The sequence below is a fragment of the Streptomyces sp. NPDC046876 genome (assembly GCF_040645035.1).
Lineage (GTDB): Bacteria > Actinomycetota > Actinomycetes > Streptomycetales > Streptomycetaceae > Streptomyces.
This window is the reverse complement of record NZ_JBEYXK010000049.1, coordinates 1-49,405: the sequence shown is the minus strand read 5'-3', so window position 1 is coordinate 49,405 and position 49,405 is coordinate 1. Positions and strand designations below refer to the sequence as shown.

46 protein-coding genes and 4 pseudogenes are annotated in these 49,405 nt (G+C 71.2%); 18 read left to right on the top strand and 32 right to left on the bottom strand.

Annotated features, from left to right (window positions below; translation table 11 throughout):
• Window positions 1–3: 3 nt before the first annotated feature.
• A complete protein-coding gene (locus tag ABZ924_RS23820) occupies window positions 4–225 on the top strand; it encodes an Hsp70 family protein (protein ID WP_361913234.1) in 222 nt (73 codons plus the stop codon).
• Between the two features lie 250 nt (window positions 226–475).
• On the opposite strand, the gene ABZ924_RS23815 is transcribed toward ABZ924_RS23820, so the two are convergent.
• Window positions 476–1,093 (bottom strand): transposase, encoded by a 618-nt coding sequence (locus ABZ924_RS23815; RefSeq protein ID WP_361913227.1) that lies wholly within the window; start codon window positions 1,091–1,093, stop codon window positions 476–478.
• A gap of 163 nt (window positions 1,094–1,256) precedes the next feature.
• Window positions 1,257–1,598: pseudogene (locus ABZ924_RS23810) on the bottom strand (DUF5937 family protein); the annotation flags it as partial.
• 242 nt (window positions 1,599–1,840) lie between these two features.
• On the opposite strand from ABZ924_RS23810, the pseudogene ABZ924_RS23805 reads away from it, so the two are divergent.
• A pseudogene (locus ABZ924_RS23805) lies at window positions 1,841–1,975 on the top strand (SAM-dependent methyltransferase); the annotation flags it as partial.
• Window positions 1,976–2,147: 172 nt separating this feature from the next.
• On the opposite strand, the gene ABZ924_RS23800 reads toward ABZ924_RS23805, so the two are convergent.
• From ABZ924_RS23800 to ABZ924_RS23785, 4 genes are read right to left on the bottom strand one after another with little or no spacing between them, the layout of a single operon-like run.
• Entirely contained in the window at window positions 2,148–2,993 is an 846-nt protein-coding gene (locus ABZ924_RS23800) for a metal ABC transporter permease (RefSeq protein WP_361913224.1), read from the bottom strand.
• Window positions 2,990–3,853, bottom strand: coding sequence for a metal ABC transporter permease (locus ABZ924_RS23795; RefSeq protein WP_361913221.1), 864 nt, complete (start codon window positions 3,851–3,853; stop codon window positions 2,990–2,992). The genes ABZ924_RS23800 and ABZ924_RS23795 overlap by 4 nt, the downstream gene beginning before the upstream one ends.
• A complete protein-coding gene (locus ABZ924_RS23790; RefSeq protein WP_361913219.1) occupies window positions 3,850–4,647 on the bottom strand; it encodes a metal ABC transporter ATP-binding protein in 798 nt (265 codons plus the stop codon). The genes ABZ924_RS23795 and ABZ924_RS23790 overlap by 4 nt, the downstream gene beginning before the upstream one ends.
• Window positions 4,644–5,510, bottom strand: coding sequence for a metal ABC transporter substrate-binding protein (locus tag ABZ924_RS23785; RefSeq protein ID WP_361913216.1), 867 nt, complete (start codon window positions 5,508–5,510; stop codon window positions 4,644–4,646). The genes ABZ924_RS23790 and ABZ924_RS23785 overlap by 4 nt, the downstream gene beginning before the upstream one ends.
• A 198-nt stretch (window positions 5,511–5,708) precedes the next feature.
• On the opposite strand from ABZ924_RS23785, the gene ABZ924_RS23780 reads away from it, so the two are divergent.
• The 3 genes from ABZ924_RS23780 (at window position 5,709) to ABZ924_RS23770 (ending at window position 7,842) form a co-directional block, all read left to right on the top strand.
• Window positions 5,709–6,422: a transcriptional repressor gene (locus tag ABZ924_RS23780; RefSeq protein ID WP_361913213.1), complete on the top strand. Its 714-nt coding sequence runs from the start codon at window positions 5,709–5,711 to the stop codon at window positions 6,420–6,422.
• Window positions 6,423–6,485: 63 nt separating this feature from the next.
• Window positions 6,486–6,656: a 50S ribosomal protein L32 gene (rpmF, locus tag ABZ924_RS23775; protein WP_361913210.1), complete on the top strand. Its 171-nt coding sequence runs from the start codon at window positions 6,486–6,488 to the stop codon at window positions 6,654–6,656.
• A gap of 4 nt (window positions 6,657–6,660) precedes the next feature.
• A complete protein-coding gene (locus ABZ924_RS23770) occupies window positions 6,661–7,842 on the top strand; it encodes a GTP-binding protein (protein WP_361913208.1) in 1,182 nt (393 codons plus the stop codon).
• 171 nt (window positions 7,843–8,013) lie between these two features.
• Here the strand turns inward: ABZ924_RS23770 and ABZ924_RS23765 are convergent.
• From ABZ924_RS23765 to rpmB, 5 genes and pseudogenes are all read right to left on the bottom strand, one after another.
• Window positions 8,014–8,425 (bottom strand): annotated as a pseudogene (locus ABZ924_RS23765) (HAD-IC family P-type ATPase); the annotation flags it as partial.
• A gap of 85 nt (window positions 8,426–8,510) precedes the next feature.
• Window positions 8,511–9,698, bottom strand: a complete 1,188-nt coding sequence (locus ABZ924_RS23760; protein ID WP_361913205.1) for a GTP-binding protein — start codon at window positions 9,696–9,698, stop codon at window positions 8,511–8,513.
• An 11-nt stretch (window positions 9,699–9,709) separates the two neighbouring features.
• Window positions 9,710–10,090 carry a hypothetical protein gene (locus ABZ924_RS23755; protein WP_361913202.1) on the bottom strand — a complete coding sequence of 127 codons (381 nt, stop codon included), beginning with the start codon at window positions 10,088–10,090 and terminating at the stop codon, window positions 9,710–9,712.
• Between the two features lie 105 nt (window positions 10,091–10,195).
• Window positions 10,196–10,501 carry a 30S ribosomal protein S14 gene (gene rpsN, locus ABZ924_RS23750; protein ID WP_361913199.1) on the bottom strand — a complete coding sequence of 102 codons (306 nt, stop codon included), beginning with the start codon at window positions 10,499–10,501 and terminating at the stop codon, window positions 10,196–10,198.
• Window positions 10,501–10,737, bottom strand: a complete 237-nt coding sequence (gene rpmB, locus ABZ924_RS23745) for a 50S ribosomal protein L28 (RefSeq protein WP_344161633.1) — start codon at window positions 10,735–10,737, stop codon at window positions 10,501–10,503. The genes rpsN and rpmB overlap by 1 nt, the downstream gene beginning before the upstream one ends.
• 67 nt (window positions 10,738–10,804) lie before the next feature.
• Here rpmB and rpmG point away from each other — a divergent pair, with 67 nt between their 5' ends.
• The 4 genes and pseudogenes from rpmG to rpsR all read left to right on the top strand — a co-directional run bounded on the left by rpmG (window position 10,805) and on the right by rpsR (window position 12,675).
• Entirely contained in the window at window positions 10,805–10,969 is a 165-nt protein-coding gene (rpmG, locus tag ABZ924_RS23740) for a 50S ribosomal protein L33 (protein WP_361913196.1), read from the top strand.
• Between the two features lie 14 nt (window positions 10,970–10,983).
• Window positions 10,984–11,247 carry a type B 50S ribosomal protein L31 gene (locus tag ABZ924_RS23735; protein WP_361913232.1) on the top strand — a complete coding sequence of 88 codons (264 nt, stop codon included), beginning with the start codon at window positions 10,984–10,986 and terminating at the stop codon, window positions 11,245–11,247.
• A pseudogene (locus ABZ924_RS23730) lies at window positions 11,244–12,386 on the top strand (GTP-binding protein). The gene ABZ924_RS23735 and the pseudogene ABZ924_RS23730 overlap by 4 nt, the downstream one beginning before the upstream one ends.
• Window positions 12,387–12,435: 49 nt before the next feature.
• Window positions 12,436–12,675 (top strand): 30S ribosomal protein S18, encoded by a 240-nt coding sequence (gene rpsR / locus ABZ924_RS23725; protein WP_361913193.1) that lies wholly within the window; start codon window positions 12,436–12,438, stop codon window positions 12,673–12,675.
• Between the two features lie 130 nt (window positions 12,676–12,805).
• Here the strand turns inward: rpsR and ABZ924_RS23720 are convergent, their stop codons facing one another.
• On the bottom strand, window positions 12,806–13,627 hold the full coding sequence (locus tag ABZ924_RS23720) for a helix-turn-helix domain-containing protein (protein WP_361913190.1): 822 nt from the start codon (window positions 13,625–13,627) through the stop codon (window positions 12,806–12,808).
• Between the two features lie 287 nt (window positions 13,628–13,914).
• On the opposite strand from ABZ924_RS23720, the gene ABZ924_RS23715 reads away from it, so the two are divergent.
• Complete coding sequence (locus ABZ924_RS23715) at window positions 13,915–15,897, top strand: putative Ig domain-containing protein (RefSeq protein WP_361913229.1); 1,983 nt, start codon at window positions 13,915–13,917, stop codon at window positions 15,895–15,897.
• A gap of 66 nt (window positions 15,898–15,963) precedes the next feature.
• Here the strand turns inward: ABZ924_RS23715 and ABZ924_RS23710 are convergent, their stop codons facing one another.
• The 16 genes from ABZ924_RS23710 to ABZ924_RS23635 all read right to left on the bottom strand — a co-directional run bounded on the left by ABZ924_RS23710 (window position 15,964) and on the right by ABZ924_RS23635 (window position 33,042).
• The gene (locus ABZ924_RS23710; protein WP_361913187.1) at window positions 15,964–16,383 is read right to left on the bottom strand and encodes a hypothetical protein; all 420 of its coding nucleotides are present in this window, start codon (window positions 16,381–16,383) and stop codon (window positions 15,964–15,966) included.
• Window positions 16,384–16,461: 78 nt separating this feature from the next.
• On the bottom strand, window positions 16,462–18,690 hold the full coding sequence (locus ABZ924_RS23705) for a cation-translocating P-type ATPase (RefSeq protein ID WP_361913184.1): 2,229 nt from the start codon (window positions 18,688–18,690) through the stop codon (window positions 16,462–16,464).
• A gap of 2 nt (window positions 18,691–18,692) precedes the next feature.
• On the bottom strand, window positions 18,693–18,992 hold the full coding sequence (locus ABZ924_RS23700) for a DUF1490 family protein (protein WP_361913181.1): 300 nt from the start codon (window positions 18,990–18,992) through the stop codon (window positions 18,693–18,695).
• A 47-nt stretch (window positions 18,993–19,039) separates the two neighbouring features.
• Complete coding sequence (locus ABZ924_RS23695) at window positions 19,040–19,966, bottom strand: metal ABC transporter permease (protein WP_361913178.1); 927 nt, start codon at window positions 19,964–19,966, stop codon at window positions 19,040–19,042.
• Complete coding sequence (locus ABZ924_RS23690) at window positions 19,963–20,844, bottom strand: ATP-binding cassette domain-containing protein (protein WP_361913175.1); 882 nt, start codon at window positions 20,842–20,844, stop codon at window positions 19,963–19,965. The genes ABZ924_RS23695 and ABZ924_RS23690 overlap by 4 nt, the downstream gene beginning before the upstream one ends.
• A 5-nt stretch (window positions 20,845–20,849) precedes the next feature.
• Window positions 20,850–21,791: a zinc ABC transporter substrate-binding protein gene (locus ABZ924_RS23685; RefSeq protein ID WP_361913172.1), complete on the bottom strand. Its 942-nt coding sequence runs from the start codon at window positions 21,789–21,791 to the stop codon at window positions 20,850–20,852.
• Window positions 21,792–21,873: 82 nt separating this feature from the next.
• Window positions 21,874–23,355 (bottom strand): ATP-binding cassette domain-containing protein, encoded by a 1,482-nt coding sequence (locus ABZ924_RS23680; protein WP_361913169.1) that lies wholly within the window; start codon window positions 23,353–23,355, stop codon window positions 21,874–21,876.
• On the bottom strand, window positions 23,352–24,161 hold the full coding sequence (locus ABZ924_RS23675) for an ABC transporter permease subunit (protein WP_361913166.1): 810 nt from the start codon (window positions 24,159–24,161) through the stop codon (window positions 23,352–23,354). Before ABZ924_RS23675 ends, ABZ924_RS23680 begins: the two co-directional genes overlap by 4 nt.
• Window positions 24,158–25,105, bottom strand: coding sequence for an ABC transporter permease (locus ABZ924_RS23670; protein ID WP_361913163.1), 948 nt, complete (start codon window positions 25,103–25,105; stop codon window positions 24,158–24,160). The genes ABZ924_RS23675 and ABZ924_RS23670 overlap by 4 nt, the downstream gene beginning before the upstream one ends.
• A complete protein-coding gene (locus tag ABZ924_RS23665) occupies window positions 25,102–26,667 on the bottom strand; it encodes an ABC transporter substrate-binding protein (protein ID WP_361913160.1) in 1,566 nt (521 codons plus the stop codon). The genes ABZ924_RS23670 and ABZ924_RS23665 overlap by 4 nt, the downstream gene beginning before the upstream one ends.
• Entirely contained in the window at window positions 26,664–27,485 is an 822-nt protein-coding gene (locus ABZ924_RS23660) for a class I SAM-dependent methyltransferase (protein WP_361913157.1), read from the bottom strand. The genes ABZ924_RS23665 and ABZ924_RS23660 overlap by 4 nt, the downstream gene beginning before the upstream one ends.
• Window positions 27,482–28,738, bottom strand: coding sequence for an MFS transporter (locus ABZ924_RS23655; protein WP_361913154.1), 1,257 nt, complete (start codon window positions 28,736–28,738; stop codon window positions 27,482–27,484). Before ABZ924_RS23655 ends, ABZ924_RS23660 begins: the two co-directional genes overlap by 4 nt.
• Before the next feature lie 14 nt (window positions 28,739–28,752).
• Window positions 28,753–29,811, bottom strand: a complete 1,059-nt coding sequence (locus ABZ924_RS23650; RefSeq protein ID WP_361913151.1) for a dipeptide epimerase — start codon at window positions 29,809–29,811, stop codon at window positions 28,753–28,755.
• Window positions 29,808–30,929, bottom strand: coding sequence for a pyridoxal-phosphate dependent enzyme (locus tag ABZ924_RS23645; protein ID WP_361913148.1), 1,122 nt, complete (start codon window positions 30,927–30,929; stop codon window positions 29,808–29,810). The genes ABZ924_RS23650 and ABZ924_RS23645 overlap by 4 nt, the downstream gene beginning before the upstream one ends.
• Window positions 30,926–31,759 (bottom strand): DUF364 domain-containing protein, encoded by an 834-nt coding sequence (locus ABZ924_RS23640; RefSeq protein ID WP_361913145.1) that lies wholly within the window; start codon window positions 31,757–31,759, stop codon window positions 30,926–30,928. The genes ABZ924_RS23645 and ABZ924_RS23640 overlap by 4 nt, the downstream gene beginning before the upstream one ends.
• Window positions 31,756–33,042: an ATP-grasp domain-containing protein gene (locus tag ABZ924_RS23635; protein WP_361913142.1), complete on the bottom strand. Its 1,287-nt coding sequence runs from the start codon at window positions 33,040–33,042 to the stop codon at window positions 31,756–31,758. Before ABZ924_RS23635 ends, ABZ924_RS23640 begins: the two co-directional genes overlap by 4 nt.
• 182 nt (window positions 33,043–33,224) lie before the next feature.
• On the opposite strand from ABZ924_RS23635, the gene ABZ924_RS23630 reads away from it, so the two are divergent.
• Window positions 33,225–33,812: a GNAT family N-acetyltransferase gene (locus tag ABZ924_RS23630; protein ID WP_361913140.1), complete on the top strand. Its 588-nt coding sequence runs from the start codon at window positions 33,225–33,227 to the stop codon at window positions 33,810–33,812.
• A gap of 233 nt (window positions 33,813–34,045) precedes the next feature.
• Here the strand turns inward: ABZ924_RS23630 and ABZ924_RS23625 are convergent, their stop codons facing one another.
• Entirely contained in the window at window positions 34,046–35,746 is a 1,701-nt protein-coding gene (locus ABZ924_RS23625) for a hypothetical protein (RefSeq protein ID WP_361913137.1), read from the bottom strand.
• Window positions 35,747–36,254: 508 nt separating this feature from the next.
• On the opposite strand from ABZ924_RS23625, the gene ABZ924_RS23620 reads away from it, so the two are divergent.
• The 3 genes from ABZ924_RS23620 to ABZ924_RS23610 all read left to right on the top strand — a co-directional run bounded on the left by ABZ924_RS23620 (window position 36,255) and on the right by ABZ924_RS23610 (window position 40,711).
• Complete coding sequence (locus ABZ924_RS23620) at window positions 36,255–37,661, top strand: MFS transporter (RefSeq protein WP_361913134.1); 1,407 nt, start codon at window positions 36,255–36,257, stop codon at window positions 37,659–37,661.
• A gap of 32 nt (window positions 37,662–37,693) precedes the next feature.
• Complete coding sequence (locus ABZ924_RS23615; RefSeq protein ID WP_361913132.1) at window positions 37,694–39,718, top strand: helix-turn-helix domain-containing protein; 2,025 nt, start codon at window positions 37,694–37,696, stop codon at window positions 39,716–39,718.
• Window positions 39,719–39,997: 279 nt separating this feature from the next.
• Entirely contained in the window at window positions 39,998–40,711 is a 714-nt protein-coding gene (locus ABZ924_RS23610) for a hypothetical protein (RefSeq protein WP_361913129.1), read from the top strand.
• A 59-nt stretch (window positions 40,712–40,770) separates the two neighbouring features.
• Here the strand turns inward: ABZ924_RS23610 and ABZ924_RS23605 are convergent, their stop codons facing one another.
• The gene (locus ABZ924_RS23605; protein ID WP_361913126.1) at window positions 40,771–41,673 is read right to left on the bottom strand and encodes an MBL fold metallo-hydrolase; all 903 of its coding nucleotides are present in this window, start codon (window positions 41,671–41,673) and stop codon (window positions 40,771–40,773) included.
• Between the two features lie 100 nt (window positions 41,674–41,773).
• Between ABZ924_RS23605 and ABZ924_RS23600 the strand changes: the two genes are divergently transcribed.
• On the top strand, window positions 41,774–42,742 hold the full coding sequence (locus tag ABZ924_RS23600) for an AraC family transcriptional regulator (RefSeq protein ID WP_361913123.1): 969 nt from the start codon (window positions 41,774–41,776) through the stop codon (window positions 42,740–42,742).
• A 54-nt stretch (window positions 42,743–42,796) separates the two neighbouring features.
• Here ABZ924_RS23600 and ABZ924_RS23595 read toward each other — a convergent pair whose 3' ends face one another.
• Window positions 42,797–43,456 (bottom strand): DUF4360 domain-containing protein, encoded by a 660-nt coding sequence (locus ABZ924_RS23595; RefSeq protein WP_361913120.1) that lies wholly within the window; start codon window positions 43,454–43,456, stop codon window positions 42,797–42,799.
• 225 nt (window positions 43,457–43,681) lie between these two features.
• Here ABZ924_RS23595 and ABZ924_RS23590 point away from each other — a divergent pair, with 225 nt between their 5' ends.
• Window positions 43,682–45,565, top strand: coding sequence for a galactose oxidase-like domain-containing protein (locus tag ABZ924_RS23590; protein ID WP_361913118.1), 1,884 nt, complete (start codon window positions 43,682–43,684; stop codon window positions 45,563–45,565).
• Window positions 45,566–45,574: 9 nt separating this feature from the next.
• Here the strand turns inward: ABZ924_RS23590 and ABZ924_RS23585 are convergent, their stop codons facing one another.
• On the bottom strand, window positions 45,575–46,117 hold the full coding sequence (locus tag ABZ924_RS23585; protein ID WP_361913115.1) for a MarR family transcriptional regulator: 543 nt from the start codon (window positions 46,115–46,117) through the stop codon (window positions 45,575–45,577).
• Between the two features lie 19 nt (window positions 46,118–46,136).
• Between ABZ924_RS23585 and ABZ924_RS23580 the strand changes: the two genes are divergently transcribed.
• Together ABZ924_RS23580 and ABZ924_RS23575 are read left to right on the top strand one after the other, a co-directional pair.
• Window positions 46,137–47,024: an EamA family transporter gene (locus ABZ924_RS23580; RefSeq protein ID WP_361913113.1), complete on the top strand. Its 888-nt coding sequence runs from the start codon at window positions 46,137–46,139 to the stop codon at window positions 47,022–47,024.
• A 313-nt stretch (window positions 47,025–47,337) separates the two neighbouring features.
• Complete coding sequence (locus tag ABZ924_RS23575; protein WP_361913110.1) at window positions 47,338–49,356, top strand: RICIN domain-containing protein; 2,019 nt, start codon at window positions 47,338–47,340, stop codon at window positions 49,354–49,356.
• Window positions 49,357–49,405 lie beyond the last annotated feature (49 nt).

Genomic DNA, 49,405 nt, shown 5'->3' with positions numbered 1-49,405 from the left:
GGCATGTTCGAGCTGACCGGCCTGCCGCCGGCCCCCCGCGGCGTCCCGCAGATCGAGGTCTCCTTCGACATCGACGCGAACGGCATCATGCACGTCACGGCCAAGGACCTCGGCACAGGCAATGAACAGCAGGTCACCGTCGGAATGGCCAGCGAAAACTGGACGGACCACGTCCACGAGCACGCTGTTCTAGTTGACTCGTTCGAACCACCGCCCCCCGCCTGACACCAGCTGGTTCTATGGCGGCTCTGTAGCGGGCGGGTACGGGCCGATTCCACTGAGCCATCCCCCGCAGGCATCTGGCTGCGCTCGAGCCATCTCCTCGGCTAGGAGCGTGTCTCAGTAACCGGCTACTGGCCGGGTGGTAGTGGTGCCGAGGTCGCTTGCGGTCGCCCGACCTGCACGCTGCCGCGCGGGTGGCCGGGTTCTGCCGGCCCGGGGTAGCGGCCTCAAGGGGGCCGGTGGTCCGGACCGGTCAGGTGATTGCCGCGGCGAGTCCGGCGCTGCCGACGTGTCGGAAGATCTTGCGGAGGTTGTGGCAGGCGACCAGCAGGCGCCACTCTCCTCGGGCGCCGTCCTCGCCGCGCAGGAGGAGCTGGCGGCCGTTCTGGCAGGTCATGATCTGCCCGAAGACGGGTTCGACGATGGCCTTGCGGCGGCTGTAGGCCTTCCGGCCGGGCTTGGTCCGCAGCTTGCGGGCCATGCGCTCCTTGAACGTGGCGTTCTTGGGAATGCGTCCGCGGGGTGCGGGCGGGACCTGCTCGTCGTGGCCGAGTCGGCCGGTGGCCATGAACGTGTCGGTGCCGCAGGTCAGTTGCCGATCCTTTGCGGCTTCGAGGTTGGTCTCGGAGCAGTATCCGGCGTCGACGAGGGCCTGTTCGGGGTGGATGCCGGTGTTCTGGTGGGACTGGTCGAGCACTGGGGTGTAGTTCAGTGCGTCGGAGGCGTTGGTCGTCACGTCGGCGGCCGCTGGGTGGGGTCGATGCGGATCTGCGGCACCAGGGTGCGCAGTATCGGAAAGACACCCTGGTGGGCGATCCGCTGTCCCGCACCGGCGATCGCCTCGTACAGGGTGGGTTCGACGCGCTGCCATTCCTGCGCGAAGGCGGCGCTCCAGTAGTCCTCCAGTGCGGTGAGCGCACCCTCCAGGATCGGCCGGCGGTCGGTGAGGACGTCGGCCAGCCGTGCAGCCGACCGGGGTCGGTCTCCTGCAGCTCGGCGAGGGCGGCGTCCCGGACGGCGGCGTCCCCGACGAGGTCGTGGCCTTCGTAGCGGGTGGTGTCGACGAGGGTCTGGGCGAGCTCGACGGCCAGCTGCTCGGCCGGCAGGGCGCGCACCGCCGAGAGCCGGGTGCCGAAGTCCGCGTCGTGATCGTCCGCGCCGCATTCGAAGAAGGCCGGGATGGAGTCGGCCACGATGAAGCCGTACTCGCGCAGCTGCCGACGCAGCGCCACGGGGAGCCGACGGCAGCGGCGCACCCAGGGCACGTGCAGGGCATGGTGTCCGGGATCGGTGAGCACGTGCCAGGAATGGACCGCTTCGAGCAGCGGGGAGACGGAGAACGAAAGGTCCTCGGCGGCCGTCTCGGTGAAGCGCATCGCGATCACGATTGCATGATTTCACAATCAGTTGATCAGATCTTGCCGGTCCGTCCAGGCTGCTGGAAGCAACCCCAGAAGCGCCTATGGACACCGACCACCCCTCGTCACCCGCTCTCACCGTCGACGGTGCGCCCACAGCTCACGAGGTGAGGTAACCCCTCATGACCGCACTGCACGCACTCAGGACGGCAGCGCCGGCGACGTCGACTACGGCACCGTCGGCTCCGCATACCGACGAGCGCATCGCCCGGTTCATCGCCCTGGCCCTCGGCGACGCCCGGACGGTACTGAACGTCGGCGCCGGCTCGTACGAGAACGCGGCGCGGACGGGGACGGCGGTCGAGCCGTCGGAGTCCATGCGCGTCCAGCGTCCCGTGCATCTCTCGCGTCACCGACGAGGACGCGCCGGGCGTGCGGGGGTTGCGTCCTTGGAAGTGGTGTGCGGGTCCGGAGTCCCGTGGAAGTCCACGACGAGACGCAGCACGGAAGCGGCGTACTCCGGATTCACCCTCCCCGGCGCGGCAGCAGCGTTGCCACCCCCTCGCTTCATGCCCTCCACTGGAGCGCCCGCAAGGGGGGCCGGCCTGCGCCGCTGTGCGGAGCGACGACAAGGGAGAGGAGGAAGACTGCTGCGATCACGAGGGTGATGGTGCCGCCCGCCGCGAGGTTCCACCGCATGGACAGCTCCAATCCGAGCGCGCAGGCGCCTGTGCCGACGCCCATCGAGATGAGCGTCGTGGTGCGGATGCGGTCGGTCCACAGGCGGGCTGTGGCGGCGGGGCCGACGATCAGGGCCATGGCCAGCATGACGCCGACGGCCGGGGCGGTGACGACGATCACCGCTTCGACCAGGAGCAGCATCAGCAGCTCGAGGATGGCCACCGGATAGCCGCCAGCGCGCTGCCCCTCCGGGTCGAACGCCCCGTACAGCAGCTCCTTGTGGAGAGCGATGAGGACAACGAGCACCGCGGCGCCTACGCATGCCGTGGCGGCCAGGTCCACGCCGGTGACGGTGACGATCGAGCCGGTCATGAAGGCTTCGAGGTTCCTGTTGAAGCCGTGGGTGGCGGAGAGCAGGGCTACACCGAGGGCGAAGCCGGTGGCCAGCACGATGCCGGTGGCGGTGGTGACGCCTTGTGCGTGCCGGCCGCGGCGGCGGGACAGCGCGAGGACGCACAGGCAGACGAGCAGGCCCATGGCGGCGCCACCGATGTAGATGTGGATACCCAGTACGGCTGCCAGTACGACGCCGGGGAAGGTCGCGTGGGTCATGGCCATCGCGAAGAAGCTCATCCGGCGCAGGACCACATGCAGTCCGATCGCCCCGCACAGTGCCCCCACCATGGCCGCTTCCAAGAGGGCCCGGTGGGTGTAGGAATCGAGCCAGCTCATGCGTGCCGGACCTTTCGCAGGAGTGTGGTTGCGGCAAGCAGCAGTGCGTACGCGGTGGTCATCAGCAGGACGACGGCAGGGCCGGCGGCCAGTTGGAGTACGTGGAAGACGGACGCCCGGTAGCTCGCCGCGAGACCGAGCCAGCCGCACAGGCCGCCGAAGACCGCCCCGACGGCGGCGATCACCGGGATGCGGTGCGACAGGACGCGCCCGAAAGCTGCCGGGGTGATGACCAGCGCGATGACCAGCACCGTCCCCACCGACCGGACGGCGGCGACCACGACCAGCGCGATGACGACGTTCAGGGCCAGGTCCAGCAGTTGGGTGCGGTAGCCCATGGCCCTGGCCCCCTCCGGGTCGAAGGCGCGCAAGGTCAGGTGCCGGCCGAGGACCGCCAGCGCTGCCAGGCAGCCGACGGCCACCAGCGCGCTCTGTACGACTTCCGTCCAGGTCACCGTCAGGACCTGGCCGAAGAGGAAGGCCATCAGGTCGTGCCGGTATCCGTGCTGCCGGGAGACCAGGACCACGCCGAGGCCGAAGAACGCCGTGAGGAGAACGGTCAGGGCCGAGTCCTCGCTGACGCGCGTGGCCCGGGTGAGCAGTGTCAGGAGTGCTGCCGTGCACAGTCCGGCGGCGAGCGCACCCCAGAAGACTCCGTCCGCCGCGCCGGCCGCGAAACCGGCCACGACGCCGGGGAAGACGGTGTGGGTGAGCGCGTCGGCGACGTAGGCCAGGCGACGTACGAGGACGTAGACGCCCACCACGCCTCCGAGTACGCCGAGAATCACCAGCTCGGTCAGGGCTCGCGCCATGTACGGCACGTGGAACGGCTCCACCAGCAGAGCCCCCGGGCCGCTCACGCCCCGGCCACGATCGCGGAGCCGTCCACTTCGAGGACGTGCGACCCGTAGCAGCACCGCAGGTTGTTCGCGGTGAGGGTCTGCTCCAGCGGGCCGAAGGCGAACTGGCGCCCGTTGAGCAGGCACACCTGCTCGCAGAGGGCGCTCGCGATCGTTAGGTCGTGGGTGGAGACCAGGACTGCGGCGCCGCCCGCGAGCACTTCGCGCAGCGCACCCAGCAGGGCGTCCCGGCTGACCGCGTCCACTCCGTTGAACGGCTCGTCCAGCAACAGTACGTCGGCCTGCTGGGCGATGGCGCGGGCCAGCAGGACGCGCTGGCGCTGCCCGCCCGACAGGGTGCCGAAACGGTCCGCGGCCCGGTCGGCGAGGCCTACGAGCTCCAGCGCGTCGGCGGCGATCTGCCGGTCCTTCCGCCCGGGCCTGCGCAGCCAGCCGACGGCCCGGTAACGGCCCATGAGCACCACCTGGCCTGCCGTGACCGGAAATTCCGGGTCGAGGGTGTCGGCTTGGGGGACGTAGGCGATACGGGAGCGTGCGTCGGCCGGGCGCTGCCCATATACGGAGACCGCTCCGGAGGCCACCCGTACCAGGCCCAGTGTGGACTTGATGAGAGTGGACTTGCCGGCGCCGTTGGGGCCGACGAGTGCGACGGCCTGGCCGGGGAGGACCGTGCCGTGCACGTCGTCGAGGACGGTGGTCGAGCCGTAGCACAGGCAGGCGTGGTCGAACTCGATCGCCGGCAGCGGGTCGGGGGCTGCTTCCGTGCGTGGTGCGGGGAGGGTGGCGGCGCTCACTTCAGGGCGTCCACGATCGTCTTGGTGTTGAATTCCTCGCTCTTGAGGTACGTGTCGCCCGCCGACCCCCCGGGCCCGAGGGAGTCCCCGTACAGCGATCCCTCTCCGGCGACGACCTTCACCCCGGCCTGGTCGGCGATGGTCTTGGCGGTCTTGGGCGGCAGCGAGGACTCGCCGAAGACGGCCTTCACCTTCTCGTCCTTGATCTTCTTCACCAGGCCGTCCAGCTGTGAGCCGGACAGCTCGGCCTGGTCGCTGAAGTCGGGGATCACCGAGCCGACGAAGTTGAGGTGATAGCGGTCGATGTAATAGCCGAAGGCGTCGTGGTTGGTGACGAGCTTGCGCCCCTCCTCCGGAAGGGAGTTGATCTGGCGCTCGATGTCCTTGTCGAGGGCGTCCAGCTTGGCCGCGTACGCCGCGAAACGCTGCTCGTAGCCGTCCAGGTGGTCGGGGTCGGCCTTGGCCAGGGCCTTCTCGACCGCCGCACACATGATCTTGGCGTTCTGCGGGTTGTGCCAGATGTGCGGGTCGTCCACCGGCTTGCCGGTCTCCTCGTCCTCGCCCTGCCGGAGGCTGATGTCCGCACTGGTGTCGACGGTCTGCCCGCGGAAGCCGGAAGTCTGGACCGTCTTGCCGAGCCATTCGTCCTCCAGTCCGACACCGTTCTTGACCAGCAGCTGGGCCTGGCCTATCGCCTGGATCACGTCGGGCGTGGGCTCGTATTCGTGCGGAGAGGCGTTGGGCTTCACCAGCTGGGTGACCGCGACCCGGTCGCCGCCGATGACCCGGACGAAGTCGGCGACCTGCGTGGTGGTGGCCACGACCTTCAGCTTGCCGTTGTCGGTGGCGCCGCTGTCAGCCACGGACGTGGAGCCGCAGGCAGTGACGGACGCAAGGGCGATGGCAGCTGCGGCAAGCCGGACGGCTCGGGGCTTGGGGTGATGCACGGGTCCTCCAGATACGTGCTCGCGCAAGGTGCGAGCCTGAGCCTCATCGACATGAAAACCATGTTCATTTAGAATGACGTATCTGCAAGGCATCGGTCAACCAAGGAGTCCTCGATGCGCGAAACGCGGGAGGGGGCGATGCGGGACACGCACCCGCCACCCTCCCCCACGAGCGACACACGCAGGACACGACAGCGCTCCGCCGTGCTCGACTTCCTGAGCCGCCACTCCGACCCCGTCTCCGCCCGGGAACTACATGCCCGTATGGCCGCCTCCGGCAACGCGGTCGGGCTCACCACGGCCTACCGCATCCTCCACGACCTGGAGCGGGACGAACTCCTCGACTCCGTACGGGGAGAAGGCGGTCAGCGGCTCTACCTGCGGCGCCGGAGTGCCGGGCATCGCCACTACCTGATCTGCCGCCACTGCGGACGCAGCCAGCCGGTGAACACCGACGTCGTCGAGCGCTGGGCCGCCCGCACCGGCCGGAGCGCCGGCTTCACAAACCTTGATCGCATCATCGAGCTCAGCGGCATCTGCACAGACTGCCGACCCACCGAAGGAGAGGGCTCCATGCCACAAGGCATTCCCCTGCCCCACCGATCACCGCACCTGTCCAGCCTCAAAGACGCCGTACGCCGCCTGCTGGACCTCGACAACGACACCGCCGTCATCATCCGGCAACTCGCCTCCACCGAACCCGGCCGACCACCCGTCAAGACCACCGTGACCGCGTTGCCCATGAGCGGCAAAGCCCGCCACTGGACGCTGCACCGTTCCATCGAGCAGGTCACCAACGAGGATCTGAGCACCCTGCTCACGACCTAATTTGGCAATGGAATCCATTTCCATATAGCGTCTGCGATCGTTCGCCTACCGAGGAGATTCGCCATGGCCGTTCCCAAGCGGAAGATGTCCCGCAGCAACACCCGCCACCGCCGCGCCCAGTGGAAGGCCACCACCCCGCCGCTCGCGCCCTTCACCGTGGACGGCTCCGTATACCTCGTGCCGCAGCGGCTGCTGAAGGCCTACGAGCGCGGCCTGCTGCGCCCCGAGGGCTGAGTCGATGACCGGCGCCACCGACGGCCGTCTGCCCGTCACCGTCCTGTCCGGCTTCCTCGGCGCGGGCAAGACCACCCTGCTCAACCACGTCCTGAGTAACCGCGAGGGCCTGCGCGTCGCGGTCATCGTCAACGACATGAGCGAGGTCAACATCGACGCCGCCCTGGTGCGCGGCGGCGAGGCCGCCCTTTCACGCACCGAGGAGCGCCTGGTCGAGATGACCAACGGGTGCATCTGCTGCACCCTGCGCGACGACCTGCTGGAGGAGGTCGACCGGCTTGCCCGCGAAGGCCGCTTCGACTACCTGCTCATCGAGTCCAGCGGCATCTCCGAGCCCATGCCGGTCGCCGCCACCTTCGCCTTCCCCCGGGACGACGGCGCCACCCTCGGCGACCTCGCCCGCCTCGACACCATGGTCACCGTCGTCGACGCGGCGAACTTCCTGCCCGAACTGACCGGCGGGGACGGCCTCGCCGAGCGCGGGCTGGACCAGTACGAGGACGACGAGCGCACCGTCAGCGACCTCCTGATGGACCAGATCGAGTTCGCCGACGTCATCGTGCTCAACAAACTCGACCTGGTCGGCAAGCGGAGCGCCGACCGGCTCCGAGCCGCCCTCTCCCGCCTCAACCCCGTCGCGAGGATCGTGCCCGCCACCCGCGGACGCGTAGAGCTCCGCGAGGTCCTGGGGACCGGACTGTTCGACCTGGAGCGCGCTCAGGAGGCCCCGGGCTGGGTCATGGAACTCAACGGCGACCACGTCCCGGAGACCGAGGAGTACGGGATCTCCTCCACCGTCTTCCGCTCCGAACTACCCTTCCATCCGGGTCGGCTGTGGAACTTCGTCACCAAGGGCCTCGACAGCGGCACCTTCGGGCAGATCCTGCGCTCCAAGGGCTTCTTCTGGCTGGCCAGCCGCCCGCACGTGACCGGTCTCTGGTCGCAGGCCGGCGCCGTGGCCCGCTTCGAGCCCTCCGGCGCCCGTGATGCGGACACCGCCCAGGGCCAGGAACTGGTGTTCATCGGAACCGCACTGCGCACCGAAGCCCTCCAGGCCGCGCTGGCCAGCTGCCTCATGGCCGACGGAGAGATCCTGCCTGCGGGCGACCCGTTCCCCGCCTGGGACACCTATGGCATCGACGACGCCTGCGAGCACGAGCACCCGGAGCCGGCGCTGCAGGCCTGAAAACTCCGGGCTGGGATGGGGGTCCCCCCTGCTCGAGCGAAGCCGAGAGCTTGGGGGAGGTCGCAGCCACGGCACTGCCCAGCCCGGTATCACCGCCCCTGTCACCCAACGGTGCAGGGGCAGCCTTCTTTCCGGGGCGGCTCATACGTGGTTCAACTGCCGTGCGGCGGTGACGACCAGTCGGCGGGCAGGACGTGACAGTGCCATCACGGTGGGGACCGTGGCGAGTTCGTCGCGGGCGATGACGGCGTCGGCGGTCTCCAGGGCGAGGTCGGAGCCGGCGCGCCCCCTGGCGATGCCGGTGTGGCCGCAGCCAGTGCAGGAGCGTCGTTGACGCCGTCGTCGACGACGAGCACCTTGTGGCCGCCGGCCTCCAGGCGGCGTACCGCCTCCTCTTTGTCCTGCGGCAGCAGAGCCGCGTGTACGTCGTCCGGCAGGATTCCGGCCTCGGCGGCGGCGGAAGCCGCGGCGCGGGGGTTGTCTCCGGTCAGGAGCATGGGCGTCGCGCCCGTCAGGGCGTTCAGGGAAGCGACGGTGACGACCGCCCGGGCCTCAGGCGGTCGGCAAGGCGCAGCACGCCGATCACGATCCCGTAGACCGGCTCGGCCGAGGGCATCGCCCTGACCGGGCTCCTCGTCAGTTCCTGGCGTCGCTGAGCCCCGTGGAGGTCAGGGACTGCCAAGGAGCGGGTCAGGCGCGGCCGTCCAGTACTCCCGGCCGCGCGACAGTTCTGCGTCAGTGAGCAGGGCTTCGTCCAGAGCGGAACGGACCCGTTGTTCGTTCAGGTCGATGCCGGTGAAGACGATCTCGTTGCGTCGCTCGCCGTAGTAGTCGTGCCAGAACCATGACGCGAGGGTCCGCCGCTGTGGGGAGGCCGCCTCCCAGGCGTTGCCGTCCCCCGCTTCCAACCAGCGGTCGGCTTCGCGCAGTTCCAGGTGCGCCCCGGCCGAGCGCCAGGTGACGACCTCGTCAGGACGGCTGGACAGCCACAGGTGACCACGACTGCGGGCCACCCCGATCATGACCGCGCCCAGAGCGTCCGCCAGCCGTTCGGGGTGCAGTGGTCGCCGCGCGTGCCACAGCACCGAATTCACACCATGGCCACTGCCTCTGGGGGAGCGCGGCAGAATCACCGGTTCGAGCCCTGTCCGCCATCCCTCGCTCGTACCGGTCGGAGCCGGCTGCGTGAGGAAGGACGGAAGCCCAGCCGCCACGTCCCCGCCGTCGGGGACCTTCAGGAGTGTGGCGTGTGGATTGAGGTGGCCGATCAGCGCCGCAGCCCCGGACACCCACTGGCTGTCGCCGCCCGCTGGAGTGGGGACGATCAGCGCGTCCGCAGACTCGACCTGGCGGGCGGCGATTTCGGCCGGGGTCGTGGGAGTGGCACTGCCCGAGCCGTCCCAGAGCGGCACGGCCCGGTGGACGCATCCGAGGTCGGCCGTGAAGGAGGCCGGGTCGACACCGGCCAGAACCGGCCCCGGATCGTAATGGTCCCCGAGGGCGCTCACGCCGATCCGGGACTGCCACAGCTCCACCAGGAGCGGCAGGACATCCAGCTCCTGCGGCAGGGCGAGGATGACGTGGGGCCGGGGCCGTGTCATCGCCCGCCGGATGGCCAGCAGGTCCTGGCGGAGGATGACCACCGGATCGCCGGTCGCGCCCTGCGCATGCGTTTCTCGCGGCTGCGCACCGGCTCCGGAGGTGAATCGCTGTACCACCGGATATCCGCTGCCGCGGGCCTCGATCGAGACGGCCAGCACTGCCGCGCGCGGGCTGGCACGCAGCAAGTGACCCACCACCTGGCCCCGGACACCGGGGGTGTTTCCGGTGACCACGCTCAGCAGCCCCTTGGACAATCGGATTCCCATCAGTTGAGGTGGGCGGCGCGCTGCGCCGCGGGTGCGGGCCGCAGGCGGGACGGCAGGGTGCCGTCGTCCGGCATACCCGCCCGCACCCATACGGCGACGGTCTCGGCATCGGCTTCGTCGGCCATCGGCCCGAGGCGTACGGCAACCCCGTGGGGCTTGCGGTCCTGGGTACAAGGCTGGACCGCAGCATGCAGACCGGCGGTGCCGCGGCACCGCAGGAGGCCGCCCAGGCATCCGGTCGAGACCATCACCGCGTGGGGGCAGTCACGGACCGCCTGGCGCAGCCGGTCGATCACCTGACCACTCGGCGGTTTCTGGCAGTTCATACAGACGACCAGGGTGAACGGTCGTGTCGACCGGTCCGGTGATCCGCGGTTCATGGACCCTCCCACGCTACTGACACATCACTTTCCGATGCTCCGGCGTGCCCACATCCCGCCGGAGACGTGGGCACGCCTGTGTTGCCGGCCTGTAGGCCTACCGGCCTACCAGGACGACTTGGTGACTCCGGGAAGGAATCCGGCGTGCGCCTGCTCGCGCATGCGGACCCGGGACAGTCCGAACTTCCGGAGGTGTCCGCGGGGGCGGCCGTCCACACTGTCGCGGTTGCGGACCCGGGTGGCGCTGGCATTGCGGGGCTGCTTGCGCAGCTCTGCCAGCGCGGCCGCGCGTTCGTTCTCCGTGGAGGACGGGCGCCGGATGACTTCCTTCAGTTCGGCCCGCCGGGCGGCGTACCTCGCGACGACCGCCTTGCGCTTCTCGTTCTGCGCGATCTTGCTCTGCTTGGCCATCAGACCTTCACCCCCCGGGCCCGGATCCGCGCCACGGCGGCCTCTACGCCGATGGTGTCCACGGTCTTGATCGCCTTGGCGGAGAGCTTCAGCCGCACGTACCGGCCCTCGCTGGGCAGCCAGTACCGCTTGCTCTGGATGTTGGGGTCGAAGCGGCGCGAGGTGCGCCGGTGCGAGTGGGAGATGTTGTTGCCGAAGCCCGGCTGGGCGCCGGTCAGTTGGCAGTGGGCGGACAAGGAGTTACCTGCCTCTCTCGGATCGGTTCCTTTTTGGTAATGGGAACCATTGTCATATACTAGCCCCATGGCTCGCAACGAAGTACGCCCGATCGTCAAGCTCCGCTCCACGGCGGGGACCGGCTACACGTACGTCACCCGCAAGAACCGGCGGAACGATCCCGACCGCGTGGTGCTGCGCAAGTTCGACCCGGTGGTGCGCCGCCACGTCGACTTCCGCGAAGAACGCTGACCCCGCCCTCCTGCCTGAAGGACACCGTCAGGAAGCCCGGAATCCACCCCGCCTACGGCCCCGTCGTCTTCCGCGACAAGGCCGCCGACTTCGCCTTCCGCACCCGCTCCACCGCCACCAGTGACAAGGCGGTCGAGTGGGAGGACGGCAACACCTACCCCGTCATCGACGTGGAGATCTCCTCGCAGAGTCACCCCTTCTACACCGGCACCGCCCCCGTCCTGGACACCGCCGGCCGCGTCGAGCGCTTCCAGCGCCGCTACGGGAGCACGGCGTGAGCCTGCCCGTCGTCATCGTCGGCGGGCTCCACTCCGACGCCCGCAAGGAGGGCGTGAACCGACTGCTGCGCGCCGTACCCGGCAGCGTCGCCCTCCACCACGACCTGGCCACGGCACCGACGGGCACAGTGCTGCGCCTGGTGCGCGACGCCTCGGAGGAGCTGTCCCGAGGCGAGGCACCCCTCGTCAACGACTGAGCCTGCTGCGCCCTGCGCGAGGACCTGATTCCCGAGCTGGAACGGCTGGCCGACAGCGGTCTGACCCGGCTGGCCGTCGTCGAGCTCTGGGACTCGGTCGAACCCAAGGAGATGGCCGAGGTCGTGGTGCAACACGGTGGAGACGTACTCGATCTCACCAGTGTCATGACCGCTGTCGACCCGGCGCTCGTGCTGCCGTACCTCGTCAACGGCGACGACCTGGCGGACGCAGGGCTCGCGGCGCCGGCCTCCGACCAACGCACCGTCGGGGACACCTGGGCACGGCAGCTGGAGTACGCGCCCGTACTGGCCCTCGTCGACAGCGAAGACGCCGACGACGAGGACCGCGCCCTCCTGGCCCAGCTCCACCCGACCGCCCGCCAAGTCCGCGCCGGGTCCGGCGAGCTCGCCGAGCTGGCCTTCGCCGACTTCGACGTGGAAGCGGCAGCTGCGGCCCAGCACCCGGCGTGCGCGCTGCTCCCCCAAGAGGCAGAGGAGGCGGGCGTCACCACCTTCGTCTGGCACCGCCGTCGGCCCTTCCACCCCGAACGCCCCTACGAGGCACTGGAAGACCTCTGCTGCGCGGCCACCCGCAGCCGCGGCCGGTTCTGGCTCGCCGACCGTCCCGACACCCTGCTGGCCTGGGACGCCGCCGGCGGCGCCCTGTGCGTGGAGAACGCAGGACCCTGGCTGGCCTCCCTCCCGGACGCCGCGTGGGAATTGGTGCCGCCGATGCGAAGAGCGGCAGCCTCACTCGACTGGCACCCCGAGCACGGCGACTGCTGCCAGCACCTCGTCTTCACCTCACCCGGCCTCGACCGGCACGGCCTGGAACAACTCCTCGAGTCCTGCCTGCTCACCGACGCCGATTACGCGGCGGGACCCGAGGCCTGGAAGACGCTCCCCGCCGCCTTCGACTCCCTCCTCGACCCGGTTTCCTGACCCCTCCGGGATCGTAAGCTCCATCTCCCACGACCTACGAGGAATCTTCATGGCCCGCCGCCAGACCCCGCACAAGCCGCTCAAGTCCCGCCCCAACCCACTGGACGCAGCGGAGATCACCTACATCGACTACAAGGACACCGACCTGCTGCGGAAGTTCATCTCCGACCGGGGCAAGATCCGCAGCCGCCGCGTCACCCGCGTCACGGGGCAGCAGCAGCGCCGGCTGGCCGCAGCGATCAAGAACGCCCGCGAGATGGCCCTACTCCCCTATGGCAGCAGCCGATAGCGAACCGACACCGTCTCCTGGTGACCTGCGCAACCGGCCGAATCGCCCGGCACGAAAGCGGCCGACATCCGTACTGCGAAGGCAATGACCTGTGTCCGACCATGTGAGGCTGCTGCGCGCGAGGCCGGTTTCAGTCAGGTTCGGTCAGCTCGGCCACCGTCCCGGCCTGGTCCCAGACGGCCAGGAACGACATCCTCAAACAAGCGGCGAGAGCCGGGTGTTCGATGAACAGAGCGGTGGTGGCGCCGGTGCCGGCCATGGGGTCCGGCATGTCACAGAGGACCAATGAGGCATCGGCGACGACCAGCTTCAACGGAAGCTCCGGCAGGAACCGGGACTCCTCCCCCGCCTCGCCGAACCGGCGTACGTTCTCCAGCACGTCCGCGTCGCCGAGTGCGTCATGGGTGTAGACGGCGCGGGCCGTGCCCCCGGCCCTGCGCAGCCTGCGGACGGTCCTGATGCCTTCCGTATTGGCGGCGGGGGCGACGAAGGGGGGTTTGCAGAAGCTGAGCAGCTCGTGCGCGGCCTGTGCCTGGATGCTCGCGAACCGTTCGGCGATCGCCTTGGGGTCGCGCAGTACCTCGATGTAGTCGAGCGGGTCGGTGTGGGTCTGCCCGGCGCTCCAGAGCGGGGTCAACGCCGCGGCGAGGGCGGTCGATGCCTGGTCCAGCCGTTTCAGCGACTCCCGCTGAAGGGCCATCAGCCGGGAGACGGCCAGCTCGGGTGACACGGCTGAGAACGCCGCCACCCGTCCCGGACGTGGGACGGCGAGGCGCCTTCGTACCAGTGCGTCCAGTACGTCATAGACCCGCTGGCGGGGAACGTGCGCGGCGCGCGCGACCTGCGCCGCGGTGTACGACTCCCTCGTGACCAGCGCGAGGTAGACCCGTGCTTCGTAACCGGAAAGGCCCAGCGAGACGAGGTCGTTGACCGCACCGTCATCCAACTCCATGGCAGCACAAGGTATACCGGTAGATCACTGACCGAAAGCAATCCTTTGCTTTTCGCGGGTATCCCCTTGGGCATGATTCTCATTACGTTCTGCGGTGGCCACCACTGAACGTGGTGACAGCCAGATCAATGAACCAGTGCCACTCGTAGTCCGCGGCGTTCCCACACACCCCAAGTCATGTCATGAACCTGTCAATACCGTGTGTGGGCCAATCCCACGCCGCGGGGATCCGACCCCCCATGGAGGGCAGTTCATTGCAATCGAAACCCACCAGCCGCGTCGGGAGACTGACGCGCCGCGCCGCGACGTCCGTACTCGGGGCCGCGGCCCTGATATCCGGCGGCCTGCTCGCCGTCGCCTCCCCGTCGGCAGCCTCGACGGCGCCCGCCATGCTCACCGCCTCCACCGCCTCCACCGCGCAGACCCAGCGACTCTGCTCGGAGCCGACGAAGCCCGGCTTCATGGCCTGCCACGCGCTGGCCCGCACCGACCTCAAGCAGCAGCTCCACCTCGCGCCGAACCTCGTCCCGTCCGGCTACGGACCCACCGACCTGCAGAGCGCGTACGCCCTGCCGGCCTCGGCGGGAGCCGGCGCGACGGTCGCCATCATCGACGCCTACGACGACCCGAACGCCGAGTCCGACCTGGCCACGTACCGCGCCCAGTACGGCCTCCCGCCCTGCACCACCGCCAACGGCTGCTTCAAGAAGGTCGACCAGAACGGCGGCACCAACTACCCGACCCCCGACTCCGGTTGGGCGGGCGAGATCTCCCTCGACGTGGACATGGTCAGTGCCGTCTGCCCGTCGTGCCACATCCTGCTCGTCGAGGCCAACCAGCCGTCCATGGCCGACCTCGGCGCAGCCGTCAACCGCGCGGTGACGATGGGGGCGAAGTACGTCTCCAACAGCTACGGCGGCGGCGAGGACTCCACCGACCCGAGCTCCGACGCCTCGTACTTCAACCACCCGGGCGTCGCGATCACCGTCAGCTCCGGTGACAGCGGCTACGGGGTCGAGTACCCGGCGGCCTCCCAGTACGTCACCTCGGTCGGCGGCACCTCGCTGACCCGCGCGGGCGGCACCTCCCGCGGCTGGTCCGAATCGGTGTGGGGCACCAGCTCCGGCGGCAACGGCGCCGGCTCCGGCTGCTCCGCCTACACCACCAAGCCGTCCTGGCAGCACGACAGCGGCTGCGCCAAGCGCACCGTCTCCGACGTGTCAGCCGTCGCCGACCCGGCCACCGGCCTCGCCGTCTACGACAGCTACCAGGCGAGCGGCTGGAACGTCTACGGCGGCACCAGCGCCTCCGCGCCGATCATCGCCGCCGTCTACGCCCTCGCCGGAACCCCGGCCGCGGGCAGCTACCCCTCGTCGTACCCGTACGCCCACACCGCCTCGCTCAACGACGTGACCAGCGGCGCCAACGGCTCCTGCTCGAGCAGCTACCTCTGCACCGCGAAGTCCGGCTACGACGGCCCGACCGGACTCGGCACACCCAACGGCGTCGCCGCCTTCACCGGCGGGTCCACCGGCGGGAACACCGTCACGGTGACCAACCCCGGCAGCAGAAGCACCACCGTCAACACGGCCGCCTCCCTCCAGATCCAGGCCACCGACTCCGCGAGCGGCCAGACCCTCACCTACAGCGCCACCGGACTCCCGCCGGGCCTGTCCATCAACGCCTCGACCGGCCTGATCAGCGGCACCCCGACCACCGCGGGCACCTACAACGTGACGGTCACCGCCAAGGACACCACCAACGCCACCGGCAGCACCTCCTTCACCTGGACGGTCACCCCGACCGGCAGCAGCTGCGGCGCCACCCAGCTCCTCGGCAACCCGGGCTTCGAAACCGGCAGCGCCACTCCCTGGACCGCCACCAGCGGCGTGGTCGACAACGGCAGCGGCGAGGCCGCGCACTCCGGCTCCTGGAAGGCATGGCTCAACGGCTACGGCTCGACACACACCGACTCGCTCTCCCAGTCGGTGACGATCCCGGCCGGCTGCCACGCCGCCCTCAGCTACTACCTGCACATCGACACCGCGGAGACGACCACCACCACGGCCTACGACAAGCTGACGGTGACGGCCAACTCCACCACCCTGGTGAGCTACTCCAACCTCGACAAGAACACCGGCTACGCGCAGAAGACCTTCGACCTGTCCTCGTTCGCGGGGCAGACGGTGACCATCAAGTTCAACGGCACCGAGGACTCCAGCCTGCAGACGTCGTTCGTTCTCGACGACACCGCAGTCACCACCAGCTGACCCGCACATGAAGAGGACGGGCCCGGACCGCAGGCATCGGTCCGGGCCCGTCCAGCCATGAGGCGGTCACCGGACCACCACGGTGACCTGCCAGGCCACCACCGCCAGGCAGCGCACCCCACCGGGCGGAGCAGGCGACGAACACGCCGGGACGGCGGACTCCAGAACGGCCGTACCGGCCGACACACCCCGGAAGACGTGATCCGAGACCTCGGCCAACGCCGTCCCCGACAGTGTCACCGGGGCGGCGGGCGTCCCCGGCAGCGACACCCGGACCGTACCCGACCTCCCCAGGCAGACCCGACGGCCGTTGTCTGCCTCCGTGACGGTCACCTCGGTGCCGCTCACCGCCGCGGCGGTCCCACACTCGACGGCGACCGACGCCGCAGCCGAATCCGTCGGGTCCGCCCCCGGGGACATGGCGCCCGAACCGCAACCGGCCGCAAGCAGCAGCACCGTCACGACCATTCCCGTCCGTACCCGCATCCCACCACCTCCCCGCACCGCAACACCGGCCAGGGATGGGACGTGCTACCCGCGATCCGGGTTCCATCGAGCTCGAAACTACAGCCCGGACGTGCCGTCGGCGTTCGCTGCTGGATCGTGGTGGGCTACGCGGCGCTCCTCCAGCGGGGCCCGCCGCAGAACGTCGTCACCCACGCGGGGCAGGTGCGGGGTGTGGTTGACCAGGCGTGCCGAGTTGCCGACGACCGCGATGCTGCTCGTGTTGTGCAACAGGGCCGCGAGAACGGGATTCATGGAGCCGCCGGCGCCGGCGACCAGGCCCAGCAGGTTGACGCCGATCGCGAGCCCGTAGTTCTGACGTACGACGCGCAGGGTGTGGCGGCTCAGCTCCACCACGGCGGCGACCTGGCGTAGGTCGTTGCCGGCGAGTGCGATGTCGGCGGTCTCCAGGGCGACGTGGGAGGAATGCTCGCCCATGGTGATACCGACGTCGGCCAGGGCGAGGGCGGGAGCGTCGTTGGTGCCGTCGCCGACCATGGCGACGGTGTGGCCTTCGGCCTGGAGGTCCCTGATCAGCTGGAGTTTGGCCTCCGGGAGCGCGTGGGCGTGGACTTCGGCGATCCCGAGGGTGTCGGCGACGACCTGGGCGGTCTCCTGCGCGTCGCCGGTGAGCAGGATCAGGCGGTCGACGCCCAGGTCACGCAGCTGTTGAATGACGGTTTCAGCGCCGGCCCGTACGGCGTCGGAGACGCCGAGCATGCCGATGAGGTCCTCGTCGTGGGCGAGGCAGATGACGGTCTCGCCGCCGGCGCGCAGCCGGTCCGTCCAGGTCTGGGCCTCGTCGGTGAGGTCGACTCCGTGCTGGCGCAGGAGGGCGGGGCTGCCGACGAGGAGTCGGGTGCCGTCGAGTTCGGCGCGCATGCCCATGCCGAGGACGACTTCACACGCCTGGTGGATCGGCACGTGGAGGTGCTGTTCCTCGGTGCGGGCGACGATGGCCTGGGCGAGCGGGTGGCGTGCGTGCAGTTCGCCGGAGGCGGCCAGGCTCAGGACCTCGTCGGCGGTGACCTTCTCGCTGAGGGTCACCACGCTCGTGACCAGGGGGCGTCCGAAGGTGAGGGTGCCGGTCTTGTCGAAGACGACTGCGGTGACCCGGCCGATGCCCTCCAGGTGGGTGCCGCCCTTGATGAGGGTGCCGCGGCGGGCACCGTTGCCGATGGCCGCGCTGATGGCGGTCGGGGTGGCGAGCCCCGCCGCGCAGGGGCAGGCGATGAGCAGCATGGTCATCGCGCGCCGTGCGTCACGGGTGACGACGTAGGTGACTGCGGCCAGGGCGAAGGAGACGGGGACGAAGCGCTGGGTGAAGCGGGTGGCCACGGTCTGGATCGGCGCCCGGTCCGACTGGGCCTCCTCGACCCGACTGATGATCCTGCCGACCGTGGTGTCCCGGCCGACGAAGTCGGCGCGGATGGTGAGCGATCCGGAGGTGACGATGGTGCCGGCGTAGACGTGGGCGCCTTCCCTGGCGTAGACGGGCAGCGCCTCGCCGGTGACGGCCGCCTGGTCCACCAGGGCCTCTCCTCTGAGCACGTGCCCGTCGACGGGGATGCGGTGGTGTTCGTACACGGCAACGGTGTCGCCGGGCACCACGGTCTCCAGGTCGACCTCGAGCTCGACGCCTTCGCGTAGGAGCCACACGCGCTCGTCGCCGATGGTGAGCAGTTCCTCGATGGCGCGGCGGGTGCGGCGCAGGGTGAGGGTCTGGAGGAATTCGCCGATGTTCAGCAGCCACAGGACGGTGAGGGCGACCACGTTCTCGCGGAGTACGAGGGAGATGACCGTCGCCGCCGTGACCAGTGTGTCCGTGCCGGGGCTGCTGCGTCCGCGCAGGGTGCGCAGGGCGCCCCGGAAGAAGGGGAGACCGGTGAAGACGGTCACCACGCCGAGCAGCCCGGAGGATCCGAGGGAGATCCGAGGCCTGCCCAGCAGGCGCCGCAGCGCCACGAACGCCAGAACCGCTCCGCCGACCACCAGACGGGCCACTTCTCCGGTGGAGGTATCGGGCAGGGATCGGGAGGGTTTGGCCGCCACCACGGCAGCGGGCGGGGCCTCCTCAAGGGCGTCGACGAGCTGTTCGACGTTCAAGCGGTCGGGAGCCACCCAGATCACGACGCTGCCGGTACGCGGGAAGATCCGCAGGGCGCGGAAACCGCTGATGCCGGTCAGCCGGTCGTCGACCAGACCCGCACAGCCGGGCCGTGCTCTCAGCCAGGGGACGGACAGCCGCACCCGCCCCGCTGCAACCGAGCAGACCAGGACGGTCGACATGATCAGTGCTCGTGTCCGTGATCATCGTGATTGACGGTGACCGCGGACGGCGGGGGTACTTCTTCGCCGAGCGTCGTACGGGCCTCGGCCAGCATGTCACCGGCCTTCAGCCGGGCCTCCTCGGCAGCCGAGGACAGCCACCTGCTCGCCACGATCCCGCCCGCGATGCCGCTGACGAGCGCCTTGCGGGCAGCCGGCGCCACGGCGGGTGCGTTCTTGATGATCAGGCCGCCCACCACGCCTGATATCGCGTAGTGGGCCAGCTTGCCGGCTGTCGCACCGGCGATCGCGAGGGGGTGCATGAACAGCTCCTTCCGTACGCGCCGAGCGGGCACGACGGACCTCTCTTTCAGTGTGGACCCGCCGAGCCCAGCGGGTCGAGCCGACCCCGAGCCGGAACCCACTGGGCGGCAGGCCGACCGCCGGCCAGTCGGCACCCCAGGTAGAGGAAGAACGAGATGGTCGTGACGTACGGGCTGATCGGGATGCTGCTGCCCAGCGCGAGGAGAATGCCCCCTTCCATTGCCACCAGCGCGAAGGTGACGCTCAGCGCCGGCAGCAGCACTGGGGAGGCGGTGATCCGGGCGGCGGCGGCCGCCGGGGTGACGAGCAGTGCGAGGACGAGCAGGGCTCCGACGATCTGGACGCACAAGGCCACCGCGAGCCCGAGAACCAGCATGAACGCAAGCGAAAGGGTCCGGACGGGCAGGCCTCTGGCCTCAGCGACCTCGGGGTCCGCGCTGGCGAAGGTCAGCGGCCGCCAGAGGAGTACGAGGGCGGCCAACACCACGGCGGACGTGCCGAGAAGCCATGCCATCTGCGGGGTGTCGACGGCGATGATCTGGCCGGTCAGAATGCCGAACTTGTTGGCCGCCCGGCCCTTGTAGAGGGACAGGAAGAGCACGCCCAGACCCAGTCCGAACGGCATGAGGATACCGATGATCGAATTCCGGTCGCGGGCGCGCACCCCCAGCACGCCGATGGCCGCCGCCGCCAGCAGGGAGCCCACGATGGACCCGGCGACGATGTTCACCCCGAGCAGGAGCGCCGCCGCCGCACCGGCGAACGACAGCTCGCTGATGCCGTGCACCGCGAACGGCAGGTCGCGCATGATCACGAACACCCCGACCAGCCCGCCCACCAGCCCCAGCAGGGCTCCGGCCAGCAGCGAGTTGTGGACCAGGGCCAGCAGGTCGCCGTAGTTCTCGAAATTGAAGATCTGCCGCCAGACGCCGCCGTCCCCGCCGCCGTCGGCCACCGGCCACGATCCGGTCATGGCTGTCCACCGCCACGGGGGGAGGACGAGGGGTGGTGCATGCCGGCCGTGTCCGGTGCCCCCACCACGACGATGCGGCCCCGTACGCGGATGACGTCGACCTCGGTCCCGTACAGCTCGGACAGAGCGGCCGTGGTCATCACCGCATCCGGCGGGCCGATCCGGAATCCGCGCGGCGCCAGGTACAGGACGCGGTCGACGAGCCCGAGCACCGGATTGATCTCGTGCGTCACGAACACGACCGCGGTGCCGGCGGAGCGCCGCCGCCGGTCCACCAGGGCCGTGACCGCGCGTTGGTGCTGGAGGTCGAGAGAGAGCAGGGGCTCGTCGCACAGCAGGATCCGCGGGTCGGTGGCCAGGGCCTGCGCGATGCGGACGCGTTGCTGCTCGCCGCCCGACAGCATGCCGACGGGCGCGTCCGCATAGGGTAGGGCTCCTACGGAGTCCAGGAGCTCCTCCACCCTGCGGTGGACCGCGCCGGGGGCGATCGACACCCCCCAGCGATGGCCTTCCATGCCGAGTCGGACCAGGTCCCGGGCCCGCAGCATCGTGTGGGCGGGGAGGGCCTTCTGCTGCGGGACGTACCCGACGTGCCGGCTACCCCGCCGGGGCGGCACGCCCAGTACCTCCAGCGAACCATCCGTCAGCGGCAGACGGCCGAGGAGCACGCGCAGCAGGCTGGTCTTGCCCGATCCGTTCGGCCCCAGCACCGCCAGGAATTCGCCGGGACGTACATCGAGGTCCAGATCGCGCCACAGCACCCGGTCGCCATAGGCGAGGGTGGCTCCCCGCAGGCTGATGACCGGTGCGGCGGAGGCGGTGTCCGTCCGGGTGGGGGCGGGGCGGGTGAGCGGCGTGAAGGCTTCGGTGCGGTCCACGGCCCTCACCGGCTCAAAGCGCTCTGGAGGGCGTCGACGTTGGCGGTCATCCAGCCGGTGTAGTGCCGGCCTGCGGGGAGCGTCTCGGTCACGGAGACCACGGGGATGTGGTGGTCCTCGGCGGCCTGCTTGACCTTCTCGGTCTGCGGCCCCGCGGTCTGCTGGTTGTAGACGAGTACCTCGACCTTCCTGCCGGTGAACAGGGCGAGGGTGTCGTTCAGGGTCCGGGGCGAGACCTCCTCTCCTTCCTCGACCGCCTGGCTGAATGCGGAGGGGGTCCGGTTCACCAGGCCGCAGGCCTCGGTCAGGTACAGGGGCACCGGCTCGGTGACCGCCACCGGCGTGCCACCGCGGTCCTCCTTGATCCGGTCCGTCCGGGCCCGGAGGGATGCCAGCTCGCCCTTGAATTCCTTGGCGCGCTCGCGGAACGTGCCCGCGTCGGCGGGTTCGGACCGGGTCAGGGCTGCCGCGATCCGGTCCGCGAGTCGGCCCATCGTGGGGAAGTCGTACCAGACGTGCTCGTTCAGTTCCGCGCCCGCGCGAGCCGCCTTGCCTGAGACGTCCACGACGTTGATCACGTCAGCGGAGGTGTTGCCTGAGCTGCGGAGCATCCGGTCGATGAAATCGTCGTAGCCGCCGCCGTTCTCGACGACGACCTTCGCCTTGGACAGCTCCAGCTGGGTGCGCGTGCTGGCCTCGTACGAGTGCGGGTCCTGCGCCGGGTCGCTGATCACCGAGACGACGTCGACCCTGTCGCCGCCGATCCGCTCGACGATGTCCCCGTACACGTTGGTGGAGGCCACCACGGGGACGGCAGTCGGCGGGGCCGCTCGCCACCCCTCAGCCGCGGGGCCGGCATCGGCACCGGCCGAGGTGCACCAGGCAAGGGTCAGCGCCATCGGGACACCGAGGAGCGCACCCGCACCACGGGCTGAGGAGACGCGCATAGCGCCCTCCCTGCCGGAGGGAATCCGAAACGGTCATCACTTCCAGTATCTCCCCGGGGTGGTCCCGCCCTCCAGTTGACGATCAGGCCTTCTGTGTCATTGAGGCGGACAGGAGCACCTTGGTGACGGGGTGCTGCGGCGTCTCCAGCAGCTGACGGGCGGGGCCGTCCTCGACGATGCGGCCTGCATCGAGCACTGCGATCCGGTCCGCGAGGACTGCGGCAGCGGCGAGGTCGTGGGTGATGAAGACCAGGCTGAGCTCGTTGCGTTCCCTGAGCCGGGCGAGGGCGTCGAGGATGGTGGCCCGGGTGGCCGGGTCGAGTCCGGAGGTGATCTCGTCGCAGATGAGCACCTGTGGCTCTGCCAGCAGGGCTCGGGCCACCGCCGCTCGCTGGAGCTCGCCGCCGGAGAGCTCGCCGGGGCGGCGCCGGGCGAGGCTCTCACCGAGGCCGAACTCACCGAGGGTGCTCAGGGCGGTACGCCGAGCGTCCGTCGGTCCGGCGCCGCGGAGCCGTAGCGCGCTGCGTGCCACCTGGTCGAGGACCGGCCGGTGCTCGTCGAAGGCGGCCTTCGCGTCCTGGAACACGTACTGTACGGCGGCCAGTTCGGGGCGGCTCCGGGAACGCAGGCTGCGCGGCAACGCCGTCCCCTCGAGCAGGACCGTGCCGTCGTAGGCGCGGTGCAGGCCGGCCAGGCAGCGTCCGAGCGTGGTCTTTCCGCTGCCGGAACGGCCGACGAGCGCCACGCACTCCCCTGCCGCAACCGAGACTCCGATGTCGCTCAGCACCTCGACGGCTCCGCGTGTGGTGCGGTGCCATGCGGTCAGATTCCGTGTCTCCAGGCGTACCGGCCCGCGCGGCCGGGGCGCTCGCGCAGCGCTCGGCTGCTCCGGTGCGCGACCGTCGAGGACTGACGACGCGGGTCCACGGTCCACGACCAGTCCGTCCCGCATCACCACGACCTCGTCGGCCAGCTCCCGTACGACGTCCAGGTCATGGCTGAGTAGGACGACGGCGATGCCCTGTGCGGCGACGACGGCCAGCTCCGCCACCATGCCCTGTTTGGTGAGGGCGTCCTGGCCGGTGGTGGGCTCGTCGGCGACGATCACCCGCGCACCGAGCAGCAGGGCCTGGGCCAGGACAACGCGCTGCTGCTGGCCGCCGGAGAGCTGGTGCGGGAAGCGCCGCAGCACGGCCGCGGGATCCTGAATTCGGGCGAGGCGCAGGGCTTCTTCGGTGCGGTGCCTGCGTTCGCGCCGGTTGCCTCCGTGGCGGGCGGCGATGTCGGCGAGCAGCGCTCCCACCCGGCGGGCGGGGTTGAGGACGGATGCCGGGTGCTGGGGTATGTATCCCACCGGGCCGGCGGGTGCGTGGACCTCGCCGTCGACCACGGCGCCGGCCGGGTATTCGCCCAGGAGGGCGAGTCCGGTGGTGGTCTTGCCGCTGCCGGACGGGCCGATGACGGCGGTGATCCTGTCGGCGTGGGCGGCGAGGCTGACGCCGTTCACGATGGCCCGTCCGTCGATCTCGACTCGCAGGTCCCGCACGTGCGCAACGAGGGTCATCGCGGCGCTCCCTTCCGGGGGGTGGTCCGTTGGAGGGCGGTATCGAGCAGGAGGTTGGTGCCCATGGACAGGGCCGCGATGAGCAGGGCGGGTACGACCACGGCCCAGGGCTGGAGGAAGAGGCCGGTGCGGTTGCGGTCCACCATGACCGCCCAGTCGGCGGCGTCCGGCTGTATGCCCACGCCGAGGAAGGCGGCGGTCGCGACCAGGTAGAGGGCTCCGGTGAGCCGGATCCCGGCGTCGGCGGCGAGGGTGCGGCGCATGGAGCGGGCCACGTACCCGATGGCCGTGCGCCACCAGGACTCGCCCTGCATGCGCAGCGCTTCCACGGCCGGCCGGCAGGAGATCTCGACGGCCGCCGCGTGAACGACCCGGGCGGCGTCGGGTACGGCGGCAAGCCCGACCAGGACGGTCAGTCCGGCGGGACCCGGGGTGAGGGTGGCCGCGACGAGCAGCACCAGCAGGAGCGAGGGGACCGCGATGACCACGTCCAAGGGCCTCATCAGCGCCTCTTCCAGCCAGGTGCGGCGGGTCAGAGCTGCTGTGAGTCCCAGCGGGATGGCGACGAGGTAGGCCAGGGCGGTGGCCGCGATCGCCACGAGCACGACGGAGCGGCCGCCGAGGAGCACCTGGTGCCAGACATCACGTCCGCTGAAGTCGGTGCCGAGCCAGTGCCCGTCGCCGGAGGCGAAGGAGACCGAGCGGGGACTGGCCGGGCCGGCCACGAAGGGGCCCACCAGGGCGAGCAGGACGGGGAGGCCGATCAGCCCGAGGGCCGGAAGGGACCTCTTGGGTTTCTGCTTCATGCCGCCACCTCGGACCGAGGTGCGAAGCGGCGGGCGGCCAGGTCCGCGGCGAGGTTGACCACCACGGTGACGATGCCGAAGACCACGGCCATGCCCTGGACGACCGGGATGTCACGGGCTGCGACGGCTTCGATGAGTACGGTGCCGAGGCCGGGGATCACGAAGAGGGCCTCCACGACGATCACCCCGCTCAGGAGCCAGTCGCAGGTGCGGGCCAGTTGCTGGGTGGCGGGGGCGAGCGCGTTGGGCAGGGCGTGGGTCCAGGTGATCCGGGCGCCGGAGACTCCGTAGCGGCGGGCCTGGGCCACGTACGGCGATGCCATCGCGTCGATCATCCCGGCGCGCACGAGGCGGCTGATGGTACACACGGGCCGCGACAGCACGACGACGACCGGCAGGATCAGGACGGCGGGCTCGGTGAACACGTCAGCGCCGACGGCCGTGGGCGGCAGCCAGCCCAGCCACAGTCCGAAGAGTGTGGCGAGCAGGACCCCCACGGCGAATTCCGGTACGGCGTGCACGGCGAGGGTCAGGGCGCTGACGGTCCGGTCCAGCCGGCCGCCCTCGCGGCGGGCCGCCAGGACTCCGAGGCCGACCGAGAGGGGGACGAGCAGGGCGAGGGTCGCGGCGGCCAGCAGCAGGGTGGGGCCCAGTCCGGCGGCCAGGTAGCCGGTGACGGGCCGTCCGCTGACCAGCGAGGTGCCGAGGTCGCCGTGCAGGAGGCCGACGACCCAGTCGGTGAGGCGCTCGGCGGCGGGCCGGTCCAGGCCCATCGTCTCGCGGAAGCGGGCGATGCGGGCGGGATCGGGCTGGTCCCCGGCGAGCGCGACGGCCGCGTCACCGGGCAGCGTCTCGGTGAGGGCGAAGATGAACAGGACGACGGCCGCCGTCTGCCCCAGTCCGAGGAGCAGGCGGCGGCCGATCCATGAGAGGTGCGGTGTCACGCGAGCCAGATCTTGTCGAAGCGGGCCCAGTCGAGGGTGTTGGCGGGGGCCTGCTTGGACACCCCGTGGACCTTGGGTGCGGTGGCGATGATCCAGTCGGCGAAGCCCCAGATCAGGAATCCGCCCTCGTCGTACAACCGACGCTGCATCCGCTCGTAGAGGGCGCCGCGCTGCGTGACGTCGCGGGTGGACTGGGCCTGCTGGTAGAGGTCGTCGAAGTCCTTCTGCTGCCACTTGGTGGCGTTGGTGGTGGAGCCGGTGAGCAGCCGCTGGGAGATGTGCGACTCGATGGGCATGGCGCCCGAGCGGTAGGAGGCGAAGGTGCCGTTGTTCAGGATGTCCTTCCAGTACGTGTCCTTGTTGCCGACCTTGATCTCGACGGTGACTCCGGCCTTGGCTGCCTGCTCCTTGAAGATGCCGGCGGCCTCGACGAAGCCCGTGGCGGCGGGGGCGGTGTCGAGGGTGACCTTGAGGCCCTCGGCCCCGGCCTCCTTGAGCAGCGCGCGGGCCTTGTCGAGGTCCTGGGCGCGCTGCGGGAGGCCGGCGGGGTAGTACTGGTAGCCCTTGCCGAAGAGGTCGTTGCCGATCTCACCGGCGCCGGAGAGGGCTCCGTCGACCAGTTCCTTGCGGTCGGCGATGAGGAAGAAGGCCTGGCGGACCCGGGGATCGTTGAACGGCGGACGGTCGGTCTTCATGACGAAGCCCTGCATCGCACTGCCCGGGAGGCGGACGATCTCGATCTTCCCCTTGCCCTCGTGGGTACGGGCGGTGGCCGGGTTCAGCTCGTGGGCGTACTCGACCTGACCGCCGAGCAGCGCGCTGACGCGTGCCGACTCCTCGCCGGCGACCACAAATTCGAGCTCGTCCAGGTGGGGGGCACCCTCCCAGTAGGCGTCGTTGCGCTTGACGACGAGGGACTTGCCGGGAGTGAAGGAAACGAAGCTGAACGGGCCGGAGCCGATCGGCTTGTCGAAGGCGGTGGCGTCCTTGGGGACGATGTACGCGCCGAAGGCCGCGAGGAGGTTGGGGAATTCGGCGTACGGCCGCTTGAGCTTGAACTCGACGGTGGACGGGTCCAGGGCACGGCTGGCGTCGAGGTCGACCGGCTCAAGGGAGGCCTTGGCACGGAAGGTGCCCTTGGGGTCCGCGATCCTGCGGTAGCTGTAGAGGACGTCCTCGGCGGTGACGGGCTTGCCGTCGTGGAAGGCGGCCTTGCGCAGGGTGATCTTCCAAGTGTCGAGTGCGTCGTTGGCCTCCCACTTCTCGGCGAGCCTGGGGACGGCGGCGAGGTCGGCGCCGAAGTCGGCGAGCTTGTCGAAGAGGGCCTTGGCGCGGGCGGCGTCGACGAACAGGTTGGCCGCGTGCGGGTCCAGGGTCTCGTTCGCGCCGCCACCGGCGAAGGCAGCGCGCAACCGGCCGCCCTGCTTCGGGGCTCCCTCGGCGGCGTTCTTGGCGTCAGGGGTGGTGGTGCCGGTGCCGCAGGCGGCAGTGAAGGCGAGGGCGGTGGCACCCGTGGCGATCAGGAAGCCTCTGCGGGCGAGGCTGGAGCGGGCGTCGTTCATGCGGGGGTGTCTCCGTTACTGGGGTGGGGCATGAGCCGGGCGATGAGGTGGAGGCGGTCGGAACTCGTGGTCCCGTGCGGGGCCTCGCCCTCGCTCCACGGCGGTTCTGTGCGGGGGCCGGGTCCGTCGTGCAGCGCGAGGACCTCGAACCCGGCGGTGGTGAGGAGGTACCGGAGTTCCTGCGGGAAGAGCAGGCGCCAGGCGGAGCGCTGCTCCTCCTGCGGGCAGCCGCCGTCGGCGGTCCAGATTCTCCGGCGGCGCAGGAGTTGCGCGCCGTGATCGATCCACAGGGTGGTGTGGGAGGTGTACGTGGTGCCGCGCCAGGCGAAGGTGTCGGTGCGCGGGCCGTCGAGGAGTTCGGTGTTGCCGAGGAAGAAGGCTCCGTTGCGCATTTCGGCGACGAGCAGCCCGCCGGGGGCGAGATGGGCGCGGCAGCGGGCGAGGAAGGCGGTCAGGTCCTCGTTGGTGTGGCAGTAGAGGAGGGCGCTGTCGAGGCAGACGATCGCGTCGAAGGTGGCTCCGAGGTCGAAGTCGCGCATATCGGCCAGGTGGTAGGCGGGGCCCGGGTTGCGGCTGCCCGCGTGGGCCAGCATCGCCTGCGAGGTGTCGATGCCGGTGACCTCTCGCCCGGCTCGGTGGTGCAGCCAGGCGGCGTCGCGGCCGGTGCCGCAGCCGACGTCGAGCACGCGGGGTCCGGCCCCGTGGCGGGCAAGGACGTCCTCGGTCCAGCGGGCGGCGAGCCGTTCGGGGTCGGGGAAGCGTTCTTCGTAGAGCTCGGGGTGGTCGGTGAGCAGGTTGCCGCTGGTGGTGGCTGTCATCGGGTCTCGCTTCGGGGGCGTGCGGGTGCACGAGGGGGCAGGGCGTCCGGGGCTCGGTCGCAGGGCAGGGCCCGTCTTCGCTGGAGGTGTCCCACGGCCGCTGCCGAGACCAGGCCGAGGGCGAGGCAGCAGCCGTAGGGCAGCCAGGTCAGTCCGGTGTGGCCGGCGGTGTCCATGGACCAGCCGATGGCCGCGCTGCCGGCCGCGGCCGCGACCCCGGAGACCGCGTAGAAGAGGCCGTAGAACGTGCCGGTCAGGTTCGAGCGGCCGAAGGCCGGTATCAGCTCCATCACGAAGGGCTGGGCGACCATCACCCCGAGGTGCAGCAACAGGGCGCCGGCGAGCACCGGCAGAAGGCGCAGCGGGTGGGCGGTGGCGGGTCCCGCCACGAGCATCGGGGGCACGAACCCGAGGCCCATGATGCCCAGGCCGGTGGCGATCCAGCGCCCCCTGCTCCCCCGGGCCTTCAAGGCCCGGGTGATGCGCAGCTGGAACAGCAGGTTGGCGACGGTCCCGGCGAGGAACAGCAGGCCGACCGAACCGCCCCAGCCGGACGCATCGGTCGCCGCACGGGGCAGCAGCAGGTACAGCTGGTTCTGCAGGCCGTACATGCCGATCATGGCGAGGGAGAAGGCGAGGAAGCGGCGGTTGCCTGCCACGTCGCGCCAGTCGCCGAGCAGCCTGGTATCGGGGGTCGGAACCTTGCGGGCGGGCAGGACCAGCAGCTGCGCGAGGGTGAGGACGGCGAACACACCGGCTGCTGTAACGGCGGCGGCCCGGAAGTCCACGAGGAGCAGCAGGCTGCCGAGCAGCGGGCCGAGTAGCGCCCCGGTCGTGGCGAAGACGTTGAACAGCGCGAACGCCTCCGCCTTGCGCTCACCCGCCTCCTGGGCGACGTAGGTCCGCACGGCGGGGTTGAACAGGGCCCCCGCGAGCCCGCTGAGTATGGACGCGGCGATCAGCAGCGGCAGGCTGTCGCCAAGGGCGAACAGACCGAATCCCATCGTGCGCAGCGCGCAGCCCGCGATGATCACCCCGCGTGCACCGAGCCGGTCGGCGGCCGAGCCGCCGAGCAGGAACAGTCCCTGCTGGCTGAGGTTGCGCAGGCCGAGGACGACTCCGACGACGGCGGCCGAAAGCCCGAGGTCGTCGGAGAGGTGGGTGGCGAGGTACGGGATGAGCAGGTAGAAGCCGGTGTTGACGCCGAGCTGATTGACAAGGAGCAGTCGTACGGCGAGGGGGAAGTCTCGCATCGAGCTGAAGATCTTCACCGTACGACCGCCATGTGGGCCCGTCTGACTCCGAGGCCTGCCCGGTCGGGGGCCCGTACCGCGCCGTCGGCCCCACCGATGCCCGTCCAGGGGTCGTCGGCGAGCAGCAGATGTCCGTCGAGATCGACCCAGCGGGCCTTGTCGGCGATGTGCACGGCCGGAGCCATGCCGAGTGAGCTGGCGGTGAGGCAGCCCAGCATGAGGTCGGTGCCGGAGTCGCGCAGGGCGTCATGGATGCGCAGGGCGGCCCGTACCCCGCCGCATTTGGCGAGCTTGACGTTGACGCCGTGTACCAGCCCGGCGAGAGCGACGGCGTCCTCGTAGGAGACGGCGTCCTCGTCGGCGATGACGGGTACCGGGGACTCTTGGGCCACGCGGGCGAGCGCGTCGGGGCTGCCCGGCGCGATGGGCTGCTCCACGGCGGTGACGCCGAGCTCGGCGAAGCGCGGGAGCAGGTCGAGGGCCTGGCGTTCGGTCCAGGCTCCATTGGGGTCGAGCAGCAGGCTGGCCTCGGGAGCTCCGTCGCGTACGGCGGCCACGCGCGCGAAGTCTTCGGCCGGATCGGGGGATCCCGCTTTCACCTTGAGGGCGGTGAAGCCGCTCATGGCGAGCCGGGCGGCTTGCGAGGCGGCAGCCACTGGCGCGGTTATACCGATCGTACGGGTGGTCGGCGCGGTCGGCGCGGTGTGCGTGCCCAGCAGTTGGTGGGCGGGCCGGCCGGCCCGTTTGCCGACCAGGTCGAGCAGCGCTGCCTCCAGCCCGGCGAGCACACCGGCCGGCAGCTTTGGCAAGCCGGCCGGGGAGTCGGCCATGTGTTCGTCCCACGCGGTCTGGGGGTCGGGAAGGTGTTCGACGGCGGCGCGCGCCGTGGTGAGGTGCCGGAGGATGCGAGCAGTCGGCAGGCCGAGGAAGTCGCTACTGACGACTTCTCCCCAGCCGGTCAGGCCACCGTGTTCGATCGTGACCCAGACGGCGTCGCGGCGGGCCGTCACCGAGCGGGAGATGCGCAGCGGCTCGGCCAGTTCCAGCTCGGTGGTGTGCCAGGTGAGTCTCACGCGGCATCTCCCCGCGTCGGTGCGGTCAGGTGCGGCAGGGTGGCCGCGAGCGGGTCGACGACGGTGCGGCAGCGGGTCCAGCCGACGGCCTCGGTGGCGTACGGGTGTGCGATCTCCAGGGGGCGCAAGGCCAGTTCGGCCTGGTCGAGGCCGTGGGCGTGGCAGAAGTCGTCGTCGTAGACGGTGCCGAGGTAGCGGTGCGGGCCGTCGGGGAAGACGGTCGCCACGACCGCGCCGGCCTCGACCCGGGCCGCCCAGGCGGCGACGAGTGCGACGGCTCCGGTGCTCCAGCCGCCGCTGACGAAACTGCTACGGGCGAGCCGGCGGCAGGCGTCGACCGCTTCGGCCGGGCCCACCCAGTGGACCTCGTCGAAGGCGTGGTGGGCGACGTTGCGCGGGTGGATGCTGCTGCCGAGCCCGCGCATGAGGCGGGGGCGGGCGGGCTGGCCGAAGATGGCGGAGCCGATGGAGTCGACGCCTATCACCTTCAGGCGCGGCCAGCGGCGCCGCAGCGGGCCGATGAGCCCGGCGCTGTGGCCGCCGGTGCCGACGCTGCACACCAGCACGTCCAGGTGGTCGAGCTGCCCGCAGAGCTCGGCCGCCATGGACAGATAACCGGCGGCGTTGTCCGGGTTGTTGTACTGGTCGGGCCAGTAGGCGTCCGGAGTCCGGGCCAGGACCTCGCGCAGCCGGGCGATACGGGCCGCCTGCCAGCCTCCCTCGGAAGCGGGCCGCTCCACCAGCTCCAGCTGCGCTCCGTACGTGCGGAGCAACTGCCGCATGGACGGTTCCAGTTCGCGGTCGCCGACGAGGACGACGGGATGGCCGAGGGCCTGTCCGGCGAAGGCCAGACCGACCCCCAGGGTCCCGGAGGTCGATTCGACCACGGTGGCGCCCGGGCGGAGTTCGCCGCGCTGCCGGGCACCGCGCAGCATGGACACGGCGGACCGCGCCTTCATCCCGCCGGCGCCGAGGCATTCGAGCTTGGCCCAGAAGCCCGGGTGGGCGTACGGCAGTTCCGTACGGATCCGCGCGAGCGGGGTGCGGCCGACCAGCGCCAACAGCTCCGGGTTCGTACTGTGGGCCGGCGGGCGGTGGAGCGGAGGTGCGAGGGTCACCGCGTGCCTCCGTAGCGGTGGATGACTCCCGGGCCGCCGTCGAGCCAGAAGAAGGGGTAGGGCTCGGCGGAGACAGCGCTGACCCCGGCGCCCACGAAGCGCGGGAGGACCGCGCTGCCGGTCTGCGCGAACATGACCAGGGGCTTGCCGGTGGCGGCGGCGTGGTCGAGCAGCGGCTGGAAGGTTCCGTTCCCGAGGGTCATGCCGGAGGCGAGGATCGCGTCGCAGTGCTCCAGCTCCGCGAGGGCGTCGGTCCGTACGGACTCGCCCCACTCGGTGGCGCCGCCTTTGAGGTCGCAGGGCACATAATCGGCGCCGCGCTCGCGCAGCTGTTCCAGCAGGGAGTTGACCACCCCGATGACGAGGACCCGGCGGACCCCGGTAGCGGGCAGCAGATCGACCACAGCGCGGGCGCGGGCTCTGGACCGGCGCAGGGAGCTACCGGCCGGCAGGGCGTAAGGGCGGGCGCCGTGCTCGGGGGTGTGGGGGCGTACGCGGCTCAGGTACGCGTCGAGCGCGGCAACCTGCACGGGAAGCATCGGGTGGCTGAGGAGTTCGGCCACCGAGGCTCCGACACAGTCGTCGAGTGCCGGCGCGGGCAGGGCGCCCGGCTCCACGGCGCAGGACCCTACGGCCGCGTCGAGGCGCAGGCTGAGGACCTCGTTGCGGTAGCCGCTGGTGCGGCCGGCGTGGCGGACCGCCTGGGCAGTGGTGAAGGCGAGCGCGATGCGTTCCTGGGCGGGGTCGGGACCGTACGTCCCGGTGCGGACCGCTTCGATGAGCTGGTCGATGGTGCGTACGGCGGGCTCGTTCAGGGTGGGTGTGGTCATGCGGGCACCACCGGAGGCAGCTCGACCGAACACTCCCCATACGTGGGGTGCAGGTGCGCGAGGAGCCGCTCGGCGGTTTCCCTTGCCCCACTGCCCTGGGTGTCGGCGGTCATGATGTGGCCGAGGTATTCGTTGTTGCTGGTCGCGGCACGTACGGCACGGCCCGGCTCGGCAAGGGTGAGCTCCAGGACCCCGGGCTGCGCCCTGACCTCGTCGGCGCCTTTGATGCCGGTGAGGGTGCCGGTGGTGTCGGGGAGGAGGAAGGCGATGGCGGCGCTTCGCACACCGGTCACACGCGGCGTGAGGTCGGGCATACGGCCAAGGGCGACGTCCACACAAGCTGCGGCGAGGTCGATGCCGGCCACGTGCCGGACGAGTTCGGTGATCCGGTTGCCTGCGGGCCGGGCGTTGACCTCCACCACCTTGGGGCCCTCGGGCGTCAGCTTGATCTCGGTGTGACACACGACGTGGTCCAGGCCGAGGGCCTTGATCGCGGCCACCGCCGTGTCGACCGCCTTCCGCTCCGTCTCCGGCGCGATGCCCGCCGGGAACATGTGACCGGTCTCGATGAAGGCAGGCGCCCCACCGATGCTCTTGTCGGTGACACCGGCCACACCGATGACACCGCCGAAGGAGACGGTCTCGATGCTGATCTCGGGGCCGGTGAGGAACTCCTCCAGGAGGAAGACGGGCATCCGGTCCTGGCCGCGCGCGTTGACCGGAAACTCCTCCAGCGCCCGGCAGGCCGCCTCCAGTTCCCGATCGTCGCGGACCTCTCGTACGAGCATTCCGGCGCACAGGTCCACCGGCTTGACCACGAGCGGATAGCCGATCTCCCGGGCGGCGGCCGCTGCCTGCACTGTGTCCGCGCAGAGCGCGAAGCGGGGCCCCTGCACCCCGGCCTCGGCTAGCACCCGCCGGGTCAGGTCCTTGCGGCAGGCGGCCTCGACGGCTTCGACGGCCGGGCCGGGCAGGCCCAGCCGGTCGGCGATCCGGGCCACGGCTGGCAGGTAGTAGTCGCAGGAGGAGACGACTCCGTCGAAGGCGAGCACCGCGTGCAGCCGTTCCAGGTGGGGCAGCAGCACCTCCATGTCGTTGGTGTCCGCGGTGATGACGTTGCGCGCCGCCAGCAGCGGATGCGGGCCCTCGGATCCGGCACCGCGCAGGTAGTGGTGCAGGTCCCGGGTGACGAAGGTGAACTCGTGCCCGCCTTCTCCAATCGCCCTGGGCAGCAGCCTGCTCATCGACCCCACCCAGCTCTCGACAACCAGCAGATGCGCCAAGGGACTTCCTCTCAAAATGCCGTCACGACCGTGGGGGCAACCTGCGAAGCGGACCGCCTGACTGGAGGTGTCCGCATCGAACGAGGAGGAAGCTACCGGAAATCGTTTTCATTTCCAATAGGATGGATCTCCGATAGCCTGCCGCTCACGAGACCGGAGTGCCGGAAGGGAGCCACCGAGGCATGAGAGACCTGACACAGGGGCAAAAGATCGGGCCGTACGTCGTACGGCACGCCGGGCAGGAGGACGTACCAGGCGCGCGGCGCGTCATGCTCGACACGTTCTACCGGGAGTTCGACTACGGCTACGTACCGCAGTGGCACGACGACGTCGTCGACATCGACAGCACGTACCTCACGCACCCGCGCCACACCCTCGTCGTGGCGGTCCTGGGCTCAGAAGTGGTCGGCACCACCGCGCTCAACTCGCGTGGCCCTGCACACCCCCCGCACCCTCGTTGGCTCACCGAGCGCTACCCCTCGGGGCGCACGGCGCAGCTCCTGCGGGTGTACGTGCGCCCGGACCACCGCAGGCACGGACTGGCCCGCGCCATGGTCAGGACGGCCTGCGAGTTCGCCGCAGGCGTCCCCGGCTACGACGCCATCTACCTGCACACCAACGTCGACATCCCCGGCGCGGAAGCCTTCTGGCGCAGCATCGCCGACGAAGTCTGCGACGCCCGGACAACGGGCGAGCACGGCGGCTACGGGACCGTCCACTTCGAAATCCCGATCCCCGTCACGGCCACCACCGGCCGATTCGGCAGCTAGCCAACGAGGCACCTCTCCTGTGGGGCCCGCCCGGGTACGTCACCCATGCGCGGTACGTACCCGTACGGCGTGCTGCTGACCACGCCGGCGCTGCTCATATCACGCTCCCGAGATCCGAACCATTCGCGGGCCAGGAGGCGGGGACTTGGCCCGGCGTCCGCCCTTTTTTGGCCGGGCAGCCGTGGTGCGGCAGCTGTACTGCCAGCAGACGAAGAATCCACTGGTCTGCACACTCAGGACTTCCGACTGCTGGGACCGGGGATCGCCAGTGGCGTGGGTGTCAGGGTGCTGAGGTCGGTGGTATCGCCGGGCCGGGCGAGGTAGAGCCGGTACGGCTCTCCGTCAGCGGGACGCAGCGTCACCTGGTGACCCTTCGCGCGACCCGCCGCCAAGGCCTGCAGGACCTGTTCCGCGTCCTCCGCCCGGACGTGGGGGTGATAGATGTGGACGGGGCCGAGCGGCAGCTCGCGGTCGGCGAGCGGGAGCGTGAAGGTCGGCAGCAGGGCTCTGCTGGCGGCGCCGTCGCCCATCAGGAGCGCGCGCAGGACTGGGGAGTCCTGGCCGTTGAGTTCCATGGTGAGGCTGGCGAGGAACGGGTTGGCGACGCAGTGTCCCTCGATGAGGAGTCGGGCAATCCGCAGCAGCACGGGGTCGGCCGGCCGCAGCTCATTGGGGACGGAGAAGTAGTGCCGTGTGTGCTGCTGGACCACGTGCAGGTCTTCGACGGTGAGCCGGAGCCTGGCGAGCTGTTCATGGTCGTCCCGGGTCAGGGCTGCTCCGGGGAACGTGCCAAAAGCCAGATCCTGACCGTCAAGGCGCAGGCGGAAGGTGCTTCCCTCCATGACCTGGCCGTAGATGTCGAGGGCCTGGAGAGCGTCGGAGCAGGACAGGCCGGTCAAGTCGACGGCGCAGCTCGCCGCCGTCGGGACGCTCGCGTCGTCAGCGTGGCAGACCGTGAGCCGGAACCCGGTGAAGGCCAGGTCCAGGCTGCTGCCGACCTGGACTTTCCCCATGGCGCGCACAGTGCCCCCGTGCACCGATCGCACTCCCCCGGAACCGTCGAGGAAGACCAGCTCGACGCTCTGCCCCTCGCCCGGCGCGGGGGACAGAGGTGCCATCCGCACCTCGGCCTTCTCGCCGTCGATGCGGAGCCACTCGGGCCCGTGCACACGGAGCTCCTCGATGGCCGAGGCGGGGAGGACGAGCTCCTCGGCGGTGCCGAAGCCCACGACGCGCCGCACCGCCGCCGCCAGGTCCGGATCGGCGTCCTTCATGCGGCCGCGGACGGTGAAGTAGATCGGGCTCACCTGGTGAGCACGGGGGTGCTTGGGCCGCAAGGTCTTCACCACGGCACCGTTTTGGTAGGCGACGTCCATGGACCAGTGCAGATCGAGGCGGTCGATTCGCCGTCCCAGCGAACCGACCCGTTGGTCGATGTCGTCGGTGCCTCCCGCCAGGAATGCCAGTTCCGCCCTGTAGTCGCGTGCGGCCTCCCGCAGGTCATCCCGGATGAACGAGCTCTCCAGGTCCGCGTGCAGGGCCAGCTTGTCGTCCAGCCAGGCCCGGTCCAGGACTCGGATACGCGGTCGCTCGGCGCCGGCACCGAGATCCTTGACGAAGGCACGCTCGGACGGCGTCAGGGCACAGGGGACGACCAGCACCCAGTCATCAGGATCGTGCTCCAGCGCCTTCTTGAACGACCGCTTGATGCCCGGTCTGCGGCCCTGGTACGAGCCGGGGAAGCCGTCCGGGAAGTACTTCAGCTGGTAGATCCACACGCGGCCGCCCACGGTCACCTTGATGTCGATGCCGCCGTCCCCTCCACGGCCGTTCATCACCTCCACTTCGGCGTCCTCGGCGTAGAGCCGGTGCACCAAGGCCTCGACTATGCGGTCGAACCGTGGCTGGGTGAGGTGGTCCCAATCGATCGCCATATACGTGCGCCCTCCCTGATGCCGACGCTCAAGCGTCTCACCGCCCGCTGACACCCGGCACCGCACTGCACACGTCAGCGCTGTGCCCAGCGAGCCGGCACGATGCCGACACACCCGGAACGTCTTTCCTGGCACACCTGTCGGCCGTCCTCAAGCGATGAGGCTGCGGACCCGATCCGCGCCGAATGCCGGAGTTCAACGCTGTGTAGTCAGCACCAAGTCAGCACGGGAGGGCCGACCAGGTGGGATGACGTGGGCTTTTAGTCAGCACCGAGTCAGCACGGGAGTCAGCACGGCGGCGTCAAACTGCATCAAAGCAGGCGTTCTTGACGGGGTGGATTTCGGGACCGGTGACCGCCCTCACAGGCGCACTCGGCGGGCGGCATGGCTGAGGTGCACACTCGCTGGACCGGAAGTGTGGTTGTGGGCACCATGTGCCCCTGATCTGGGCGTTCCTATGGTGTGGCGACACGGAAACGTCCCCGTCCCCCGTCCGGAAGTGGTACTCATGGCCGCCTCTGCCACACCGTCAGCCCGCCCCGGGAACATCAGAAGAGTCGTCGCCGCCAGTCTCATCGGGACCACCGTCGAGTGGTACGACTTCTTCCTTTACGGCAGCGCTGCCGCGCTGGTGTTCAACAAGCTGTTCTTCCCCACCTCCGACCCGTTGACGGGCACTCTGATCGCCTTCATCACGTACGCGATCGGGTTCCTGGCGCGGCCGTTGGGCGGGGTGGTGTTCGGGCACTTCGGGGACAGGGTCGGGCGCAAGAAGCTGCTCGTGCTCAGCCTGCTGCTGATGGGCGGGGCGACGTTCGCGATGGGGCTGCTGCCCACGTACGCGAGCATCGGCGTCGGCGCGCCGGTGCTGCTGACCGTGCTGCGACTGGTGCAGGGCTTCGCGCTCGGCGGGGAGTGGGGCGGCGCGGTGCTGATCGTCTCCGAGCACGGCGGCGACCGGCACCGCGGGTTCTGGGCGTCCTGGCCGCAGTCCGGCGCGCCCGGCGGGAACCTGCTGGCCACCGGCGTGCTCGCGCTGCTCGCCGCCGTGCAGTCGGACGCCGAATTCCTCGCCTGGGGCTGGCGCGTGCCCTTCCTGCTCTCCGGCGTCCTCGTGATCGTCGGCCTGTGGATCCGCCTGACCGTCTCCGAGTCCCCCGTCTTCCTGGCCGCGCAGGCCAGGGCGGAGGCGGACGCGGCCCGCGGCGCCGGGCGCAAGGCCCCGGTCGTGGAGGTGCTGCGCCGCAGCCCCCGGCAGGTGCTGACCGCCATCGGCACGCGGTTCGGCGAGAACATCTCCTACTACATCCTCACCTCCTTCCTGCTCGTCTACGTCACCACCCACCTCGGCCTGCCCAAGAGCACCGCGCTGAACGCCGTCCTGATCGGCTCGGCCGTGCACTTCGCCGCCATCCCCGCCTGGGGAGCGCTCTCGGACCGGATCGGCCGGCGCCCGGTGACCCTGATCGGCTCGGCCGGGATGGCCGTGTGGGCGTTCGCGTTCTTCGCGCTCGTCGACTCCGGGTCGTTCGCCGTCATCACCGCCGCCGTCACCGCGGGCCTGCTGCTGCACGGTGCCATGTACGGCCCGCAGGCCGCCTTCATCTCCGAGATGTTCGACACCGAGGTCCGCTACTCCGGTGCCTCGCTGGGCTCCCAGCTCGCCTCCATCGCCGCCGGAGCGCTCGCCCCGATCATCGCCGTCGAGCTCCTCAAGGACTACGGCTCGTCCGTGCCCGTCTCCCTCTACCTGTGCGCGGCGGCCGTGGTCACGACCGTCACCGTGGCCGTGGCCCGCGAGACGCGGGGCCGCGATCTGGCCGTGGCGCAGGCGGGGTCCCGTACGGCTGCGGGCGCCGCCGCGGATCCGGCTGCGTACGGGAGGACCGGCCCGACCACCCCGGACCCGGCCTGAGCCGCCCCGGCCGGCCACGGGAGAATGCCGCCATGACCTCCGCGAAGGACCCCGCACCCGGCCCGGCGGCGACCGCCCTGCGGGAACTGCTCGGCCTGCTGCACCAGGGCGCGCCGGTCGAGCGGTTCACCGGGCTCGCGCAGCAGGTGCGGGCGGCCGGAGCCGGGCCCGCCGAGCAGGGGCTGGTGGAGGAGGCCGCCGCGGTCGCGCTGGACATCCGGCGCACCCTGGACCAGCACCGGCGGCGCGAGGCCGAGCTGACCGCCCTGTTCGACACGGCCGGCGACCTGGCGGCCCTGCGCGACCTCGACGCGGTGCTGCGGGCCATCGTCCACCGGGCGCGCATGCTGCTGGGCACGGACGTCGCGTACCTGACCCTCAACGACCCCGCCGCCGGGGACACGTTCATGCGGGTCACGGACGGCTCCGTGTCCGCGGCCTTCCAGCAGCTGCGGCTCGGCATGGGGGAAGGGCTCGGCGGGCTCGTGGCACAGACGGCCCGCCCGTACGCGAGCGCCGACTACCGCACCGACGACCGCTTCCGGCACACCCCGGCCATCGACCACGGGGTGCGGGAGGAGGGGCTGCGGGGCATCCTCGGGGTGCCGCTGCGGGTCGGCACCCGCGTGATCGGGGTGCTGTACGCGGCCGACCGGGCGGTACGGGACTTCGCTCCGGACGCCGTGGCGCTGCTGTCCTCCCTCGCCGACCACGCGGCCGTGGCCATCGACAGCGCCCGGCTGCTGGAGGAGACGCGGGCCGCGCTCGTCGAGCTGGGGGTCGCGACCGAGACGGCGCGGGCCCGCAGCGAGGCGCTGCGGCTCGCGGCCGAGACCCACGACCGCCTCACCCGGCTCGTCCTGCGGGGCGGGGACGTCGGGGACGTCGCGCGGGAGGTGGCCGTCCTGCTGGGCGGCGCTCTGGTCGTGCACGACGCCGACGGGGCCGAACTCGCCCGGGTCGTCCCCGAAGCCGCCGAGCGGGAGGGGGCTGCGGCCCCGGCAGGTCCCCCGGCCGACCCGCCGGGCATCCCGCCAGGCGTTCCGCCCGCCGGGGCGCTCGCCGCTTCGCGGGCCGACGGGCGGGCCGTGGCGGTCGACGGCGCATGGGTGTGCGCGGTCCTGGCCGGGCCGGAGCTCCTCGGCAGCCTCGCCCTCGGCGGGCGGGCCGACCTGTCCGAGAGCGAGCGGCGGCTGTTCGAGCGGGCCGGGCTGGTCACGGCGCTGCTGCTCCTGCTGCGCCGGACCGCCGCCCACGCCGAGGACCGGGTCCGCGGCGAGCTGCTCGGCGACCTGCTGGCCGCCCCGGTGCCCGGCCGGGTCCGCGACACCGGGAGCCAGACGCTGCGGGCCCGCAAGCTCGGCGTCGACCTCGGCCGCCCGCACGCCCTGGTCGTGCTGCACTGCGACGCGGCCCTGCGGTCCCGGCTGGCGGCCGAGGCGGCCCGGCACGCCCGCGCCCGCCACGGCCTGGCCGGGCTGTTCCAGGGGCGGGTGGTCCTCCTCGCCCCGGCCGGCAACCCGGGCGCCCTCGCCCGAACCCTGGCCGCCGACCTCGGGCAGGCCCTGGGCGCGCCGGTCACCGCGGGCTCCGCCGGTCCGGCCGCAGGGCCCGAGGAGCTGCCGGGCGTCCACGCGGAGGCGCTGCGCTGCCTGGAGGCCCTGCACGCCCTCGGGCACACCGGGCACGGCGCCGGCCTGCCCGACCTGGGCTTCCTCGGGGTGCTGCTCGGCGACCGCGCGGACGTGGGCGCGTACGTCGACCGGGTGCTGGGGCCGGTGCTGGAGTACGACGCGCGGCGCGGGACGGAGTTGGTGCGCACGCTGGAGGCGTACTTCGCCGAGGGGGCGAGCCTGGCCCGGACCAAGGAGGTCCTCCACGTGCACGTCAACACGGTCGTGCAGCGCCTGGACCGGATCGGGCAGATCCTGGGCGCGGACTGGAACACGCCCGAGGGCGCCCTGGAGATCCAGCTCGCGCTGCGGATCCTGCGGGCGGGCCCGGCCCGCCCCGGCCCCGCCTTCCCGCCGGCCGCCGACGGGCCTCGCCAGGGCTGAGACCCCTCCGAGGGGACGGAGACCGGCCCCGGGCTCCGGTCGACACCGCCAGACCGGAGCGGGATCCTGAGAGGGAATTGACGCGCTCCGGCGTCGTCCTCCCCTGCGCCACCCGCCATGGGAGGAGGGCCATGAACCGGCGCCGCCGTCGTGGGAGCCGCTGCCGGCCCCGCCGCCGCGAAGGCCCGGCCCCCTGTGCCCCGGTGCAGGACCCCACTGCCGCCGGCGCCGTGCTCGCGCCCAAGAGCTTCTGCACCTGACCCCCACTGGAGACAAGCCATGACCCGGCGCCCCCGTCTCGTCGCCCTCAGCCCGCTGATCGCCTGCTCGGTCGCCCTCTGTCCTTACGCTGCTGCGACCGCCACGGCCGCCCCGCAGGCACCGGCCATCCCCTCCTGCACCGTGGAACCCTTCCCTGGCGCTGCCGACCACGTCAACGTGAAGGGGAGCGGATTCGGCGGGAAGGTCGTGGTCAAGGAGACGAGCGGGAAGAAGGAGGTCACGGTCGAGGCGACGGCGGAGGGAACGTTCGAGGCGGCGGCTCTCCCGGCGGGCTCGTACGCCGCCATCCCGTTCGGGTCGCAGAGCCAGAGCTATCCCTGCACGCAGACGGGGGGCACGACCAAGACCGAGGGGGATGACGCCAAGGCCGAGTACGACAAGGGCTTCCAGTTCGCCTTCCAGCAGATCAAGGCGAACTGCCAGGCCACCCCGCCCAAGACCACCGGGGAGGTCGACCCGAACTGGCAGAAGGGCTACGACAAGGGCGCCGAACTGGCGGCCAACACCTTCTGCAAGGGCCAAAGCGGCAACCCCAAGGCCGGCAAGAGCGCCGAATGGGTCAAGGGTTACGACTTCGCCTTCGGCAGGATCCAGGCGAACTGCCAGGCGACCCCGCCCAAGACCACCGGGCAGGTCGACCCCGAGTGGCAGGCGGGCTACGACAAGGGCGCCGAGGACGCGGCCGCGAAGTTCTGCACGCAGGCCCCGTAAGCGGTCTGCGGGGCGCCGCGCGGCCGGGCAGGCCCGGGCCCGGCCGCGGTCCCGGGTACCTAGGCGGCCCACTGCCCCAGGGTGAACGTGCTGCCGCTGCGGCGGACTTCCACCGCGCCGGTGCCGCCGAAGTGGGCGGGGACCACCAGCTCCCGCTCGTCGGCGGCCCGTTCGAGGATCCGGCGGCGGCTGGCGGCGGCCTGGACGGGGTCCATGCAGAAGCAGCTGTTGCAGGAGGGGGCGAGGATCTGTACGGGGCTGTGCAGCATGTCACCGACGAAGACGGCCCGTTCGCCGCCGGAGGCGAGGCGCAGGACGGAGGAGCCGGGGGTGTGCCCGGGGGCGGATTCGAGGGTGAGGTGGGCGTCGATGCGGTGGGTACCGTCCCACAGTTCGGCCTGTCCGGCGCGGTGCACGGGCGCGATGCTGTCCTCGTAGATCAGCCGGTCGTCCTCGCGCAGGCCCTTGCCGTACGAGCCCGCCGGGCCGAAGTGGGCGTCGTCGGCGGCCGGGATGAGGTACCGGGCGTTGGGGAAGGCGGGCACCCATGCGCCGTCCGCGTCCACGGTGTTCCAGCCGACGTGGTCGCCGTGGATGTGGGTGTTGACGACGAGGTCGACCTCCTCGGGGCGGACGCCGGCCCGGACCAGGTCGGCGAGGAAGTCGCCCTGCCGGTGGTGGAACCGGGGCGTGCCGGGCCGTTCGCGCCCGCTGCCCACGCCGGTGTCGACGAGGACGGTCCGCCCGGCGCTGCGGATCACCCAGCTCTGGAGGGCGAGGACGGCCAGGTCGCCTTCCGGCTCCCAGTGGTCCGGGGCCAGCCAGTCCCGGTTGTCCCGCCACAGCTGCGGATCGGCCTGCGGTACGAGGTCGGGGGCGGGCACGAACGGGCCCTGCCACTCGACGACCTTGATGATCTCGACGTCGCCCAGGACGATGCTCTGCTTGTTCTCGTTGGTCACGCCGTCCACGCTAGGAGGCGCCGCTGAGGTTCTCAATGCCCGTACGGCTCAGCCGGATACGCGAGCGCCTCACGTCTGACGCCGGGGATAGGCTGGACGGGTGGACGTGGTGAGCGATGCGATCGCGGCGGTACGGGTGGGGCAGCCCTCTTCGCAGCGGGTGCGGGTCCGCGGGAGCTGGTGCACGCGCTTCGCACCGTACGACGGGGCCGGGTTCCACGTGGTGCTGGAGGGCAGTTGCTGGATGCTGCCGGAGGGCGGCCCGCCGGTGGCCCTGGGTACGGGAGACGCGGTGCTGCTGCCGCACGGTACGGGGCACGTGATGGCCGACTCCCCCGCCGACGCGGCGGCGGTGGCCCGGGCGGTGCCGTTCGAGGCGGTGCCGTTCGAGGCGGGGACCGTCGGTGCGTCCGCGGGGGCGGGAGCGCCGGACGGGCCGGGAGGGGGCGGGTCCGGCGGGAGCGAGCCGGGCGGTGTGGAGCTGCTCTGCGGCAAGTACCGGCTCGACCGCAGCCGCGTCCATCCCCTGATGCGGGAGCTGCCGCCGGTCGTCCACCTGCCGAACCGCGTCGGCCGCCATCCCGAACTGCGGGCCGCGATCGACCTGCTGGGCGGCGAGCTGGGCGCCGCGCGGCCGGGTGCGGCGATGGCCGTACCGAGCCTGCTCGACCTGCTCCTCGTCTACATGGTCCGCTCCTGGATGGCCGAGGACGCGGCCGGGGCCTGGTCCGCGGCGCTGGGCGACCCGGTCGCGGCGGCCGCGCTGCGGGTGCTGCACGCGGATCCGGCCGCGCCGTGGACCAACGAGCGCCTGGCGGCGGAGGCGGGCGTGTCCAGGGCCACGCTGGCACGCCGGTTCACGGCACTGGTCGGGCGCCCGCCGATGGCGTACCTCGCGTGGTGGCGGCTGACGTACGCCGCCACCTTGCTCCGCGACACCCCGGACCCCCTGGCTGCGATCGCGCGGCGGGTCGGGTACGGCACCCCGTACGCCTTCTCGCACGCGTTCAACCGGGAGTTCGGGACCACCCCGGGCCGCTACCGGGCCCGGGTGGCGGGGCTTGCCTGAGGTGGGGGGGCTTGTCCGAGGTGGGGGGCCTGTCCGAGGTGGGCGTCCGCCGCCTCAGCGGCGGACCGGGCACTCCTTCCACTGGAAGTGGTAGACGGTGTTGATGCTGCCGTCCGTGGAGTCGACGGCCATGTAGCTGGTCTCGGCGCTGTCGGAGGTGCCCGCCTCGGCGCGCAGTTCGGTGTTGATGTTGAAGTTGCGCTTCTCTCCGCAGGGGGCGAAGACGAGGGCCTGGATGCCGGTGGTGTCGGTGACCTGCCAGTTGTCCTGGAGGGCGCCGTGGAACTGGTGGGACCGGGAGGCGGTCTGGCTCATGCCCTGGAAGTAGTAGCTGGCCTTCTGGGTGCCGATGGCGCCGTCCGCGAGACTGCCGTAGCCGCGGTAGTCGACCTTCGACACCGCGTACGTGAAGCCCTGCGGGACGTTGACGACGAGGGAGAGGAGGCAGTTCTTGCGGCCCTCGGTCACGGGAATGCCCGGACCGGCCTGGGCCAGGTAGTCGCTGTAGGTGACGGTGAAGGCGGAGTTGTCCGGGGAGACGGCGACGGCGGCGGTCCCGGGCCGGCAGCCCGAGCCGTTGACCGTGGCGACGTCGACGGTCACCTTGCCGGTGGGGGGCGCCGTGGGGGCGGCGGCTCCTGCCGAGGGCGAGAGCGCCAGGAGGCTTCCGGCGAGGGCGACGGCGGTCAGTGCGGTGCGAAGTGGCTTGGTCACGAGGCCATGGATAGCCGCGGGGCGCGGCTGCCGATCGCCGGCGGGTACGCGGGCTCACCCGGTCGGACGGCCCGGTTCACCGCAGAAACGTTTCAGCAGGCCGGATCCCTCGTCCGGACGGCCCCACTGTGCAGCCGATCCGGCATCCCCGCCGAGCCTTTTCGGGCTTTTTGTCGGATTCGCCTAGGCTGTGCGGCCTCGAGCCTCGCGTGAGGGAGGACGCCCATGGCCGGTCCGTTCACACGGCGGTCCGCCGTACTCTGCACCGCCGCCACCCTGGCCGCCCTGGCCACGTTGGCCGCAGGGGCGCCTACCGCCGCAACCGCAACTGCGACTGCGACCGCAACCACGACCGCGCACGACCCGTCCGGCGGCCCCGGCACGGCCGCGGCGGCCCCAGTCGAGCCGGACGCCGCCGAGGCCGCAGTCCTCGGCGCGGAGCACGCCCGGTCCCACGCCCAGCGGCGGCAGGCGGCCGCCGGCGTCGAGGAGTACCCGCAGGTCAAGCGCACCGCTAGCTTGGCCGCACTGGCGGAGTCCCAGCGGAAGGCCAACGCGGCCTTCCAGGCGGCGCGCTCCGGCCGGTTCACGGAGTTCTTCCCCTCCCCCGACTTCGGCGTGCACGCCGCTCTGCTGCCCACCGGCAAGGTGCTGCTCTTCTCCTTCGAGCGGGTGGAGGTCAACCCCACCAAGGAGACCGGCCCCACCGACCGGATCGGCCGCACCAACGCGGGCCGCGCCTACCTGTGGGACCCGGCCCGCGGCACCGGGGCGCGGGCGTTCAAGAAGGTGGAGCCCCCGACCGTGCTGATGCCGGACGGCACGTTCGCCCCGCGCCCGGCGCCGTTCTTCTGCGCCGGACACGCCTACCTGCCCAACGGCATGGTCGGGGTGTTCGGCGGCAACACCGGCGGCAAGGGCGGCAGCGGCGCCAAGCTGTCTTTCGTCTTCGACCCGTGGACCGAGACCTGGTTCCGCAACCAGGACATGTCGGTCGGCCGCTGGTACCCCTCGGTGGTGACGGGCGCCGACGGCCGCCAGATCATCATGTCCGGCCAGTCCGAGCGCGGTACGGGCACCCCGACCCCGGTCGTGGAGCGCTTCCCCGCACTGCGCCATCCGGTGCCGTGGCGCCCGTACGACATCCCGGTCGGGCTGGCGGCGGAGCGGCTCCGCTCCGACGCGCCCTTCCGCAACGACTACCCGCACCTGTTCTCGCTGCGCGACGGCCTGGTCTACGGCCTGGGGCGGGACGCCGACCAGCAATGGCGGTTCGACCCGGTGAAGGAGACCCGGACCGATCTGCCCCGGCGGCCGGCCGACTTCCGCGGGTACGGCTCGGCGGTGCCGCTGCCGGCCGGCCTGCACGGCCCCGACTCCGTACTGGTACTGGGCGGCGACCCGAAGGACCCGAACACCTACCGGCTCGCGGGCGACCGCTGGACCACGGAGGAGCCGCGGGCGTTCGGGCGCACGCAGGACGACACGCTGATCCTGCCGGACGGCACGCTCATGACGGTCAACGGGGCGCTGGACACCCGGGACTACGGGTACGGGCCGTTCAATCCGCGGGCCGACCTGAAGTACCGGCAGATCGAACTGCGCGACGCACAGGGCCGCTGGCACCTCGGACCCGCACAGCGTCTGCCGCGCGGCTACCACTCCAACGCCCTGGTCCTGCCGGACGGGCGGGTGCTGGTCACGGGCGACGAGCTCCAGCAGATCGCCAACGACCCCGACATCCGGGACGGCATGGACGGGAGCATCGAGCTGTACGAGCCCGCGTACCTGCACCGGGGCGCCGGCCGGCCCGCCCTGGACCGGGTCCCCGCGGGCGAGCTCGCGTACGGCGCGGAGTTCGAGGCGGTGAGCTCGACCGCGGCCTCGGTGGCCCGGGCGGTGCTGCTGGCGCCGACCACCGTCACGCATGCGGTGAACACCAGCCAGCGGCACCTGGAGCTGGCGGTCACCGTGGTGCACGGCGCCGCGGTGGGGCTGCGCACGCCGCCGAGCGCGGCCGACGCCCCGCCCGGCTACTACATGCTGTTCCTGCTGGACGGAAAGGGAGTCCCGAGCACCGCGCAGTGGGTGAAGCTCGGCCGGAGGTGACGGCGCTCCTCAGGCCGGGGGCGGCGGCTCCACCCGGGCGAGCCAGGCGGTGAGGAGCGCCTCCAGCTGCGCGGCCTCCCGCGCGGACAGCCCGTCCTCCAGCAGGGTGCGCTCGTTCTCCATGTGCTCGGTGAACGCACGGTCGATCAGCTCGAGGCCGGCCGGGGTGAGGGCGACGACGCGGCCGCGGCCGTCCGCCGCCGAGCGGCGGCGCGCGACCAGGCCGTCGCGTTCCAGGCGGTCGATCCGCTTGGTCATCGCACCCGTGGTGACCATCGTGTGCACGGCCAGTTCGCCGGGGGCCCGCTCGAAGGGTTCGCCTGCCCGGCGCAGGGCCGCGAGGACGTCGAACTCCCCCTCGCTCAGACCGTACCGGCGGTAGACCAGGGCGAGGCGGTCGGTCAGGAGCAGGCCGAGGCGGTGCAGCCGCCCGATCACCCCCTGCGGGCCGACGTCGAGGTCGGGGCGTTCGCGTGCCCACTCGGCCTGGATGCGCGCGACGTGGTCGGGGTTCGGCGGTGGCTGCTTCACGGAAACCAGTATAGCTTCCATGGAAGGTATTATATCTTCCATGGAAGCTAATTTGCGGTGGTCGCTGGTGACGGCGGCAGCGCCGGTCGCCTGGGGCACCAACTACTACGTCACCCGCGCGTTCCTGCCGGTCGGCCATCCGCTGTACGGGGCCGCGCTGCGCGCCCTGCCCGCGGCGCTCCTGCTGCTGGCCGTCGCGCGGCGGCTGCCGAGCGGGTCCTGGTGGGGGAAGTCGCTCCTGCTGGGCTTCCTCAACACGGGCGGCTTCTTCGCCCTGGTGTACGTGGCCGCGCAGCGGCTGCCGACCAGTGCGGCCTCGACCGTGATGGCGACGACGCCGCTGGCGATGATGCTGATCGCCTGGGCGCTGATCGGTGAGCGGCCGGGCGCGCGGCAGCTGGCCGGGGCCGCGGTGGGCGCGGCCGGGGTGAGCCTGATGCTGTTGACCGCGGCAGTGCCGGTCGATGCGGTGGGCGCCCTGGCCTCGGTGGGCGCCATGGCGATGTCCTCGCTCGGCTACGTGCTGGCGAAGCGGTGGAGCGCGGGGGTCGATGTCCTCGCGTCGACCGCGTGGCAGCTCCTGGGCGGGGGCCTGCTGCTGCTCCCGTTCGCCGTCCTGATCGAGGGGGCACCGCCCGCGGTCGACGCTCCGGCGCTGCTCGGATTCGCCTATGTCGCCGTCGTGGCCACGGCGTTGGCCTTCGCTGCCTGGTTCGCGGGACTGCGCCGGCTGCCCGCCGCGACGGTCGGACTGCTGGGCCTGCTGAATCCGGTCACGGGCGTGCTGCTGGGCACCGCGATCGCAGGGGAGACGCTCACCGGACAGCAACTCTGCGGTGTGGCGCTGACGCTGGCGGGCATCTTCCTGGGGCGGAGCGAAGGATTCCTCACAGCTCGTGACAGAAGCAATTCGGCTCGTAGTAATTAGATGAATCCCTGACTGAATTACCGTCAACAAGCCTTACACCCTTATCTCGATTTGATAACGAGATCCTCGAAAAGGCCTGGACCTTTGCGCCCCTACGCGCGTAACTGCCCTTGTTTTAAAGAGAATTGACTGTTCATCAAATCCGGTGTCGAGGTAACAGTCAGATATCTCGACGCCCATTCCCGTTTGTCCGAATTCTCCACCTCGCCCGTCTGGCAGCCTTCTGCGCACCCACTCCTCCGACCAAGGATTTGAGGTGCGCATGACGGGTCACCGTCGAAGGAAGCGTGAACACCGGCGCAAACCGCGTCGCTTGATACTCGTCACCGCCGCCATGGCATCGGCGGCGGTGATAGCCGGGGGCATCGCCTACTCGGGACTGGGCGACAACGCCCAAGCGGGGACCACCGTCCAGGCCGACGCAGCCGCGGAGGCCACGCCGGCCGCGGCGCCGGCCCGTGACGCCGAGCCCGCGCCCATCGCGAGCGAGCCCGCCAACGACGCTGCGCGCGGCATGGTCTACGACGGCCTCAAGGCCGCCCCCAAGGGCGACAAGTGCGTGGGCGTCTACCGCACGGAGGCCGGGCTGTGCAGCCACGGCCCCGACGCCCCGCCGAAGGACGTCGACATCAAGGCCGACGTCGCCCCCGTCGTCAAGACCAAGGCCGTGGCGGCCGATCCTGCCCGCCCCGAGGGCGGCGAAGCGGCAGCCGCGGAGGGCAGCGGGCGTCCTCAGGACGCGCCCGCCGCCGACGCGAGCTCCGCCAAGGCCGCCCCCTCCGCCGCGCCGGCCCCCCAGGCCGCGGGCAGCGGCAGCCAGGCCGTGGCCGCTGGGCCCGCCGGGCAGACCGTCCAGTGCGACGGTGACGGCAGCAGCGGCAACCGCGTCCAGGTCGTGTACGTCCACGGCCCCGACCGCGACCGCTACTCGGAGTACTTCGCCTCGTTCCGCAAGTGGGCGGCCGACGCCGACCTGATCTACTCCACGAGCGCCGAGGAGACCGGCGGCGTCCGGCACATCCGGTTCGTCACCTCCTCGGACTGCACGCCGACCGTGCTCAACATCGAGCTCCCGGCCTCTGCGCTCTCCGAGTTCAGCGCCACCAACAACGCGCTGGCGGGCAAGGGCCTCGACCGCCGCGACCGCAAGTACATGATCTTCGCGGACACGCAGGTCTACTGCGGCATCGGCACCTTCGCCGGCGACGAGCGCCCCGGCCAGAACAACCTGAGCAACTTCGGCCCCTCCTACGGCCGTACGGACTCCGGCTGCTGGGGCGGCCACACCGCCGCGCACGAACTGGGCCACAACCTCGGCGCGGTGAACAACAGCGCCCCCAACACCAGCCGCGGCGCGCACTGCACCGACGAGTGGGACGTCATGTGCTACTCGGACACCCCGTACTACCCGCAGATGCGCAACGTCTGCACCAACCAGGCGTCCGAGAACATCCTGGACTGCAACCACGACGACTACTTCCACACCAGCCCCAAGCCGGGCAGCTACCTGGCCACGCACTGGAACATCGCGGACAACCAGTTCCTGATGAAGGGCAAGGGCGGCAACACCACCGACCCGAGCCCGAACCCGAAGCCGACCCAGAACCCCACCCCGACCCCGACGCCGACCAAGAAGCCGACCGGCGGCCCGACCGTGACGGCCGGCCAGATCCAGTCGACCTCGGTCGTGGTGAGCTGGCCCAAGGTGGACGGCGCCGTCTGGTACCAGGTCCTGCTGAACGGCAAGCACCTGACGTGGGTCCAGTCGCAGGCCCTGCGCATCTACAACCTCCAGCCGGGCACCGAGTACAAGGTCGCCGTCTCGGTGCGCGACGCCGCGGGCCGTGACACCGGCGCCGGCAAGACCACCGTGTTCAAGACGACGGGTGCGGGCGGCGGTACCACCACCCCCAACGCCCGCTACACCCTCGGCAACGGCAGCACCGGCATGTCGGCCGAGCTCTGGGGCGGCCGCAGCGCCGACGGCACCGTGCTCGTCGGAGCGCGTGCCAATGGCTACGCCCAGCAGCAGTGGCTGTTCGAGGACGCGGGCAGCGGCCTGGTCCGGATCAAGTCCGCCGTCTCCGGCAAGTGCCTGCAGACGGGCGGTGCCCCGGCCCCGGGCATGTGGATCGCCCAGCAGCCCTGCGGCACCGGTTCCACCCAGCAGTGGAAGCTGAAGACCAGCGGCAGCACCACCACCGTGACGGACCCGAGCGGCGGCTACGCCCTCACCGTGAGCAGCCGCCCGTACTACGGCGACTGGCTCCTGGACCTGCAGCGCGCCGACGGCCGCGCGACCCAGGTCTGGACGGTCCAGAAGGTCGGCTGACCTCCCCCTGCCGACCTTCTGCCGGCGGACGGCCGCATAGGGGGACGGC

Coding starts and splice junctions, on each gene's coding strand:
- ABZ924_RS23820 (WP_361913234.1), top strand. CDS start 4: ATGTTCGAGCTGACCGGCCTGCCGCCGGCCCCCCGCGGCGTCCCGCAG.
- ABZ924_RS23815 (WP_361913227.1), bottom strand. CDS start 1,093: ATGGCAGCGCGTCGAACCCACCCTGTACGAGGCGATCGCCGGTGCGGG.
- ABZ924_RS23800 (WP_361913224.1), bottom strand. CDS start 2,993: ATGAGCTGGCTCGATTCCTACACCCACCGGGCCCTCTTGGAAGCGGCC.
- ABZ924_RS23780 (WP_361913213.1), top strand. CDS start 5,709: ATGCGCGAAACGCGGGAGGGGGCGATGCGGGACACGCACCCGCCACCC.
- rpmF (WP_361913210.1), top strand. CDS start 6,486: ATGGCCGTTCCCAAGCGGAAGATGTCCCGCAGCAACACCCGCCACCGC.
- ABZ924_RS23770 (WP_361913208.1), top strand. CDS start 6,661: ATGACCGGCGCCACCGACGGCCGTCTGCCCGTCACCGTCCTGTCCGGC.
- ABZ924_RS23755 (WP_361913202.1), bottom strand. CDS start 10,090: ATGAACCGCGGATCACCGGACCGGTCGACACGACCGTTCACCCTGGTC.
- rpsN (WP_361913199.1), bottom strand. CDS start 10,501: ATGGCCAAGCAGAGCAAGATCGCGCAGAACGAGAAGCGCAAGGCGGTC.
- rpmG (WP_361913196.1), top strand. CDS start 10,805: ATGGCTCGCAACGAAGTACGCCCGATCGTCAAGCTCCGCTCCACGGCG.
- rpsR (WP_361913193.1), top strand. CDS start 12,436: ATGGCCCGCCGCCAGACCCCGCACAAGCCGCTCAAGTCCCGCCCCAAC.
- ABZ924_RS23720 (WP_361913190.1), bottom strand. CDS start 13,627: ATGGAGTTGGATGACGGTGCGGTCAACGACCTCGTCTCGCTGGGCCTT.
- ABZ924_RS23710 (WP_361913187.1), bottom strand. CDS start 16,383: ATGCGGGTACGGACGGGAATGGTCGTGACGGTGCTGCTGCTTGCGGCC.
- ABZ924_RS23705 (WP_361913184.1), bottom strand. CDS start 18,690: ATGTCGACCGTCCTGGTCTGCTCGGTTGCAGCGGGGCGGGTGCGGCTG.
- ABZ924_RS23700 (WP_361913181.1), bottom strand. CDS start 18,992: ATGCACCCCCTCGCGATCGCCGGTGCGACAGCCGGCAAGCTGGCCCAC.
- ABZ924_RS23695 (WP_361913178.1), bottom strand. CDS start 19,966: ATGACCGGATCGTGGCCGGTGGCCGACGGCGGCGGGGACGGCGGCGTC.
- ABZ924_RS23685 (WP_361913172.1), bottom strand. CDS start 21,791: ATGCGCGTCTCCTCAGCCCGTGGTGCGGGTGCGCTCCTCGGTGTCCCG.
- ABZ924_RS23680 (WP_361913169.1), bottom strand. CDS start 23,355: ATGACCCTCGTTGCGCACGTGCGGGACCTGCGAGTCGAGATCGACGGA.
- ABZ924_RS23675 (WP_361913166.1), bottom strand. CDS start 24,161: ATGAAGCAGAAACCCAAGAGGTCCCTTCCGGCCCTCGGGCTGATCGGC.
- ABZ924_RS23665 (WP_361913160.1), bottom strand. CDS start 26,667: ATGAACGACGCCCGCTCCAGCCTCGCCCGCAGAGGCTTCCTGATCGCC.
- ABZ924_RS23660 (WP_361913157.1), bottom strand. CDS start 27,485: ATGACAGCCACCACCAGCGGCAACCTGCTCACCGACCACCCCGAGCTC.
- ABZ924_RS23655 (WP_361913154.1), bottom strand. CDS start 28,738: ATGCGAGACTTCCCCCTCGCCGTACGACTGCTCCTTGTCAATCAGCTC.
- ABZ924_RS23640 (WP_361913145.1), bottom strand. CDS start 31,759: ATGACCACACCCACCCTGAACGAGCCCGCCGTACGCACCATCGACCAG.
- ABZ924_RS23630 (WP_361913140.1), top strand. CDS start 33,225: ATGAGAGACCTGACACAGGGGCAAAAGATCGGGCCGTACGTCGTACGG.
- ABZ924_RS23625 (WP_361913137.1), bottom strand. CDS start 35,746: ATGGCGATCGATTGGGACCACCTCACCCAGCCACGGTTCGACCGCATA.
- ABZ924_RS23620 (WP_361913134.1), top strand. CDS start 36,255: ATGGCCGCCTCTGCCACACCGTCAGCCCGCCCCGGGAACATCAGAAGA.
- ABZ924_RS23615 (WP_361913132.1), top strand. CDS start 37,694: ATGACCTCCGCGAAGGACCCCGCACCCGGCCCGGCGGCGACCGCCCTG.
- ABZ924_RS23610 (WP_361913129.1), top strand. CDS start 39,998: ATGACCCGGCGCCCCCGTCTCGTCGCCCTCAGCCCGCTGATCGCCTGC.
- ABZ924_RS23590 (WP_361913118.1), top strand. CDS start 43,682: ATGGCCGGTCCGTTCACACGGCGGTCCGCCGTACTCTGCACCGCCGCC.
- ABZ924_RS23585 (WP_361913115.1), bottom strand. CDS start 46,117: ATGGAAGCTATACTGGTTTCCGTGAAGCAGCCACCGCCGAACCCCGAC.
- ABZ924_RS23580 (WP_361913113.1), top strand. CDS start 46,137: ATGGAAGCTAATTTGCGGTGGTCGCTGGTGACGGCGGCAGCGCCGGTC.